The organism is Rhodococcus sp. ARP2 (genome assembly GCF_001029585.1).
GTDB lineage: Bacteria > Actinomycetota > Actinomycetes > Mycobacteriales > Mycobacteriaceae > Rhodococcus_F > Rhodococcus_F erythropolis.
This window is the reverse complement of sequence record NZ_LEKE01000060.1, coordinates 113,762-158,195: the sequence shown is the minus strand read 5'-3', so window position 1 is coordinate 158,195 and position 44,434 is coordinate 113,762. Positions and strand designations below refer to the sequence as shown.

At 62.2% G+C, this 44,434-nt stretch carries 43 protein-coding genes and 2 pseudogenes; 38 read left to right on the top strand and 7 right to left on the bottom strand.

Features of this window, described 5'->3' with window-relative positions; all coding sequences use genetic code 11:
• From ABX74_RS17530 to ABX74_RS17500, 7 genes and pseudogenes are all read left to right on the top strand, one after another.
• Positions 1–123: pseudogene (locus tag ABX74_RS17530) on the top strand (ribosome-binding factor A); the annotation flags it as partial.
• 12 nt (positions 124–135) lie between these two features.
• Positions 136–1,128 (top strand): DHH family phosphoesterase, encoded by a 993-nt coding sequence (locus tag ABX74_RS17525; protein ID WP_029255182.1) that lies wholly within the window; start codon positions 136–138, stop codon positions 1,126–1,128.
• 10 nt (positions 1,129–1,138) lie between these two features.
• Positions 1,139–2,542, top strand: coding sequence for an MATE family efflux transporter (locus tag ABX74_RS17520; RefSeq protein WP_047889326.1), 1,404 nt, complete (start codon positions 1,139–1,141; stop codon positions 2,540–2,542).
• Complete coding sequence (locus tag ABX74_RS17515) at positions 2,527–3,450, top strand: metallophosphoesterase family protein (RefSeq protein ID WP_003942180.1); 924 nt, start codon at positions 2,527–2,529, stop codon at positions 3,448–3,450. The genes ABX74_RS17520 and ABX74_RS17515 overlap by 16 nt, the downstream gene beginning before the upstream one ends.
• Before the next feature lie 13 nt (positions 3,451–3,463).
• The gene (locus ABX74_RS17510) at positions 3,464–4,123 is read left to right on the top strand and encodes a 4'-phosphopantetheinyl transferase (protein ID WP_047889314.1); all 660 of its coding nucleotides are present in this window, start codon (positions 3,464–3,466) and stop codon (positions 4,121–4,123) included.
• 24 nt (positions 4,124–4,147) lie between these two features.
• Entirely contained in the window at positions 4,148–5,068 is a 921-nt protein-coding gene (truB, locus tag ABX74_RS17505; RefSeq protein ID WP_020907442.1) for a tRNA pseudouridine(55) synthase TruB, read from the top strand.
• Positions 5,065–5,541: a GNAT family N-acetyltransferase gene (locus tag ABX74_RS17500; protein WP_047889313.1), complete on the top strand. Its 477-nt coding sequence runs from the start codon at positions 5,065–5,067 to the stop codon at positions 5,539–5,541. Before truB ends, ABX74_RS17500 begins: the two co-directional genes overlap by 4 nt.
• 10 nt (positions 5,542–5,551) lie before the next feature.
• Here ABX74_RS17500 and ABX74_RS17495 read toward each other — a convergent pair whose 3' ends face one another.
• The gene (locus tag ABX74_RS17495) at positions 5,552–6,298 is read right to left on the bottom strand and encodes a metal-dependent transcriptional regulator (RefSeq protein WP_019748070.1); all 747 of its coding nucleotides are present in this window, start codon (positions 6,296–6,298) and stop codon (positions 5,552–5,554) included.
• A 117-nt stretch (positions 6,299–6,415) separates the two neighbouring features.
• Here ABX74_RS17495 and ABX74_RS17490 point away from each other — a divergent pair, with 117 nt between their 5' ends.
• The 22 genes from ABX74_RS17490 (at position 6,416) to ABX74_RS17385 (ending at position 29,386) form a co-directional block, all read left to right on the top strand.
• Complete coding sequence (locus tag ABX74_RS17490) at positions 6,416–7,396, top strand: bifunctional riboflavin kinase/FAD synthetase (protein WP_019748071.1); 981 nt, start codon at positions 6,416–6,418, stop codon at positions 7,394–7,396.
• Between the two features lie 157 nt (positions 7,397–7,553).
• Positions 7,554–7,823 carry a 30S ribosomal protein S15 gene (gene rpsO / locus ABX74_RS17485; RefSeq protein WP_003942254.1) on the top strand — a complete coding sequence of 90 codons (270 nt, stop codon included), beginning with the start codon at positions 7,554–7,556 and terminating at the stop codon, positions 7,821–7,823.
• Positions 7,824–8,261: 438 nt separating this feature from the next.
• Entirely contained in the window at positions 8,262–10,532 is a 2,271-nt protein-coding gene (locus ABX74_RS17480; RefSeq protein WP_020907444.1) for a polyribonucleotide nucleotidyltransferase, read from the top strand.
• A gap of 125 nt (positions 10,533–10,657) precedes the next feature.
• Positions 10,658–12,016 carry a M16 family metallopeptidase gene (locus ABX74_RS17475; protein WP_019748074.1) on the top strand — a complete coding sequence of 453 codons (1,359 nt, stop codon included), beginning with the start codon at positions 10,658–10,660 and terminating at the stop codon, positions 12,014–12,016.
• 28 nt (positions 12,017–12,044) lie between these two features.
• Positions 12,045–13,151, top strand: a complete 1,107-nt coding sequence (locus ABX74_RS17470) for an alcohol dehydrogenase catalytic domain-containing protein (protein WP_189637342.1) — start codon at positions 12,045–12,047, stop codon at positions 13,149–13,151.
• A gap of 111 nt (positions 13,152–13,262) precedes the next feature.
• Entirely contained in the window at positions 13,263–14,894 is a 1,632-nt protein-coding gene (locus ABX74_RS17465) for a cutinase family protein (RefSeq protein ID WP_047889311.1), read from the top strand.
• 155 nt (positions 14,895–15,049) lie between these two features.
• A complete protein-coding gene (locus tag ABX74_RS17460; protein WP_020907448.1) occupies positions 15,050–15,379 on the top strand; it encodes a hydrogenase maturation nickel metallochaperone HypA in 330 nt (109 codons plus the stop codon).
• A gap of 2 nt (positions 15,380–15,381) precedes the next feature.
• A complete protein-coding gene (hypB, locus tag ABX74_RS17455) occupies positions 15,382–16,215 on the top strand; it encodes a hydrogenase nickel incorporation protein HypB (RefSeq protein WP_047889310.1) in 834 nt (277 codons plus the stop codon).
• Between the two features lie 163 nt (positions 16,216–16,378).
• The gene (locus ABX74_RS17450) at positions 16,379–17,494 is read left to right on the top strand and encodes a NiFe hydrogenase small subunit (protein ID WP_020969412.1); all 1,116 of its coding nucleotides are present in this window, start codon (positions 16,379–16,381) and stop codon (positions 17,492–17,494) included.
• Between the two features lie 54 nt (positions 17,495–17,548).
• Positions 17,549–19,342, top strand: coding sequence for a nickel-dependent hydrogenase large subunit (locus tag ABX74_RS17445; RefSeq protein WP_019748080.1), 1,794 nt, complete (start codon positions 17,549–17,551; stop codon positions 19,340–19,342).
• A gap of 3 nt (positions 19,343–19,345) precedes the next feature.
• Positions 19,346–20,248, top strand: coding sequence for a NifU family protein (locus tag ABX74_RS17440; protein WP_019748081.1), 903 nt, complete (start codon positions 19,346–19,348; stop codon positions 20,246–20,248).
• A gap of 19 nt (positions 20,249–20,267) precedes the next feature.
• On the top strand, positions 20,268–20,888 hold the full coding sequence (locus ABX74_RS17435) for a DUF5947 family protein (protein ID WP_019748082.1): 621 nt from the start codon (positions 20,268–20,270) through the stop codon (positions 20,886–20,888).
• A complete protein-coding gene (locus tag ABX74_RS17430; RefSeq protein WP_019748083.1) occupies positions 20,885–21,523 on the top strand; it encodes a DUF6084 family protein in 639 nt (212 codons plus the stop codon). Before ABX74_RS17435 ends, ABX74_RS17430 begins: the two co-directional genes overlap by 4 nt.
• Positions 21,520–22,884, top strand: coding sequence for a hypothetical protein (locus ABX74_RS17425; protein WP_019748084.1), 1,365 nt, complete (start codon positions 21,520–21,522; stop codon positions 22,882–22,884). The genes ABX74_RS17430 and ABX74_RS17425 overlap by 4 nt, the downstream gene beginning before the upstream one ends.
• An 80-nt stretch (positions 22,885–22,964) precedes the next feature.
• Positions 22,965–23,084, top strand: coding sequence for a DUF6893 family small protein (locus tag ABX74_RS30915; protein WP_003942178.1), 120 nt, complete (start codon positions 22,965–22,967; stop codon positions 23,082–23,084).
• A 6-nt stretch (positions 23,085–23,090) separates the two neighbouring features.
• Positions 23,091–23,585, top strand: coding sequence for a hydrogenase maturation protease (locus ABX74_RS17415; RefSeq protein WP_019748085.1), 495 nt, complete (start codon positions 23,091–23,093; stop codon positions 23,583–23,585).
• A 3-nt stretch (positions 23,586–23,588) separates the two neighbouring features.
• The gene (locus ABX74_RS17410) at positions 23,589–23,873 is read left to right on the top strand and encodes a HypC/HybG/HupF family hydrogenase formation chaperone (protein ID WP_019748086.1); all 285 of its coding nucleotides are present in this window, start codon (positions 23,589–23,591) and stop codon (positions 23,871–23,873) included.
• Positions 23,870–26,158: a carbamoyltransferase HypF gene (gene hypF / locus ABX74_RS17405; protein ID WP_019748087.1), complete on the top strand. Its 2,289-nt coding sequence runs from the start codon at positions 23,870–23,872 to the stop codon at positions 26,156–26,158. The genes ABX74_RS17410 and hypF overlap by 4 nt, the downstream gene beginning before the upstream one ends.
• A gap of 16 nt (positions 26,159–26,174) precedes the next feature.
• Positions 26,175–26,474: a HypC/HybG/HupF family hydrogenase formation chaperone gene (locus ABX74_RS17400; protein ID WP_020907459.1), complete on the top strand. Its 300-nt coding sequence runs from the start codon at positions 26,175–26,177 to the stop codon at positions 26,472–26,474.
• Positions 26,471–27,583, top strand: coding sequence for a hydrogenase formation protein HypD (hypD, locus tag ABX74_RS17395; RefSeq protein WP_019748089.1), 1,113 nt, complete (start codon positions 26,471–26,473; stop codon positions 27,581–27,583). The genes ABX74_RS17400 and hypD overlap by 4 nt, the downstream gene beginning before the upstream one ends.
• Complete coding sequence (hypE, locus tag ABX74_RS17390; RefSeq protein WP_019748090.1) at positions 27,573–28,643, top strand: hydrogenase expression/formation protein HypE; 1,071 nt, start codon at positions 27,573–27,575, stop codon at positions 28,641–28,643. Before hypD ends, hypE begins: the two co-directional genes overlap by 11 nt.
• A complete protein-coding gene (locus ABX74_RS17385) occupies positions 28,643–29,386 on the top strand; it encodes a DUF6390 family protein (RefSeq protein ID WP_019748091.1) in 744 nt (247 codons plus the stop codon). Before hypE ends, ABX74_RS17385 begins: the two co-directional genes overlap by 1 nt.
• 46 nt (positions 29,387–29,432) lie before the next feature.
• Here the strand turns inward: ABX74_RS17385 and ABX74_RS17380 are convergent, their stop codons facing one another.
• A complete protein-coding gene (locus ABX74_RS17380) occupies positions 29,433–29,840 on the bottom strand; it encodes a hypothetical protein (protein WP_019748092.1) in 408 nt (135 codons plus the stop codon).
• A 60-nt stretch (positions 29,841–29,900) separates the two neighbouring features.
• Here ABX74_RS17380 and ABX74_RS17375 point away from each other — a divergent pair.
• Positions 29,901–30,260, top strand: a pseudogene (locus tag ABX74_RS17375) (VOC family protein); the annotation flags it as partial.
• 241 nt (positions 30,261–30,501) lie between these two features.
• Here the strand turns inward: ABX74_RS17375 and ABX74_RS17370 are convergent.
• Together ABX74_RS17370 and ABX74_RS17365 are read right to left on the bottom strand one after the other, a co-directional pair.
• Positions 30,502–31,140, bottom strand: coding sequence for a PadR family transcriptional regulator (locus ABX74_RS17370; RefSeq protein WP_020969422.1), 639 nt, complete (start codon positions 31,138–31,140; stop codon positions 30,502–30,504).
• Positions 31,141–31,182: 42 nt separating this feature from the next.
• Complete coding sequence (locus ABX74_RS17365) at positions 31,183–32,508, bottom strand: serine hydrolase domain-containing protein (RefSeq protein ID WP_047889309.1); 1,326 nt, start codon at positions 32,506–32,508, stop codon at positions 31,183–31,185.
• 86 nt (positions 32,509–32,594) lie between these two features.
• Between ABX74_RS17365 and ABX74_RS17360 the strand changes: the two genes are divergently transcribed.
• On the top strand, positions 32,595–34,196 hold the full coding sequence (locus ABX74_RS17360; RefSeq protein WP_047889308.1) for a D-alanyl-D-alanine carboxypeptidase/D-alanyl-D-alanine-endopeptidase: 1,602 nt from the start codon (positions 32,595–32,597) through the stop codon (positions 34,194–34,196).
• A gap of 132 nt (positions 34,197–34,328) precedes the next feature.
• Positions 34,329–34,991 carry a GAP family protein gene (locus ABX74_RS17355; RefSeq protein WP_047889307.1) on the top strand — a complete coding sequence of 221 codons (663 nt, stop codon included), beginning with the start codon at positions 34,329–34,331 and terminating at the stop codon, positions 34,989–34,991.
• Positions 34,992–35,042: 51 nt separating this feature from the next.
• Here ABX74_RS17355 and ABX74_RS17350 read toward each other — a convergent pair whose 3' ends face one another.
• Entirely contained in the window at positions 35,043–36,506 is a 1,464-nt protein-coding gene (locus tag ABX74_RS17350) for a glycoside hydrolase family 5 protein (RefSeq protein WP_047889306.1), read from the bottom strand.
• 174 nt (positions 36,507–36,680) lie between these two features.
• On the opposite strand from ABX74_RS17350, the gene ABX74_RS17345 reads away from it, so the two are divergent.
• Positions 36,681–37,601, top strand: a complete 921-nt coding sequence (locus tag ABX74_RS17345) for an alpha/beta hydrolase (RefSeq protein WP_047889324.1) — start codon at positions 36,681–36,683, stop codon at positions 37,599–37,601.
• A gap of 52 nt (positions 37,602–37,653) precedes the next feature.
• On the opposite strand, the gene ABX74_RS17340 is transcribed toward ABX74_RS17345, so the two are convergent.
• Positions 37,654–38,820 carry a PucR family transcriptional regulator gene (locus ABX74_RS17340; RefSeq protein ID WP_029538023.1) on the bottom strand — a complete coding sequence of 389 codons (1,167 nt, stop codon included), beginning with the start codon at positions 38,818–38,820 and terminating at the stop codon, positions 37,654–37,656.
• 196 nt (positions 38,821–39,016) lie between these two features.
• Here ABX74_RS17340 and ABX74_RS17335 point away from each other — a divergent pair, with 196 nt between their 5' ends.
• The 5 genes from ABX74_RS17335 (at position 39,017) to ABX74_RS17320 (ending at position 43,584) form a co-directional block, all read left to right on the top strand.
• On the top strand, positions 39,017–39,274 hold the full coding sequence (locus tag ABX74_RS17335; protein WP_019748101.1) for a DUF3311 domain-containing protein: 258 nt from the start codon (positions 39,017–39,019) through the stop codon (positions 39,272–39,274).
• Positions 39,271–40,764: a sodium:solute symporter gene (locus ABX74_RS17330; protein ID WP_047889305.1), complete on the top strand. Its 1,494-nt coding sequence runs from the start codon at positions 39,271–39,273 to the stop codon at positions 40,762–40,764. Before ABX74_RS17335 ends, ABX74_RS17330 begins: the two co-directional genes overlap by 4 nt.
• Positions 40,764–42,353 (top strand): amidohydrolase, encoded by a 1,590-nt coding sequence (locus ABX74_RS17325; protein WP_021333547.1) that lies wholly within the window; start codon positions 40,764–40,766, stop codon positions 42,351–42,353. The genes ABX74_RS17330 and ABX74_RS17325 overlap by 1 nt, the downstream gene beginning before the upstream one ends.
• A gap of 38 nt (positions 42,354–42,391) precedes the next feature.
• Positions 42,392–42,559, top strand: coding sequence for a hypothetical protein (locus ABX74_RS30445; RefSeq protein WP_021333548.1), 168 nt, complete (start codon positions 42,392–42,394; stop codon positions 42,557–42,559).
• A 116-nt stretch (positions 42,560–42,675) separates the two neighbouring features.
• On the top strand, positions 42,676–43,584 hold the full coding sequence (locus ABX74_RS17320; RefSeq protein ID WP_047889304.1) for a tyrosine-protein phosphatase: 909 nt from the start codon (positions 42,676–42,678) through the stop codon (positions 43,582–43,584).
• Between the two features lie 187 nt (positions 43,585–43,771).
• Here the strand turns inward: ABX74_RS17320 and ABX74_RS17315 are convergent, their stop codons facing one another.
• On the bottom strand, positions 43,772–44,347 hold the full coding sequence (locus tag ABX74_RS17315; RefSeq protein WP_021333562.1) for a TetR/AcrR family transcriptional regulator: 576 nt from the start codon (positions 44,345–44,347) through the stop codon (positions 43,772–43,774).
• Positions 44,348–44,434 lie beyond the last annotated feature (87 nt).

Below are 44,434 nucleotides of genomic sequence, written 5' to 3'. Positions count from 1 at the left end.
TACGACGAGGTCGCCAAGGCGCGTGAGAATGCACAGCCGGCCGGAGATGCAGATCCGTACAAGGAGCCGCGAGTGGCTTCGGACGAAGACGAGGCGTCGCCAGATGTTCGTGAAGCCGACTGACGCGCACCGAGAATGACGTTCACCGCACTTTCGGACGTCGACCCCTGCGAGGCGAAGTTCGCTCAGGTGGCCGAGGTTCTCGAATCGGCGCACACGGTGACAATTCTCTGCCATGTGCAGCCGGATGCGGACACGATCGGCAGCGGACTTGCGCTCGGTCTCGTTCTCGAGCGTCGGGGTGTTTCGGTGCAGGTCGCGTTCAGTCGGCCGTCGGCGCTGCCCGAGTCGATGTGTGATTTCCCTGGTGTTCACTTGCTCACGGCGCCCGCCGATGTTCGGGAAAGCGTCGATGTTCTGGTGACCGTGGATGTCGGCAGCGAGGGCCGCCTCGGTGAGTTGGCGAGTCGACTCGCCGGCGCGCATCGCACAATCGTCCTTGATCACCATCGCTCCAATTCCGAATTCGGAACCATCAACGTCGTCGACGAGACTGCAGCGTCGACGACGGCACTCATCGCACGATTCTTCGATGCGTGGGGAGTCGCGATCGACAGCGATCTGGCGCACTGTCTCTATGCCGGGCTGGTCACCGACACCGGCTCCTTCCGGTGGGGAGGTCCGCTTCCGCACGTGCTCGCCGCGCGTTTGCTGGCGACCGGCATCGACGGCGACGCGATTGCGCGAAAGCTGCTCGACACCCATCCGTTCGGGTGGTTGCCGATGCTGGCTTCGGTACTCGGGTCCGCGGTGCTGGTCCCGGAAGCCGCGGACGGCCGTGGGCTGGTGTATGCGGTGATCCGACGCAGTGACATCGGCGATCTTCGCTCCGAGGAGATCGAGAGCGTCGTCGATATCGTGCGAACTACTTCGGAAGCCGAAGTTGCCGCAGTACTCAAAGAGTCGGTTTCCGGAAGCTGGTCGATCTCGTTGCGTGCAAAGTCGGCGATCGACGTGTCGGCGGTCGCTGAAAGTCTTGGTGGCGGCGGGCACCGGCTGTCGGCCGGATATACGTCGACCACTTCCAGCGACGAGATTGTTGCCGCGCTCGTCGCGGCACTCGGCTGAATCCGCGGCATTGAGCGAATCTGACGCCACCTCGGCGGGATCTTCGGCAGCTGATTTCGACGTCACTGGACGTCGAATCTTTTCCCTGGCGTTTCCGGCACTCGGGGTACTGGCGGCCGAACCCCTCTATCTGTTGTTCGACATCGCCGTGGTCGGCCGACTCGGGGCGCTTCCGCTGGCCGGATTGGCAGTCGGTGGTCTGATCCTGTCGTTGGTGAGTACGCAGCTGACCTTCTTGTCGTACGGCACGACGGCGCGCTCCGCACGGCTGCACGGGGCGGGCCGCGAGCGCGACGCGGTGGGCGAGGGCGTTCAGGCGACCTGGCTGGCGGCCGCGATCGGCTTGGCCTTGGTAGTGATCGTGCAGGTGATCGCGGGCCCGCTGACTTCGGCGGTGGCCGGGACTCCCGACATTGCGGCGGCTGCGGAAAGTTGGCTTCGGATAGCGGTATTGGGTGTTCCACTCATCCTGGTGGCTCTGGCCGGCAACGGCTGGATGCGCGGGGTTCAGAACACGGTGCGACCGCTTCGGTTCGTCCTTGTCGGCCTGGGTATTTCAGCGGTGTTGTGCCCGATTCTCGTGCACGGTTTGCTCGGTGCTCCCCGGATGGAACTCGAAGGATCAGCTGTCGCGAATCTGGTCGGCCAGAGCGTTTCGGGTGTCCTGTTCGCTTGGGCACTCTTTCGTGAACCGGTCTCGGCTCGACCGCATCTTGCAATCATGCGGGCGCAGATGCTGATGGGCCGTGACCTGATCCTGCGCAGCCTCGCATTCCAAGCGTGTTTCGTCTCGGCGGCCGCGGTGGCGTCGAGGTTCGGTGCAGCCGTAGTCGGTGCACACCAAGTTGTCCTCCAACTGTGGAACCTGGTTTCGCTCCTTCTCGATTCCTTGGCGATCGCCGCCCAAACGCTCATCGGAGCTGCCCTCGGCGGTGGATTCGCAGCCGCCGCGAAGAGGATGACCTGGCGGATCACTGCCTGGTCGACGGTATTTGCCGTGGTACTCGCGATCTTCTTCGCCGCGGGCCACTCCGTGATCCCCGGACTTTTCACGTCCGACGCCGAGGTCCTCGGTCAAATGTCGATCGCCTGGTGGTTCTTCGTCGCGATCATGCCGGTAGCGGGAATCGTGTTTGCACTCGACGGTGTTCTGCTCGGCGCCGGGGACGTGGTGTTTCTGCGCAACGCGACCATGCTCTGCGCAGTTCTCGGATTTCTGCCCGCGATCTGGCTCTCCCTCGCCTACGACTGGGGGCTGGCCGGAATTTGGGCAGGGCTTACCGTGTTCGTAGTACTTCGGATGGTCGCGGTGTCGTGGCGAGCGTTTTCCGGCAAGTGGGCAGTGACAGGTCCGGCGACGGCGAAGCGCGGAAGTTCAACTGAGGAAGCAGAGGGATCGTGGCAGCAAAGCTGATGGCGGTGAGCGACATTCATGTCGGTCACAACGGCAACAAGCCGATGACGGAGGAACTGTTCCCGGATTCGCCTGACGACTGGCTCATTCTCGCCGGAGATGTTTCCGAGAAAACTGACGACATTCGGTGGGCGTTGAAGCTCCTTCGCAGCCGATTCGCAAAGGTCATCTGGATTCCGGGCAACCACGAACTGTGGACGACCGCCAAGGATCCGGTTCAGATTCACGGAGCGCCGCGGTACGAGTACCTGGTCAACATGTGCCGCGAACTCGACGTCATCACACCCGAGGACCCGTTCCCGGTGTGGGAGGGAGACGAGGGCCCGGTCACGGTCGTCCCGATGTTCCTTCTCTACGACTACTCCTTCCTGCCGGAAGGCGCGCGAGACAAGGAACACGGGCTCGAGATCGCGCGGGACAAGAACGTCGTCGCCACCGACGAGTTCCTGCTCTCGCCGCAGCCGTATGCAACGCGCGACGCGTGGTGCCGGGCGAGAATCGAATACACCCAGGCACGGCTGGACGCGCTCCCCGAAGGCACAAAAACCGTTCTGGTGAACCATTTCCCGATGGTCCGGCAGCCCACGGACGTGCTCATGTATCCGGAGTTCGCGTTGTGGTGCGGAACCACCGCGACCGCCGACTGGCATGTGAAGTACAACGCGGTGTGCTCGGTGTACGGTCACCTGCACATTCCTCGAACCACGTACTACGACGGCGTCCGCTTCGAGGAAGTCTCACTCGGATACCCGCGCGAATGGCGTCGGCGTGGACTGCCGGAGAAGTTGTTGCGTCAGATTCTTCCCGTTCCGGAGTACCCGCCGGGAACGCTCAACAAGTGGGGTGGCCACTTCAAGGTCACGCCGGAGCAGGAAGCCGAAGTCGAGCGCATGCGCGCCGGACGCTGAGAGGTATCGCTACGTGATCGAACAGATTCTTCCCGGTGGAGTTGCGACGGCCGAGGCCTTCGTGGATCCGCCCGGTCTGGTTCCGCACCCCAGTGAGGAGGCGTTGATCGGCCGCGCGGTCGAGAAGCGTCGTCGCGAGTTCGTGACTACCCGGCACCTCGCGCGTCAGGCGATGGGCAAGCTCGGTGTTCCGTCTGCCGCTGTCATGCGCGGCGAGCGTGGTGCCCCACTCTGGCCGCAGGGAGTAGTCGGAAGCCTCGCCCATTGCGACGGCTACCGCGGCGCTGTCCTGGCGTACTCCATGCAGGTCCGCTCACTCGGTATCGACGCCGAGCCGCACGGCCCGCTGCCGGACGGGGTATTGCCCGCGGTCAGCATCGAAGCGGAACGAACGTGGCTGGACACTCAGGAAACCGGCGGTCCGGTGCACTGGGATCGATTGCTCTTCTGCGCGAAGGAAGCCACGTACAAGGCGTGGTTTCCGCTCACCGGGCGCTGGTTGGGTTTCGAGGACGCCCACATCACATTCGAGGCGGAGTCGGACACTTCAGGAACTTTCAACTCGCGTCTGCTGGTCCCCGGTGAGGCGACGTCTGGTCCGCCGCTCACCTCTTTCGACGGCAGGTGGTTGGTGTCGGGCGGGCTCATTCTGACGGCAATTTCGGTGCAGTGAGCGCGACTGGCAGAATCGGCACACGTGTCAGCTCGTGAAAAGCCTTCCTCCGGTCTTGTCGGCGCCGGAATCCTGATTGTCGACAAAGAGGCGGGCATCACCAGCCACGACGTGGTCGCTCGGTGCCGCAAATTGTTGAACACCCGCAAGGTGGGACATGCCGGGACTCTTGATCCCATGGCGACCGGCGTCCTCGTTCTCGGCGTCGAGCGTGCGACCAAGTTGCTCGGACTCCTGGCACTGACAACCAAGGCGTACTCGGCGACCATTCGCCTCGGTGCAGCGACGGACACGGACGATGCAGAAGGGGAGGTCCTGACTTCCGCAGACGCTTCGCAGGTGACGGACGCGGAGATCGCGGCGATCGTGGCAACGCTGACCGGAGACATCAAGCAGATCCCGGCAAGCGTGAGCGCTATCAAGGTCGACGGTCAACGTGCACATGCCCTGGTGCGTGCGGGAGAAACCGTCGAGCTGGCGCCGCGCCCGGTAACGGTGTCGACTTTCGAAGTTCTGGCTCGGCGAGATGTCCCTGGTGGCTTCGTCGATCTGGATGTAGACGTTGAGTGCTCTTCCGGAACATACATCCGCTCGCTTGCACGCGACCTCGGTCGTGAATTGGGCGTCGGTGGTCATCTGACGGCATTGCGCCGCACCCGCGTCGGGCCGTTCACTCTCGAACATGCGCGCACGCTCGAAGATCTCGCGGATCAGCCGGGTGTGAGCCTCGACATCGATCAGGCCGCGCAGACGGCTTTTCCGCATCGGCAGATCACGGCGGAGGAAGCCGAGGCGATCAGCCAGGGGCGCTGGCTCGAGCCGATCGGGATGAAGGGGATCTGTGCGGCGATCGATCCCACCGGTCACACGATTGCGCTTCTGCAGGAGAAGGGTCGACGCGCCAGTTCGGTGATGGTCGTGCGACCGGCGACGCTTCGCGGGTGATCGTCCGCGAGCGTGTCGACGGCGACCTCGACGGTTGCGTCGATGCGCTGGCACAGGTCCACGAGTGCGACGGATATCCGAACACGTGGCCACAGAACCCGCACCGCTGGCTCAGTTCGCCCACGGTGGTGAAGGCGTGGGTCGGTGAGAGCGACGGCCGTGTTGTCGGTCACGTGGCCGTCGACCGCGAGGTTGCAGGCGCGCCCACCACCGCGGGATCGATTGCCGTGTCGCGATTGTTCGTTCATCCCCATGCCCGCGGAAACGGCCTCAGCGGTGCGCTACTCGACGCTGTCACGGATTTCGCAGCAGAAAGTCAGTTGGAACTGGTGCTCGACGTCGTCGAGGACGCTTTGCCGGCGATCGCGCTGTACGAGCGTCGAGGTTGGGTGTACGTCGACGAGAGGCTCGCCGACTGGACCCGGACCGACGGCGTCCGGCCTGTAGAACGGCGATATCGTCTGCCGCTCTGAGCGGCCTCGACTACACGAGCCAAATTGCTTGAGCGACTGGGCTTCCCAGGTCGATGGTGTCGGGGCTGTCGCCGAGTCGAACGGACACTGTTCCGGCGAAATCACGGCGTTCTTCGACAGTGATGTCGACATCGAGACTGACGCCGACGGAATCGAAGTACCGAAGCATTTCGGGATCGGAATCGGAGATCCGGGCAACGCGGCCCCGCTCGCCGTTGGCGAAGTCGCTGAGCTGACGGGCCGGGGGAGTCGGCACCGAACCATCGGTGGCGGGAATGGGATCGCCGTGCGGGTCACGTTCGGGGAAGCCCAGTTTGGCGTCCATCCGCGAGATCATCAGATCGGAAACGGCGTGTTCGAGGACTTCGGCTTCGTCGTGGACTTCGTCCCAGCCGTAGCCGAGTTCCTGAACCAGATAGGTCTCGATCAACCGGTGGCGCCGGACCATGGACACAGCAGCCGCGCGGCCACTGTCCGTCAGAGCGATGGAACCGTAGCGGGCGTGATCGACGAGGCCCTGGTCCGAGAGTTTGCGGATCGCCTCGGACACCGTCGAAGCCGAGACGTTCATCTTCTCGGACAGGAGCTTGGTGGACACCCGCTCGTGGGACCACTCCTGGATCGTCCAGATGACCTTGAGGTAGTCCTGAGCCACCGACGAGAGTGCGAGCGTGTCGATTGCCGCGCCGTGCGCCGAAGTGCTGTCGCCATCCGACGTCGATGATGCTTCCGAGGTTCCGGTCTTGTGAGCTGCCACAACGCTTAGCTTAGGCTACGAAATCCGGAACTTCCGTACGTGAGCGGCAGCACAGCGGTGATTCGCTGGGCGGGTCCGAACGTGACCCGCCGCCGGTGGACCCGTAGGCTGCCAATCGTGCTGAGATGGCGTGGTCTCGACGAAGTTCCGGCCGATTGGGGTCGTTGTGTGCTCACTATCGGTGTGTTCGACGGTGTGCATCGTGGGCATGCCCAATTGATAGCGAGAGCGGTTACCGCTGCGCGCAAACGTGGTGTTCCGAGCGTGTTGATGACGTTCGACCCGCATCCCATGGAGGTTGTGCGGCCGGGTAGTCATCCAGCCCAGTTGACGACGCTGCAACGGCGTGCGGAATTGGCTCAGGATCTGGGCATCGACGTGTTCTGCGTGATGCCGTTCACCGCTGATTTCATGAAGCTGACGCCGGAGCGCTACGTCCACGAAATTCTCGTCGAACGTCTGCATGTCGCCGAGGTGGTGGTGGGGGACAATTTCACCTTCGGCAAGAAGGCGCTCGGCAACGTCGATCTTCTTCGTGAGATGGGCGCTCGCTTCGGCTTTGCGGTCGACGGCGTCCAGCTGCTCGCCGAGCATGCGGTGACGTTCTCGTCGACCTACATCCGCTCGTGCGTCGACGCAGGCGACATGGAAGCGGCTACCGAAGCTCTCGGCCGTCCACATCGTGTGGAAGGTGTGGTCGTCCACGGTGACAAGCGTGGACGCGAGTTGGGATTCCCGACGGCCAATGTTGCACCGCCGATGTTTTCGGCGATTCCGGCCGACGGCGTCTACGCAGCGTGGTTCACGGTGCTCGGCGCCGGCGAGGAACTCGGAACTGTCGTTCCCGGTCGTCGATACCAAGCCGCAGTGTCTGTAGGCACCAATCCGACCTTCTCCGGCCGGACCCGAACCGTCGAGGCGTACGTTCTCGACACCGAAGCCGACCTGTACGGACAACACGTCGCTGTCGACCTGGTTTCGCGGATTCGGGGCATGGAGAAGTTCGACTCGATCGAGTCGCTCATCACGGCGATGAACCGAGACGTCGAACGCGCACGCCAAATCCTGAGTGAGGATGCAGAGCGCAGCGTAGGTTGAGCTCGTCCTGCACTAGTGGCGGCGGCCACATTCGCTCCAGGTGGGCGAAAGCGCCTCATTGCTGCTGGTAGGATCTTCTCTCGGTGCGTGCTGCGGTTTGCGGTGGCCGCACCGATCTAGTTCCTTTCACGCAAACGTCATCACAGGAGTGAATCAAGTGGCATTGACCACGGAAGAAAAGAAGGTCGTTCTCGGCGAGTACGGCTTGCACGAGACCGACACGGGATCGCCTGAAGCTCAGGTGGCAATGCTCACCAAGCGCATCACCGATCTCACCGAGCACCTCAAGACCCACAAGCATGACCACCACTCGCGTCGTGGACTGCTCTTGATGGTCGGTCGCCGTCGTCGTCTGCTGAAGTACGTGGCAAAGACTGACGTCGCTCGCTACCGCACGCTCATCGAGCGTCTCGGCCTGCGTCGCTAGATTTTTCTCACGACGCTGATCGAAAGCAACACGGCACGCTTCGGTTTGCCGAACACTCCGTTAGCCGGCGAAGCCACGCATATACTGGGCTTCGCTGGCTTTCGGCGTTAGCTGCCGCAAGGCAGTTTCCGCTGTCGGCGCTATGCACAGTTGTCTACGAACAGTTGTGCAGTGCGCAGCCAGCACACCGTATGCACCAGAGAACGTGGTGTCGGTTGTCGGTAGTGGTTCTCCGGACCGGGCAAGTGCCCGAAAGCTCCGGCGGACTTCGATCGACGGCCGCCCGAACGTCGTGACGTCCCGAAGCAGAAATCGCTCGCATCGCAAGGAGCGTCTGCAATTCAAGAGGGGGACGTCCCTCGGTGCGCAGTTTCCACCAGGAGGGTGGAAACGCCCGCGCGGGTACGGCGAAGACGAGAGGGAAGTGAAGAGAAAAGAATGACAGAGAATTCCGTAGTAGAGGTCGACGAAGGCGTGTTCGAATCCACCGCCGTGATCGACAACGGGTCCTTCGGTACCCGTACCATCCGTTTCGAGACCGGACGCCTTGCTCAGCAGGCCGCCGGCGCCGTCGTTGCTTACCTGGACGACGAGACCATGCTGCTGTCCGCCACGAGCGCCAGCAAGCACCCCAAGGAGCACTTCGACTTCTTCCCCCTGACGGTGGACGTCGAAGAGCGTATGTACGCAGCGGGCCGCATCCCCGGTTCGTTCTTCCGTCGTGAGGGACGCCCCTCCACCGACGCGATCCTGACTTGCCGCCTCATCGACCGGCCGCTGCGCCCGTCCTTCGTCGACGGTCTCCGTAACGAGATCCAGGTCGTCGTCACGGTCATGAGCCTCAACCCGCAGGATCTGTACGACGTCGTGGCCATCAACGCCGCTTCTGCGTCGACGCAGATCGCGGGCCTGCCGTTCTCCGGACCCGTCGGTGGCGTGCGTGTTGCACTCATCGTCTCCGAGGACAACAAGGCCGGCCAGTGGGTTGCATTCCCGACGGTCGATCAGCTCGAGAACGCCGTCTTCGACATGGTCGTAGCCGGCCGCGTCGTGTCCGGCAGCGGTGACAACGCCGACGTAGCGATCATGATGGTCGAGGCCGAGGCCACCGACAACGTCATCGCGAAGATCGCCGACGGCGCTCAGGCACCGACCGAGGCCATCGTCGCCGAGGGCCTCGAGGCCGCCAAGCCGTTCATCGCACGCCTGTGCGCTGCTCAGGCAGCACTGGCATCCAAGGCTGCAAAGCCCACGGGTGACTACCCGGTCTTCCCGGCGTACCAGGACGACGTTTTTGCTGCCGTCGAGGCTGCTGCGTCCGAAAAGCTCAATGCCGCACTGACAATCGCCGGCAAGCAGGAACGCGACGACAAGACCGACGAGGTCAAGGTCGAGGTTCTCGAGCAGGTTGCACCCAACTTCGAAGGCCGCGAGAAGGAACTGGGAGCAGCGTTCCGCTCGCTCACCAAGAAGCTGGTTCGCCAGCGCATCCTGCGCGATCAGTTCCGCATCGACGGCCGCGGCGTCACGGACATCCGTTCGCTGTCCGCCGAGGTCGCGATCATCCCGCGCGCACACGGCTCCGCACTGTTCGAGCGCGGCGAGACCCAGATCCTGGGTGTCACCACTCTCGACATGGTCAAGATGGCTCAGCAGGTCGACTCGCTCGGTCCCGAGACCACCAAGCGCTACATGCATCATTACAACTTCCCGCCGTACTCCACCGGTGAGACGGGTCGCGTCGGTTCGCCGAAGCGTCGCGAAATCGGTCACGGTGCACTCGCCGAGCGCGCTCTCATGCCCGTTCTACCCAGCGTCGAAGAGTTCCCTTACGCGATTCGCCAGGTCTCCGAGGCTCTGAGCTCCAACGGTTCCACCTCGATGGGCTCGGTGTGTGCGTCCACGCTCGCACTGCTCAACGCCGGTGTGCCGCTTCGCGCTCCGGTTGCCGGTATCGCCATGGGTCTGGTCTCCGACCAGGTCGACGGTGAAACCCGCTACGTCGCTCTGACCGACATCCTCGGCGCCGAAGACGCCTTCGGCGACATGGACTTCAAGGTCGCAGGCACCAAGGACTTCGTCACGGCCCTGCAGCTGGACACGAAGCTCGACGGCATCCCGTCGCAGGTTCTTGCCGGAGCACTCTCGCAGGCGAAGGATGCACGGACCACGATCCTCGAGGTCATGGCGGAAGCCATCGACACCCCGGACGAGATGAGCCCGTTCGCTCCCCGCGTGACGGCCATCAAGGTCCCCGTCGACAAGATCGGTGAGGTCATCGGCCCCAAGGGCAAGATGATCAACTCCATCACCGAGCAGACCGGTGCCAACATCTCCATCGAAGACGACGGCACCGTGTTCGTCGGCGCCACCGATGGACCGTCTGCACAGGCCGCGATCGACATGATCAACGCCATTGCCAACCCGCAGCTCCCCAAGGTCGGCGAACGGTTCCTGGGCACGGTCGTCAAGACCACCGCCTTCGGTGCCTTCGTTTCGCTCCTGCCGGGACGCGACGGACTGGTGCACATCTCGAAGCTGGGCAGCGGTAAGCGCATTGCCAAGGTCGAAGACGTGGTCAACGTCGGATCCAAGATCCGCGTCGAGATCGCCGACATCGATGCACGTGGCAAGATCTCGCTGATCCCGGTCGAAGAGGGCAACGACGAGGCTGCCGCTCCGGCCGCCGACGAGGCTGCTTCCGAGTAGATCTCACTCGTACTCTGATGCGGCCCCGCGCGGATTTCCGTGCGGGGCCGCATCTGTACTGTCTGTAGACACGAGCCTGTAGATACCTGATTCAACACTTGCACCGAGGACTGCTGAACCTTTTCATGGCAAAGACCACTCCCAACACCACGCGCAGCCGCAGCGCTGTGCTGAAATCGCCGATCGATGCGACTCCTGAATCGGGAGTGCAGCGCACGGTCCTGCCCGGCGGCCTGCGCGTCGTCACCGAATTCATCCCCGGTGTGCGTTCCGCCTCCGTCGGCGTGTGGGTCGGAGTCGGTTCCCGCGACGAGCAGCCGAGTGTGGCCGGTGCCGCGCATTTTCTCGAGCATCTGTTGTTCAAGTCGACGCCGTCACGGACCGCGTTGGACATCGCGCAGGTCATGGATGGTGTGGGCGGCGAACTCAATGCATTCACGTCGAAGGAACACACCTGTTTCTACGCGCACGTGATCGACGAGGACCTCCCGATGGCGGTGGACCTTGTTGCCGACGTCGTACTGCGTGGGCGCTGCAGAACTGCGGATGTCGACGTCGAGCGGCAAGTAGTGCTCGAAGAGATCGCGATGCGAGACGACGATCCGGAAGACCTGCTCGGCGACGCCTTCCTGACCGCGTTGTTCGGAGATCATCCTGTCGGTCGTCCCATCATCGGTAGCGTCGAATCGATCGAGTCGATGTCGCGCAATCAGTTGCATTCCTTCCATGTTCGGCGTTACACGCCGCAGCGGATGGTGCTGGCAGTAGCGGGGAACGTCGACCACAAGCAGGTTGTGACGCTGGCTCGCCGTGCATTCGCCGGGCATCTCGAGCGTGGAGTCAAGCCGGCGCCGCGGCGCGAAGGCACTCTGCGTTTGCGAACGATGCCTGAACTGAGCTTGACCCACCGCGACAGCGAGCAGGTCCACCTTGCGCTCGGAGTACGCGCGTTCGGTCGGCACGAGGGTCATCGCTGGGCCCTGTCTGTTCTCAACGCCGCAGTGGGCGGCGGGCTGAGTTCTCGTCTGTTCCAAGAGATTCGCGAGAAGCGTGGGCTTGCGTACTCCGTCTATTCCGGCGTAGACACCTTCGCGGACACCGGAGCGTTCTCCGTGTACGCGGGTTGCCAGCCGGAGAACCTCGGGGAGGTTGCCACAGTGATCCGCGAGGTACTTGCGAACGTGGCGACGGACGGAATCACCGATGCCGAGATCGCCCGTGCCAAGGGATCGTTGCGCGGCGGATTGGTTCTGGCACTGGAAGATTCAGGTTCACGCATGAACCGTATCGGTCGCAGTGAACTGAATTACGGCAACCATCGCAGTGTTGCGCAGACGCTCGCGACCATCGACGCGGTTACCTCCGAAGAGGTGCTCGAGGTGGCGCAGGTGCTCTTGACCAGGCCTTTTGCGGCCGCCGTCGTCGGCCCGTACAAGCGGGTTCGTGACCTCCCTGCGTCGGTACGCGGGATCGTGGGCAAGTAGTTCGAACTATCGAAATCGGGGTGTGCAGTTGAAGATCCGTGGTGCAGTGCTCGAAGAGATCGGCCGGGAGCGTCCCTTTGCGGAGTCGACTCCGATTTCGATTTCGGAACTCGACCTCGAATCCCCGGGCCCGGGTGAGATCCTCGTCAAGATCGAAGCTGCCGGGCTTTGTCACTCCGACCTCTCCGTGGTCGACGGGAATCGCGTTCGCCCCGTGCCGATGTTGCTGGGCCACGAGGCAGCTGGTCGAATCGTCGAACTCGGCGACGGCGTTGATTCGTTGTCGGTGGGCACCCGCGTCGTGATGACTTTTCTTCCGCGGTGTGGCGAGTGCGCGGGATGCGCCACTGACGGCCGGATGCCGTGCACGGTGGGTAGTTCCGCCAACAACGACGGCAGTTTGCTCGGTGGCGCGCAACGACTGCGGCGCTCCGGCGAGAGCGTCAAACATCATCTCGGCGTTTCGGGTTTCGCGACGCATGCGGTGGTCAACGCCAAGTCCGTAGTTGCCGTCGAAGACGATATTCCGGCCGAGATTGCAGCCGTACTCGGTTGCGCGGTGTTGACCGGCGGGGGAGCGCTACTCAACGCGGCCAAGCCTCGCCCGGCGGACACCGTGATGGTGGTCGGCTTGGGCGGCGTCGGGATGGCCGCAATCCTGACGGCGCGGGCACTCGGGGTCGAGAACGTCATAGGCGTCGATGCACTGGAGTCCAAGCTGGCTCAGGCGCTGGAACTGGGCGCGACCGAGGTCTTCACACCGTCAGGCCTGTCCGAGAGTGGCGTTCGCGCAGACATCGTCGTCGAAGCTGCGGGAAATGCTCGGGCGTTCGAGACAGCCGTGGCCGCGACGGCAGCGGGTGGCACGACCGTCACGGTCGGGTTGCCTGCGCCTGATGCGCGCTCGTCGATCTCGCCGCTCGGGCTGGTGGCCGAAGCGCGGACCATCATCGGCAGTTACCTCGGATCCGCGGTCCCCGCCCGCGACATCCCGATCTACGCGCAATTGTGGCGGGACGGGAAGCTGCCGGTCGAGAAGCTCATCTCCTCGCGAATCGAGTTGGACGACATCAATTCCGGCATGGACGAACTTGCGGACGGAAAAGCAATCCGACAGGTCATTATTTTCGACTGAAATCGTTACCTCCTGTAACGCTTCTCTCATACTGGACGACTACTCGAATGACGTTGCGTGACGCCCCGGGGGTCGGTCGTACGTTTTCCAAAAGTTGATTGGGGAGAAGATATGCCGGTTCGTGGGTTCTTTTCGCGACATCGAATACTGGCGGGTGCAGTAGCGCCCGCAGCGCTCGGCGTGGCCGCGTTGGTGGCGGTCGCAGTTGCCGTGGATTCTCCGCAATCGCAGACGATCGAGACCGAGTTGACCGCGTCTGTCACCGAGTGCCACGACACGGTCGGGATCGGTGTTGCCGGTCGCGGAGACACGCCGGTCGAGGGCACAACGAAGATGCTCGTCGGTGCGGATGGAACGACACTCCTCCCGGCGGCGCTCACAGACGACTACAGCAGTTACTGGGTCGACCCGGTACTCAAGGCGCCCGCCGGTTCGGTCAAGGACGGCTCGTACGCCTCCGTCTACATCGCGTATCCCGCAAACATGGACAGTTACGAAGAGGCCGTGACGACGGGCGCGGACAACACCCGCGCTGTGATGAAGGCAATCAGCGCGGCCTGCCCGAACACGAAGTTCTCGATTGTCGGCTACAGCGAAGGCGCTGACGTAGTGCGCCGCGTCGCGATGGACATCGGCTCGGAGTCGAGCACCTCCGGCATCAATCCGGACAACGTCGTCGGTGTGGTCATCTTCGCCGACGCTGGTCGACTCGCGGGCGAGGGGCCGTTCCCCGGCTCCGAGAACCCGTACGCGAACCCGAACGGTTTCAACCAGCAATATCAGAACGGAAAGAACACCGCTTCCGGATCCGGGGCACTTCCAGGCACCAGCGGAGATTTCGGGGCCCTGAACGGCAAGATTGCGTCGTTCTGCTCTGACGGCGACCTCACCTGCGCAGCTCCCGAGAACATTTCACTCCTGATTCTGGCGGCAAACGTCGGTCGGCAGCTCAACGTCGACCAGTTGCAAGCGCAGAATCTGACGCCCGCCACCGGCATGGACATCGCGGTCGTGATGGGACGAGTGATGTTCGACGCCTTCAACGACATCTCGAGCAATCCCACCTGGATGCAGAGCGACGAAACCTTCCTCGACGTCTTGCTGAAGGTGTCCGATCCGGCGTACAAGCCGAGCGAGGCCACCACGACGCCGGTCGCAAAGGACTCGGTTTCCACTGAGGAAGTGTCGCCGTTGGCGTACCTGCCGCAGAAGCTGTTCAAGGAAATCGTCGGCCTCATCGCCACGAACCAGAACACCATCCCCGTAGTCATGAACGATCCGTACGGCCTGACCTTGGGCCCGGATGTCGGTCACCACTTCGACTACTGGCGTGATTCGGATGCTGCAAACGGCAAGCCCCTGACATCAGCGGAGTACGCAGCGGCGTGGCTGACCTATCTGGCCAAGCAGGCGCAGGACGGCAAGCCGGTCGATTCGTCGGCGAAGCCGACCGCCGAAGAGATGGCGGATGCCATCGACGCCTTGGCTGCTTCGCCTTCGGTTACCGACTCGGCCAAGCCCACCACAACCACGGGCGAAGCGGTACAACCCGCACCCGCAGGTTCGGAATCTGCAGTACCGGCACCCGCGGCTCCGACGACGACATCCGTTGCGCCGGCCGCGACGCCGAGTGTGACTTCAACCGTGGCGCCGTCGACTTCAGTCGAGTCGAGTGCACCGCCCGCCGCGACCACGACAACGACAACATCAACAACAACAACGACACAAGTTACGACCGGCTAGCCGAGAGGTTTCCGTTCGTCAAAAACGCTGTCACAGGCTGCGATCCGCAAGTAGTTGCGGATCGCAGCCTGTTTTGTATGTACGGGTTACCTACAGCGGCGGTTGGTGCTTATCGTGGAAGGGAGGTTTCCGGATCACGAATCGTGGGTTTCACCGTGCACGAGCTGTCTATTGCGCAGAGTGTGGTCGAAGCTGTGTGCGAGCGTGCCGGCGAGCGACGAGTATCGAGTGTGCGGCTGGAAGTAGGGCAACTCTGCGCAGTGGTTCCACACTCTCTGCTGTTCTGCTTCGACGTTGTCACGGCGGGTACTCACGCCGAGGGTGCCAGCTTGCACATCGATCAGATTGCAACCAGCGCGCGATGCAATAGCTGTGGCGTGACCTTCTCGCCGCCCGACATGTTCTTGTTGTGTGGGTGCGGCAGTGCTGATGTCGAGGTGCTTGCCGGCCGCGAGTTGCGGATCCTGTCGATGGAAGTGAGCTGAGCATGTGTGCGACGTGTGGGTGCGGGGACACCACGGGACCTCGGGTGTCGGTCGTCGCAGGCGGAGAACACGAGCAGGACGACAGCCATGGGCACGGTCACCACCACGACCACGACCACGACCACGACCACGACCACGACCACGACCATGGGCACGGTCACTCCGACCACACTGTAATTCTCGAGCAGCAGGTGCTTGCCAAGAACGACGGCATTGCGGTTCACAATCGTGAGTGGATGCGGGGCCGCGGAATCACGGCGCTCAACATCATGAGTTCGCCCGGCGCGGGTAAGACCACATTGCTGGCGCGAACGATCCGGGAACTAGGACGACAACGACCGATTGCCGTGATCGAAGGTGACCAGGAAACCCGGCTCGACGCCGAGCGGATTCGTGACGCCGGCGCGTCAGTGGTCCAGGTCAACACGGGGGCGGGCTGTCACCTCGATGCCGAGATGATCGACCGCGCGCTGCGCGCCTTGGACCCCGCGGACGAGTCGCTGCTTCTGATCGAAAACGTAGGAAACCTGGTGTGCCCCGCGCTCTTCGACCTGGGTGAGGAAGGCAAGGTTGTCCTAATATCGACGCCGGAGGGGGGCGACAAGCCGAAAAAGTACCCGCACATCTTTGCCGTCGCGGACCTCGTTGTGATCAACAAGATCGACTTGCTCCCGTACGTCGAGTTCGACGTCGATGCCTGTGTCGCGCAAGCGAAAATCCTCAATCCTGCTGTGCGCGTTGTTGTTCTATCGGCCACGACAGGTGAAGGCATGGACGAGTGGTACGAGTGGATCGGTAGTCGTTCGGCGATTTCTCCGGTGGCCGTTGACAACTGATCTGCTCGGGTAGTTAATGAAATGAGTGGGTGCCACGCAAGTGGGCCGAGGTTCGACTCCGGTGGCGTCAGCGTTTCGGTGCCGCAGCAATTTGAGGCCATAGCGTGTCAGGCAGTAGCGGCGCCGAGAATCAGGCGCAAGTGCACCCGTGAAAGCGGCTGACATGGACACACAAAAATCGACTGCTGGCACCACGGCGGAACCTGCCTCCGAAAGCGCAGCTACCCCCGAAAGCGCAGCGGCCAAAGCGGAAGAAACTCTGATCCACGTGCTGTGGATCAATGCCGGTCTCAGTTGCGACGGTGATTCGGTGGCGCTCACCGCGGCCACGCAACCCAGTATCGAGGAGATCGCGCTCGGTGCGTTGCCCGGCCTGCCTCAGGTGGCGGTTCATTGGCCGCTCATCGACTTCGAATGTGGACCGCAGGGCGGCGCTGACGATTTCCTGGAATGGTTCTGGAAAGCCGACCGGGGAGAATTGGAACCCTTTGTTCTTGTTGTCGAAGGATCTATACCGAACGAGAAACTTCACGACGAGGGGTACTGGTGTGGTTTCGGAAACAATCGCGAAACCGGCCAACCGGTCACCACGAGCGAATGGCTCGACAAGCTGGCACCGAAAGCCACTGCGGTAGTTGCGGTCGGCACGTGCGCAACCTACGGCGGCATACATGCGATGGCCGGCAATCCGACCGGTGCGATGGGCGTGCCGGACTATCTCGGGTGGACCTGGAAATCGAAGGCGGGCATCCCGATCGTGTGCGTTCCCGGGTGTCCCATTCAGCCGGACAACCTCTCCGAGACCCTGACCTATCTTCTGTACATGGCCACTGATCAGGCGCCGATGATTCCCTTGGACGAATCCCTCCGCCCGCAGTGGCTTTTCGGTGCCACCGTTCACGAGGGCTGTGACCGTGGCGGGTACTACGAGCAGGGCGAGTTCGCGACGGAGTACGGGTCGCCGAAGTGCATCGTCAAGCTGGGATGTTGGGGACCGGTCGTGAAATGCAATGTCCCCAAACGTGGTTGGATAAACGGAGTCGGCGGGTGCCCTAATGTCGGCGGGATCTGCATCGGCTGCACGATGCCGGGATTCCCGGACAAATTCATGCCGTTCATGGATGAACCACCTGGCGGCAAACTCTCCACCAATGCGGTGGGAATGTACGGGTCCGTGATCCACAGTCTGCGCCGGATCACCGGTCACACGTTGGACAAGGAACCGCACTGGCGCGAGCGCGGGTCGAAGTTGCTCACCGGTGCGACGCGTACGTGGTGACCGACCGGATACCTTCAAATCAGTTCGTGAGCAACGTCTCTGGGAGGCACTGCAATGACGGCCATCGTTCCCGAACCCACCTCGACTGCGGACCGCGACGGTCTTGTCGAGATGGCGTGGGACCCCATCACCCGAATCGTCGGCAGTCTGGGTATCTACACCAAGATCGACTTCGCCAATCGCGAAGTGGTGGAGTGCCACAGCACGTCGTCGATCTTTCGTGGGTATTCCCTGTTCATGAAGGGGAAGGACCCGCGCGACGCGCATTTCATCACCAGTCGTATCTGCGGCATCTGCGGTGACAATCACGCCACATGCTCGTGCTACGCACAAAACATGGCGTACGGCGTCAAGCCGCCGCATCTGGGCGAGTGGATCGTCAATCTCGGCGAGGCCGCCGAGTACATGTTCGACCACAACATTTTTCAAGAGAATCTGGTCGCAGTCGACTACTGCGAGAAGATGGTCTCCGAGACGAATCCCGGTGTGCTGGCGCAGGCAGAGAACACGCGCTGCCCGCACGAGGAGCAGCACGGTTATCGCACGATCGCGGACATCATGCGGACTCTCAATCCGTTCACGGGTGAGTTCTATCGCGAAGCGTTGCAAGTCTCGCGTTCGACTCGCGAAATGTTCTGCTTGATGGAGGGTAGGCACGTCCACCCGTCGACGCTCTATCCCGGCGGCGTCGGCACCGTCGCGACGATCGAACTGATGACGGACTACATGTCGCGGCTGATGCGGTACGTCGAATTCATGAAGAAGGTCGTGCCGATGCACGACGACCTGTTCGACTTCTTCTACCAGGCGCTGCCTGGTTACGAGAAGGTTGGCCTGCGGCGGACCCTGCTGGGTTGTTGGGGATCGTTCCAAGACCCCGAGTACTGCAATTTCTCGTACAAGGACATGACCGACTGGGGCCGGAAGATGTTTGTCACTCCCGGTGTGGTTGTCGACGGAAAGTTGGTCACCACGGATCTGGTGGACATCAACCTCGGTATCCGAATCATGCTGGGGTCCTCGTATTACGAGGACTGGAGTGATCAGGAGATGTTCGTCAAGACCGATCCGCTGGGTAACCCGGTCGATCGCCGGCACCCGTGGAATCAACACACCAACCCTCACCCGCAGAAGCGGAACCTCGAGGACAAGTACAGCTGGGTCATGTCACCGCGATGGTTCGACGGAAAAGACAACCTCGCTCTGGATACCGGCGGGGGAGCATTGGCTCGTCTGTGGAGCACCGCTCTTGCCGGCCTGGTCGACATCGGATACCTGGAGTCGACCGGACACAGTGTGAAGATCAATCTTCCGAAAACAGCACTGAAGGGTCCTGTCTCGCTCGAGTGGAAGATTCCAGAGCATGGCAGCAATACTCTCGAAAGGAACCGTGCGCGAACGTATTTCCAGGCATACGCAGCAGCGGCTGCCCTTCACTTCGCAGAGAAGGCGCTTGTCGAGATCCGGGCAGGCCGTACCAAGACGTGGGAGTCGTTCGAGGTTCCGGACGAGGGAATCGGTTGCGGATTCACCGAAGCCGTCCGCGGAGTTCTCTCACATCACATGGTGATTCGTGACGGCAAGATCGCGAACTATCACCCGTACCCACCGACCCCGTGGAATGCGAGCCCGCGCGACAGCTACGGAACCCCCGGTCCGTACGAGGATGCCGTGCAGGGTCAGCCGATCTTCGAGGAGAACGATCGAGACCACTTCAAGGGCATAGACATCATGCGGACCGTGCGTAGTTTCGATCCCTGTCTGCCGTGTGGTGTTCACATGTATCTCGGCGGCGGTAAGACCCTGGAGAAGTTGCACTCTCCGACGCAGTCCGTGACCGGGGAGTGATCGATGGAGCAATCGGCCGACTACTGGCGCGGAGCAGGTGAGCGCATCGAGACGTTGTTACAGGCCAATGCCGGTGCAGGCCCGGTGGCCAGGGATCGCGCCGAGCAACTGGTCCGCGAGGTCGTGCAGTTGTACGGCGCCGCACTCGAACGCACCGTCGCACTGGCGGATCCGGCCATGATGGATGCGATGGTTCGCGACGATCTGGTGTCGAGCCTCCTACTGGTGCACGGACTTCACCCGCACGACGTCGAGACCCGCGTACGCACTGCGCTCGACAGCGTGCGTCCGTACCTCGGCTCGCACGGCGGGGACGTCGAACTGATCGAGGTGGCGGACGGCGTGGTGCGGCTACGGCTTCTCGGAAGCTGTAACAGTTGCCCTTCGTCGTCGGTGACCCTCGAAACCGCGGTCCAGGACGCGGTGCAGGCGGCGGCACCCGAGACCACCGGAATCGACGTCGAAACACCGGATTCGCACGAGCTGAAGTCGGGTGTGATCTCGGTCGAGTCCCTGTTCTCGCACGTACACGCCGACGGGGGAGGCGCGCACTGGGTGGAGGTCCCCGAATTTGCCGAAGTCGACGCGGGTGAGGTCGCGGGTTTCCGGGTATCGGATACCGATCTGTTGGTCTGCCGCTCCGGTGACGATCTGTACGCGTATCGCGACCATTGCCCCGTATGTGACCATTCGATGGCGGGGGCTGTGCTCGAACGCATGATGGGCCTTCCTGTCCGAGACGCCGCTGTCCTTACCTGTCCGACGTGCTCTGCCCACTTCAGCGTGTACGGAGCGGGTGCGCGGGTCGGCACCGGCTCCGAGCACCTGGCGCCTCTGCCGGTGCTTATTCGCGACGGTGTGCTCTCGGTCGCGCTTGCCGACGATTCCGTGTTGCCGGTGACCTAGCCGTGGACGAAGCCTGGTCATGAAAACCACTGTGGGAGAGGTGCTCACGCGAATCGCCTCGACGCGCGCCGTTCCGACCGGGCCGCTGTGTGAGATGTGCGCGGCGGGCATAGGTGACGAACACCAACACGTCGTGGACGTACAGGTCCGGAGCCTGATGTGCGTGTGCCGTCCCTGCTATCTGCTCTTTGCGCCGGTCGACGCGGATCTCCGATACAAAGCGGTTCCCGATCGGTATCTCGAATTTCCAGGCTTCGAACTCGCCCCTGGCCGGTGGGAGTCCCTGGAAATTCCCGTCGGCCTGGCATTCTTCTTTCGGAACTCACTCCTCGACAAGTACATAGTCTTCTATCCGGGACCTGCCGGAGCTACCGAATCCGAGTTGCCCATCGACTCGTTCGAGACTGTGCTCGCGGAGAATCCGGGGCTCTCGCAGATGCGGGCCGACGTCGAGGCGTTGATTGTCTCGGTGCCCACGTCAGGACAATCGCCGAGATGCTTCGTTGTTCCCATCGACGCCTGCTACGAGCTGGTGGGCAGGCTGCGCACCGTGTGGCGCGGATTCGACGGTGGCCAGGATGCCGCACGCGCGGTGGACGAGTTCTTCGGGCGCGTCGAGGCGCGAAGCAGATTGGCATGACCGTCCTCGACTTCTCGGTCGACAACGTGGAGGTGGAACCGTATGCGGTTACACCAAATCTGACGGTGAGATTGAGGATGTCGGAGACTACCGGCGCGACCGTCCGAGCAGTCGCTCTACGCGCACAGGTTCGAATCGAACCGCACCGCCGGCCGTACTCCGACGAGGAAGGCGACGCCCTGCGCGATTTGTTCGGTCCGCGGGAGCGTTGGTCGAGTACGCTGCGAACCTTCTTGTGGATGGAGTGTTCCGCGGTCGTTCAGGGATTCACGGAAACAACGGTCGCGGCCTTACCCATGGCGTGTACGTACGACTTCTCGGTGACGGCGTCGAAGTACATGCACGCACTCCGTGACGGAACGATTCCGATCGTGGTTCTACTGAGCGGAACCGTATTCACCGACGGGCAGCGCGGTTTCTCGGTACAGCAGATCCCGTGGGACAGATCTGCTGCCTACGAATTGCCGGTCGACGTGTGGAAACAGCTGATGGCCACGCATTATCCGGCCTCTGGGTGGGTACGCCTCGACCATGAGACGATTGCCGATCTCGTGCGATTCAAGGCAGCGCACGGCCTCACGGACCTCGAATCAGCCGTGCGGCAGTTGCTGACGGCGAGCGAGGTGCCCCGATGACCCGAACTGAGATGGATCACGACGTTCGGGCCGTGGCCGACGCTGTCCTGTACGAGGGATATCTTCTCTATCCTTACCGGGCCGGCTCGGCGAAGAATCAATCCCGTTGGCAGTTCGGGGTTCTCGGACCGCCCGGCGCCGCCGGTGACGGAGTCGGCGAGGAACCGTCGATGTCCGCCCAATGTCTGCTCGGCGAACTCGAGCGGAACGGCGCCGAAGTAACGGCGACGGTGAGATTTTTGCACCACCAGTCGCGGACGGTTGAACGACTCGGCGCCGGCGGCGCGTGGATTCCGGTGGATCGGTTGGTAGTCGACGGGCACGAGGCGATCTCGTGGGACGAAGCCACCGAATCCGAGATCGTCTTGGGTCCGTGGGGTCTGGACGAACTCGAGGCCGGCGTCGAAGAATCCTTCTGTGCGGCGGGAGTTGTCGACGGAGAGACTCTGGCGGATTCTCGGGGCCGGGTAGTCGGACGGGTCGTTCGGACACGGCTTCCGGTGACTGGCCGCTTGGAATTGAACGCCTCCGCAGGGGACAGACGCAGGGTGATCTCCGTGAGCATCATGAACGACACGAGCGTCGACATGAGGGACAAGGGCACGGCCACGGCGCAGTCGATGCTCGGCACTCACGTCATTTTGACCTGCGCAGGCTCGAAGTTCGTGTCGTTGTTCGACGAACCAGATCACTCGGAGCCGCTGCGCCAAAATCGCTGTTATCCAGTGCTTGCGGGGACCGAGGATCCGACTCACCCCGGTACATCGCCCACCGTTCTGGTGTCACCGATCATCTTGTACGACTTTCCCGAGATTGCGCCGCAGAGCGAAGGATCCCTGTTCGACTCGACGGAGATCGACGAAATTCTCACCCTGAGAATTCTCGCCATGACCGAAGAGGAAAAGGCGCGGGCGCGGGCTACCGACTCGAAAGCTGCCGACATCATCGATCGATGTGAGAGCTTGACGGCCGACGATCTAGCCGGCCTGCACGGCGTGCTGCGAGATTCGATTGCCGGTTCTGATCTGATACCCGAGGTGCCTGACGGCGTGGACTGGTGGACGCCGGAAGCCGACACCAGTGTTCAACCACGCACCGACGCAGTATTGATCAACGGCGTCCGCGTCTGTGGTGGAAGTACGGTTCGGCTTCACCCCTCACGTCGCGCTGATGCTCAGGACCTGTTCTTCGACGGCCGGATCGCCCACGTCGCCACCATTCATGAAGACGTGGACGGCGACATTCATGTTGGGGTGACGCTCTTGGACGACCCGGCCGCCGATCTGCACAACTGGTACGGCCGCTACCTGTACTTCGCGCCGGACGAGATAGAGCCGGTGCCGCGAGACGGCGCGAGTTGACGTACTTCACGCTGTCGGACTTCACAGCTATCGGACTTCACAGCTTTCGGACTTCACTGCTATCGAGAGGAGAACCCGCCATGAGGAGCATGGGATTGCTGTCGACGGCACTTCTCGGCGCCACCGCGATCGCAGCCGCGATCGTTCTGGTGGTGTCGATGCCGGACATCCAGCGCTATCTGCGAATGCGAAAGATGTAAAGCACTGTGCGCGTGCTGATTGCAGGCGTCGGAAACATATTTCTCGAAGACGACGGATTCGGCCCCGAAGTTGTTCGAGCGTTGCAGCATGAGAATCTCCCGACGGGGGTTCGCCTGGTCGACTACGGGATTCGTGGTGTGCATCTGGCATACGACTTGTTGGAGTCGTGGGACGCGCTGGTGCTGATCGACGCATTACCGGTGACCGGAGTGCCGGGGAAGCTTGCGATCATCGAAGTGGACCCAGAAAGTGAAGGCTCGCAAGGAGGTTTCGACGCACATTCCATGCATCCGAGTTCGGTGTTTGCCAGCCTGCAGGCCCTCGGCGGAACACTCCCGCGGACGTTCGTGGTGGGGGCACACGCGAAATCGGTCGGCGACGGAATCGGATTGAGCACAGAGATGCGTGATTCGGTAGGGCAAGCCGCCTCTGCGGTGATGGCACTCGTCCGGTCGATCGACGTGGATTGTGATGCCACCACTTTGGGGCCGGAGGTGTGAGTCATGTGTCTGGGGATTCCGGGACGGGTACGCGAACTACTGGACGGATACGGCGGTCAACTCGCCCTCGTCGACGTGGAAGGTGCACCGCGCAAGGTCAACATCGGGATGCTCGACGAAGGCACCGTCACGGCAGGTGACTGGGTGGTGATCCACATGGGCTTTGCAGTCGAGAAGGTCGACGAACAGGGAGCACAGCGCGCCCGGGCCGGCCTCGAACTGATGGGCCGTGGTCAAGACGGTGAGATCGACGAGTCCGGTACTCGTACCGGCGAGGTCGGGACATGATGGTCGCCAGCCGTGTCATCGTTCGTGGCGTAGTCCAGGGGGTGGGATTCCGGCCGTTCGTTCACGCGACTGCGACCGAACTGGGACTGTCGGGTTCGGTGGGAAATTCTGCTCTCGGGGTCGTGATCGACATCGAAGGCGACGGACAGGCAATCGATGCGTTTGTCGCTCGGGTGCGAAACCGCCCCCCACCGCTGGCACGAGTGGAGTCGATAGAGCGCGAGGACTCGCCGCCGCTAGGTCGTCAGGGGTTTTGCATCATCGAGACGGATGCGGGGGCGGTCGGGCGAACCTTGGCGCCGGCCGATGTCGGGATCTGCGACGACTGCCTGCGGGAGCTGACTGATCCGAGCGATCGGCGATATCGTCATCCCTTCATCACCTGCACCAATTGTGGTCCACGATTCACGATCATCGAGTCGATGCCCTACGACCGGGCCGCTACGACGATGAAGCGGTTCCCGTTGTGCGCGAACTGTGCGGCGGAGTACGTGGATCCCTCCGACCGCCGGTTTCATGCGCAACCGATTGCCTGCCCGGAGTGCGGTCCAACGCTTTCGTTCGTGGAAGGCGACGCGCCCACGGAGACCGGCGAGGGTGCACTGCTACGAGCCCGATCGCTGCTACGAGACGGGAAGATTCTTGCTGTCAAGGGAATTGGAGGATTCCACTTGGCCTGCGATGCGCGTGATGATCGCGTGGTTCACGAATTGCGTGACCGCAAGCATCGACCGAGCAAGCCGTTGGCGGTGATGGTGCGCGATGTGAGAGAAGCCAGAGCGCTGGGTGTGGTCGGGGATGCCGAGGCCGATGCCATGTCCTCGCGCGAGCGTCCCATAGTGCTGGTTGCCAAAGCGTCTGGATACACGCCGTCTCCCTCGATTGCCCCAGGCATTCCGGACATCGGAATCATGCTGGCCTACAATCCGATTCAGCATCTTCTTCTCGGGTTGGCGGGAGACGCTGCGGGCCCCGCGGCGTTGGTGATGACGTCGGCGAACATCGGTGGCGAGCCAATTCTGTATTCCGACGACGATCTCGAACGGGTGGGTGACCTGGCCGACGGGGTGTTGACCCACAACCGTCCGATCTTGATGCCGTGTGACGACTCGGTGATGCGAATAGTCGGCAGTGGACGACAGTTGCTTCGTCGCTCGCGCGGATATGCACCGCTGCCCGTTGCGGCGCCGTTCGATCTACCGCCCACCTTGGCGGTCGGGGCCGATCTGAAGAACACCTTCTGTCTTGCCGAGGGTGCGTATGTCTGGCCGAGTCAGCACATCGGAGACATGGGCGACCTCGCTGTCCTCGACAGTTTTGCTGCCTCGGAGAGTCACTTCGAGTCGATCACCGGAGTAGTGCCGCACCAGATTGCCTGTGACGAGCATCCTCGGTATCGCTCGTCCTCGTGGGCTCGCAGTCGTAGTGGAGACCGACCGGTGCGCGTCGTCGGGCATCACCACGCACATGTGGCTTCCGTGATGGGGGAGAACGGCCGGGACGGGAGCGAACCGGTTCTCGGAATAGCGTTCGACGGCACCGGTTACGGGGCGGACGGCGCAGTGTGGGGAGGGGAATTGCTGCTGGCGACGTACAAGGGTTATCGCCGTCTCGCGCATCTGGGATACGTACCGCTGCCAGGGGGCGATGCCGGAGTGGAACGACCGTACCGAATGGCGCTCGCCCACCTCTGGCATGCCGGGTTGGACTGGGAATCCGACCTGGCGCCGGTGGCGGCCTGTCCGCCACGAGAGCAGTCGGTCCTACTTCACCAGTTGGAAACCGGTTTCGGGTGTGTGGACACCTCCAGCATGGGGCGGTTGTTCGACGCAGTCTCCTCGCTGACCGGGGTTCGTCAGAGCGTCGACTACGAAGCGCAGGCCGCCATCGAACTGGAGGGCATTTCGAGGGGAGTCGACTGCGCCCCGTCGCGGTACACCTTCGACTGGGTGCAGTCGGACGACGATTCCTGGACAGCTGATCCGAGGTCGGTCATTCGGGCCGTTGTCCGTGATCTCCGAGCGAAGGTGCCCGCCGACGTGATCGGCGCGCGCTTCCACGAGTCTGTCGCTTACCTCGTAGTCGAGTGGGCAATCCGTGGCCGCGACCTGGCGGGAGTGGACGAGGTAGTTCTCACCGGAGGCGTCTTTCAGAACCCCCTCCTGCTCGTCCGGGCGTGTGCCCTGCTCGGAGAAGCTGGATTCACGCCGTTGACAGGACTGCAGTTACCACCGAACGACGGTGGTCTCGCCTACGGCCAAGTGCTGGTCGGGAGTTCGTCATGAGGTCAGGAGTTGTGCCATGTGCCTAGCTGTACCAGGACGTATCGAGTCCTTGGAGGAACGCGACGGAACGACGATGTCGGTGGTGAACTTCGGTGGCGTCCGAAAAGAAGTGTGCCTCGAATACATTCCGGGCGCCCGAGTCGGCGAGTACGTCGTGGTGCACGTCGGATTTGCCATCCAACGACTCGACGAGGAATCCGCACGCAGCACGCTGGCGGAGTTCGAACACCTCGGCGTACTCGAAGAGGAATTCGGTGACGGGTTCGCCAGGGCTGCCCGGGCCGCCGGGATCGAACCGAAGGAGACGGAATCATGAAGTATCTGGACGAGTTCTCCGATCCGGAACTGGCCGGCAAACTGCTGGATCAGATCCGCGCGCTGGCCACGCGCCGATGGGCGATCATGGAAGTGTGTGGTGGTCAGACACATTCGATCATCAGGCACGGCATCGATCAACTACTCCCAGAGCAGATCGAGATGATTCACGGACCTGGTTGCCCGGTCTGTGTCACGCCGCTCGAGATCATCGACAAAGCTCTCGAAATCGCAGCAAAGCCCGATGTCATTTTCTGTTCCTTCGGGGACATGTTGCGAGTTCCGGGGAGTTCGTCGGATCTGTTCCGGATCAAGAGCGCCGGCGGCGACGTTCGCGTGGTGTACTCACCGTTGGATGCACTGACTATTGCCAAGGAGAATCCGGACCGGCAAGTGGTGTTCTTCGGGATCGGATTCGAGACCACAGCACCGGCCAACGCCATGACCGTTTACCAGGCCAATCGCCTGGGTATCAAGAACTTCTCGCTGCTCGTCTCGCACGTTCTGGTCCCGCCGGCAATGGCCGCGATAATGGACTCGCCAGAGTGCCGCGTCCAGGCATTTCTGGCGGCCGGGCATGTGTGCAGTGTGATGGGAACGTCGGAGTACCCGGCCCTCGCCGAGAAGTACAAGGTCCCGATCGTCGTCACCGGATTCGAGCCGCTGGATCTCCTGGAGGGCATCAGAAAGACTGTGCTGCAGTTGGAATCGGGTCGACACGAGGTCGAAAATGCCTACGCCCGTGCTGTCACGGCGGAGGGCAACACCGCAGCGAAAGCGATGCTCGAGGATGTGTTCGCGGTGTCGGACCGGACGTGGCGCGGCATCGGATCGATCCCGGACAGTGGTTGGCAGCTGGCGCCGAAGTATGCGTATTTTGATGCGGAAGAACGTTTTTCGGTGACCGATATCCACACCGACGAGTCGAGTGTCTGCCGGTCCGGTGAAGTATTGCAAGGCTTGATCAAGCCACACGAGTGCAGTGCCTTCGGGAAGGAATGTACTCCGCGGAATCCACTCGGTGCCACGATGGTGTCGTCCGAGGGGGCATGCGCTGCGTACTACCTGTACCGACGCCTGGAACTGCAGGAGGCGGGTCATGCCCGCTGAGGAGACCGCTGTCGTGGACCTGTCGGCATGGGTGTGCCCACTGCCGCTGCGTGATTCGCCGAACATCGTCATGGGACACGGCGGTGGGGGAGCGATGTCCGCCGAGCTCATCGAGCATCTGTTCCTGCCCTCGTTCGGAAGCGCTGCCGATGCCGAGCTCGGAGACTCGGCTGTATTCGACATCGGCGGGGTGCGGCTCGCCTTCTCGACGGACTCGTACGTCGTGAAACCCATGGTATTTCCCGGCGGAACGATCGGCGATCTTGCGGTCAACGGAACGGTGAACGACCTGGCGATGGCGGGAGCACAACCCTTGGTGATGTCGACGGCATTCATCCTCGAAGAAGGGACCGCGTTGACCGACATCGCGGGGATCGCGAAGGCACTCGGGCGGGCCGCGCACGTTGCCGGCGTTCGACTGGTGACGGGCGACACCAAGGTTGTCGATGCCGGTCACGGCGACGGAGTCTTCATCAACACCGCGGGAATCGGGATTGTCGCCGACGGGGTGGACATCAACCCCACTCGCGCACAAGAGGGTGACGTCGTGATCGTCAGCGGCGACATCGGTGTTCACGGGGTGGCCGTGATGAGTTGTCGCGAAGGTCTCGAATTCGGGACCGAGGTGCGCAGTGATTGCGCGTCGCTCAACGGCGTGGTCGCCGACATGATTGCCACCGGCGTCGACATCCATGTCTTGCGCGACCCTACCCGGGGCGGAGTTGCCGCCACTCTCAACGAGATCGCTCAAGCGTCGAACATCGGTGTTGCGCTGGTGGAACGAGATCTGCCGATTCCCGCTGACGTGCGCGACGCCTGTGGGCTACTCGGTTTGGATCCTTTGTATGTCGCCAACGAGGGTAAGTTGATCGCCTTCGTTCCGCGAGAAGACTCCGATCGAATTCTGGAAGCGATGCGCGGTAATCCACTGAGTGCGGGAGCTGCCGTGATCGGGGAGTGCGTGGCCGAACATCGCGGAATGGTGGTGGCGCGTACGGCATTGGGAGGCAATCGGGTAGTGGATTTGCCGGCAGGTGAACAACTTCCGCGGATCTGCTGATGACTGCCGTCGGTATGAACGGGCCGTCGTTGTTTGCCCGCTACGCGTATCCGCCGAACGAGTTGGGTTACTGCGGACCCGACGATCCTTCAGTGCTGCTTCGTCTGGCCAGCGGCAACTCGGGCAGCGGCGACCGTGATCGCGCTCGTCAATTCGACGGTGCGTGGCCGTACCTCGAGGCATTGGCCGCAAGTGCGGGCATCGACGATCCTCTCGATCCGCGAGTGATCGAAGCCTATTGGGTAGGAGGTGATCTCCTCGACTCGCTTGATTCGGGGGCGTTGTTGCAGCACTTGAGGGGGGCATTCGGTGAACGCGAGAACACCGGGTTTCTCCCTGCCCTCGGGGATCGGGACCGCGCGCTCGCGCATCACAGTTTTCACGTATTTCTGGTGTATCCGTGGGTCAAGCTTCTTCGGAAGCGCGGTGCGGTCCCACTGTCCGTCCTCCAGAACTGCCGGATCAGATGGGGAGTGGTCGAGGACGTGAGTGAGGAGCACGCGTTGGTGGTTTCGTCCCCGCTCGAGTTCGACGGTGAGCAACTCGTACGCGGCACGCCGGTGACGCAGCGAGTGCGATGGAGCGTTGACGGCCGCTCACTCGCACCGACGCCCGTCCACGGCGCCTTGGTGACGATGCACTGGGATTGGCTGTGTGACAACATCACGTCAGAGCAATCACGGGCATTGGATGCCGCGGAAGACTCGGCATTGCGGATCGCGACCCGGATGCTGTCGAGGTGACAGGCCCTGTCAGAGCAGGGACCACGGTCTGGAAGATACGCAGGTGTCAGGGCACGAAGAAGGTTCCGAGGCCCGGTGTTCCGATCGCCTGGGGATCGACGTATGCGACGACCTGACCCGAGCCCGGACGAATGGTGACGGGTTGTGCATCCAGTGTCGGAAATGATGCGGATCCGTACGCTCCGGTGCCGAGACTGAGCCAGTGGACGACCGCGGAGTGGGGGTTTCCGTCTCCGGGTGCGCGTTGCACGTGCAGCACGGCGACGCCCGGTTCTTCGCCGACGATCGCTGCAAGGTGGGGAGTGGGCAAGTCGACGAGCGGGACGTAAGGGTCGACCTGGAACGGAACCGTGCTCGGCGCCGCTGCCGCGGTACCCGGCATCATCACGCCGGAGATCGCAAGGGCCGCAAAGACCGCGGCACCGGTACGTGCAAAAGCGTTGAGTGCAGTCATACGATTCGACGCTAGTCGCTTGACCGGCGATTCGGTGCCGTTTCGCGTTTCAATCGGTGGCGGGGTGACGTCGACGCCACCGCCCAGTGGTACGCGAAGGTACTCGGAATGACGATCGAGATAATCGGCCCCACGGCACGCACTGCAGTGAAGTTCGGAGATCAGAAGATCAATCCGAGGCCTCTCGGATCGGCGGAGCAAGACCCGGCCTGGACCACCGGCGCCGTCGAGACGGCAGGTTCCGAGGATTTGTGCTTCATCACTCTTGCGTCACCCGGAACTGTCCGTGAGCACCTGGAGAACTGTGGGGTCGAGGTGCTCGACGGGCCCGTGACCAAACTGGGTGCCCTCGGCGAGATGGTCTCGCACTATTGTCGCGACCCCGACGGAAGCCTCATCGAGATCGCCGTCTACCCGTGAACCAACCACTCCGAGGGGAAATACTCCAGATTCAATGTCGTTCAGTGCTGCCTCCGCCGGCTGTCGACATCCTTCCCCGCCGTGCACTTGGAATCCACGTTCGTCACCGGACTTTGCGGGTCCCGCTTTCTCTGATCGTTCGTCCGCGGTCCGCGTCCGTCGGACTGTTCTCTTCAAGATCGCTGATCGAACTGGTTTCGAGAAGGTGTCGGACCGGCGTCCGATGGCTTTCGAGGGGGATCTAGCTGCTTCCATCGTCTATCGAGTGAGCGAGGGTGGAGACGGTGCGTTTTCGGTGGGTTGTTGCCGGTTGCACTGTGTCGGGCCAGTCAGCAGTTTCTTCCAGCGCCCAGTCGGCCCATTCGGCGATGTGGTTGAAGTGGCCGATCATGAACCGGTTGGCCAGTGCCATCAGATGATTCTGCTGGGGGAGTGTGCCGGCTTCGGGGGCCGAAATCCGTTGTGCGTGTGAGACGAACAGACTTCGAGACCGAGTTGCCTGTTCGCGCATGGTAGTCAGGTTGGTCCGCAGGTCGGCGATCGTGCCTTGGTTGGCGAAGATCACGCGGATCATGCCTTCGAACTGCAAAGCGGGGGGTGTGGCCTGGGTGGCGAGCCAGTCACTCAGCGCTGTGCGGCCTTCGTCGGTGATGGAGTAGACCGTGCGGGAGCGCTGAGTGCCTTTCGTTACCGTGCTCGCCGTAACCAGACCGCGTTCAAGCAGAATTTTGGGGGCGTTGTATCGCTGTCGGTCGGCGCTGGGCCACAACTCGGCGACCCCGCGTCCGACCTGTTCGGCGATCTCGTATGCCGACCAGTCCTTGACCGTCAGCAGTCCCAGGATCATGTACGAGGTAGGTGTGAGATCACGCTGAGCCACATGGCTCCCTTCGTTCCGCGGTTACATCCGAGCCTACAAGTGCTACTTCCCTTCACCGTTTGCATCCTCGGTGTCGGCGATGTCGTCGGATGTGTCCTGAGCGGGCTTGCCGTAGATGAAGGGGACGAGCGCTGCAGCGACGGCAGAGGCCGGGGCGAAACCATCGGCCGTGGGTGCCAGATTTCCCCACACCACCAAGGTCACGTCGTTGACCGGGTCGTACCCCATGAACGAGTTGTAGCCGGGCAGTTCGCCGATGTGGCCGTACATCGGACCCATTTGAGCGATACCGTATCCGTATCCTGCAGATCCTTCGCCATCTGTGGGTTGCACACTGTTCAAACGCAACTCTTGTGTGGCGGGACTCAGGAGCGAACCGGTTCCCAGAGCTTTGACCCATGTCGCCATGTCGTTTGCAGTCGAAATTCCCTGACCTGCAGACCATGTCCACGAGGGATTGTGCCTAGTGGTGTTGGTCGGTTTTTCGGTGCCTGCGGCGATCGCGTCGAGGCGAGATTGTGGGAGAGCCTCTTTGCCTTCGCCGAGCGTTTCGACGTTGCCACTGTAGGTGTAGCCGTCTGCAAAGGGAGTCGGGATGCTGGTGTCGGTGTTCGCAGGAAACGACGTCCCTGCCAGTGCGAGTGGCCCGAAGAATCGGTCCGCGAAGATCTGCTGAATCGGCTTGCCGTCCAGCTGCTCGGCGATCAAGCCGAGGAGAACGGTATTGGTGTTGGAGTAGTGATAACCGGAGTCGGGCGCGAAATACGGCGGCTGGCTCAGCCCCATTGCCAGCAGTTCCTCGGGTGTCCACACTCGCTCCGGTTGCTCGTCGAGCGCCCGGTTGAGTTCGAGGGTTTCGGTGTAGTTGTACAGGCCGCTACGCATGTCGAGCAGGTCGCCGATGGTGATGTTGTCGCCGTTGGGGACATCGGGGCGGAACTTGCTGACCGGATCGGTTACCGCAACCTTGCCTTCGTCGACCAACTGCAGGATGGCCGTACCGGTCCAGGTCTTGGTGTTCGAGCCCACGCGAACCTTGGTGTCCAGAGTGGGAGGCTCGTTCACGCCTTCCTTGACCGAACCCCATGTGTTGACGTACTTCTGCGTCGGCGTCGTGACCATGACCACCATTGCGATCTCACGGAACTCTTCTGCCTTCTCGGAGACGACGGAATCCATTGCGGCGCTGTCGAAAGACAAGACGGCGCTGTCCGCAGACCCGGCGGAGGTCGGCGGGGACGACGAGGGGGACTCGGGATCGGTTGCGGACGAACAGGCTGAGAGCAGCAATGCCGTAGCGATGCAGGCCACAGCCACTTTGCGGGTCTTGACGTTGTGAAAGGACGTCGACTTCCCAAAAGGGTTCATAGAGGGACTTTAAGCGATACTGCACTCTGCATGCTGCACTTTGCAGTAAATTACGACAAATCAGTCATGCATCCTCAGGAGCGTCCATGCCGCACACCACATCAGTTCGCGCCGTCGCTGCGTTGATCAGCGTCGGAGTAGTCCTCACCGCATGTTCGGCGAAGCCGTCGAATTCCGATTCCGCATCGGCTCCGGCGCAACAGGTTCCAGAGGAGGCAGCCCGCATCATGGCCACCGATCCGTACGCCATGGCTCGGTGGTCCTATCTCTTGGTCGACCCCGCCACCGACGAGGTGATTTACAGCAACAATGCTGATAGCTCGATGTTTTTGGCTTCCCAGACCAAACATTTCACCGTCGGCACCGCCTACGACACCCTTGGTGTAGACCACACTGTCACCACCCCCGTTTATGCCACTTCTCTCCCTGTCGAGGGCACCCTTACCGGTGATCTGGTGCTGGTCGGCTCCGGTGACCTCGCGCTCGGTGGGCGCAACGCCGCACAAGGCCGATTCGATTTCGCCACCGACGGCATCGACCACGTCTACGCCGATGCCCTGCCAGGAGCCGTTCTCGCGCCCGGTGATCCGCTGGCAGGCCTGAACGATCTCGCACGACAAGTAGCCGACGCCGGCATCACTCGGGTAAACGGCGACGTTCTGGTGGACCCTCGTCTGTGGGACACATACTCGACAGTCGAAGGCCTGGTCCCGTCGATTTTCGTCAACGACAACCTCGTCGATATCCAGGCGAGTCCGGGTGCGGTAGGTGAGCCCGCCACCATCGACATGCTTCCCGGCAACGGCCTGTTCCGCGTCGATGCTCAGGTCACCACGGGTGAGGAAGGTAGCGACTCGACTCTGAAGGTTGCGGCCGATCCGTCCGATCCGTCCGATCCCACCCGGATCAACGTGACCGGGTCGGTGCCGGCTGGAAAGACATCGCTGACTGTCTATCGCATTACCGACGCGCCGACGTGGGCGCGTCAGCTGTTCGTAGAAGCACTGCGACGCAATGGAATCGAGGTTACATCGGTATCTCGTACGAACAGCACGGCTGCCCTGCCTGTCGATCGGACATATTCAGGAAGTCGACAAGTTGCGAGCCTGCAATCGGCACCAATTTCGGAGTCGGGAGGGATGATTCTCGCGACAAGCTACAACACGGGCGCGAACACTTTCTTGTGTCTGTTGGCAGTAGCGACAGGATCGTCGTCGTGCAGCGACGGTCTTCCCACCGTGCGGGCACTCGCCGAGAAGGCAGGTATTGCAGCATCCGACCTGGTGGTCATGGACGGTCAGGGTGGAGACCCGTCACAATCGACGCCCGCAGCCGTCCTCCAGTGGCTCGACTGGGTGGACCAGCAGCCATGGGCCGATACGTTCTGGGCAGGTCAACCCGTACTCGGTGAGCGAGGCTCGTTGTCGGGCGTGGGAACCGACAGTCCGGCAAAGGGGAAGGTCATCGGTAAGACGGGAACATCCGCCGACGTCGAATCTGACACCGGCAGGTTGATAGTCACTCTTCAAGCGTTGTCGGGTTACATGATCACCCCCGACGATCGCCGACTTCTGTTTGTCGTCGCCGTCAGTGATGCAGTGTTTCCCGACCTGCCTAGGGGAGTGTTCCAAGTCGGGGGAGACGTCGGTGGTGTTGCCGCTGCATTCCAACAAGCACAGACGAATTGACGGGGCGAGTCAGTGGTCCGGCGTTCGGGCGCTCATCCCTTTCGAATGAGGCACGAACGATGTAGGCGCACAGAGTGTCAGCATTGGCGCGCAGCGGTATCGACTGCGTCCCGATGAGAAACGAGTTTTGACATGGGTTCCGTTATCGGAGATCTCCTCCCCATAGCTGTCGGTGTCGCCGTGTCTCCGGTAGCCGTCATCGCCACGATCTTGATGTTGCTCTCCAAGCGCGCGGGTAGCACCAGCATCGGGTTCGCGTTGGGTTGGCTGCTCGGAATCTTCATTGCCACAGTTCTTTTTGTCACCCTGTCCAGTGCCCTCAGTACCTCGGACAATGGACCGTCTGCCACGGTATCGTGGATCAAACTCGCTCTCGGTGTCCTCCTGTTGGCGGTCGGGGTCAAGCAGTGGCGAGGGCGCAGCGGCGAACACGAAACACCGAAGTGGATGCAAGCCATCGACGAGATGACCGCGGTCAAGGGGCTGGGCCTAGGATTCGCGCTCGCCGCGATCAACCCGAAGAATCTGCTGATGTGCATCGCGGCGGGAGTGTCGATCGGCTCGGCGTCGCTGGCGACCAGTGGAGTGATCGCCTCTGTCCTTGTCTTCACGATCATCGCCAGTTCAACGGTCGCGACCCCGGTCATCGGATACCTGGTGGCTGCTGATCGTCTGCGCGAGCCGTTGGCCAAGCTCAAGGTCTGGCTCCAAGACAACAACACCACGGTGATGAGCGTGTTGATCTTGGTCGTCGGAGTTGTTCTGATCGGCAAAGGAATCGGCGGAATCTTCTGATAAGCCCTCTTTCACGTGGTGTGAACGCGGACCGCCGAGGTGGGTGTCCTATCAGGCCAAGTTCACCGCGTAGTCGCCATCGGCGTGGCTGATCAGTTGCCAGCCGCCCTCTATCGGGGACAGTCGGACGTCGGAGAGATTCGTGGTCTCGAGCTGTGGCCGGTCGGTGCCGGGGTACCAGGCTTCGACCTGTCCGGTACCCGTCCCGGTAAACCCGTTGCGCGACAACTCCGTCAGTGTGCCGGGCGCTGCTCGCGGATAAGCACGCGAGAGAGGCCCGGCAAATCCCTCTACGAGCCCGAGTGATTCGCCGGAAGGGCAGTCGATGCGATTCAAATTTCCTTGCGGTTGGTGGGTATTGCCGTCCCGAACCGGGTGGGGGTCACCGCACGCTTGTGTCCACGACCACCACGCGCCGCCCATCCGGTACTTGTCGGTGGCGTCGACGAAGCGGTCGACGTCTGCTCCCTGCTCGCCGGCATCCCCGAACCAACCCCATTCACCCGTCCACAACGGGGCGTCGTACCAGGCGGCAGCGCGGTCGGCGATCTTGAACCCGTCTTCGATTCCGGGGAATTCGCTACTGACTGTTATCGATTCGCTGTAGAGATGTGGCGAGAAGACCACCAGAGGATCGGTCAGGTACTGGCGTGGGGGCAGCGCGTCGAAGCCGAATGCCGACCAGATCGCGCTGGGCTCGAAGAACACGAGGTGCGGAAATCCGCCTGATTCGGCCTGTCTGATGGCGTCGGTGGCCCGCTTGTAGAACTGCCCGATCTGATCAGCGGCGGTGAATGGATCGCGCAGGCCGGGATTCGGTTCGTTCAACAGGTCGTATCCGGCCACCGCCGGTTCGTCTTTGAACTCGGCGGCCAACCGCGCCCACGTAGCCACGAGGCGACTCTGGATTCCTTGCTCGTCGTCGTAAAACGCCTGGAAGGCATGGGCGATCGCCGGTGCGGCTTCCCGGAGTCCACCGATGTTGCAGGTCGTCCATCCGCCGGTCAGGGTTGCCCACTCCGGTGCGCCGTCCCAGCCGACTCCCGGCTCCATGAAAGACGGGCACGACTGGTCGCTCGGGGTGCCGACGTACGGGCCCCATGCGTCCTGATGCATGTCGAGAACGGTGTAAATGCCGTGATCTTTCGCGTTCTGGACTGCGCCTCGAATCCGGTCGACATACGCAGTGTCGAATGCACCGCGGGTCGGTTCGAGGAGGGACCACGCGACGTTGAGTCGGACGACGTTGAAGCCCAGCGCGGCCATCTGCGCGAAGTCCGTTCTTCCCAGCGGCGTAACGGTGGGTAGACCGGTGCCGTTGGATGCGTAGTCATTGAGACCGTTGGCGTTCACGCCGCGGAGCAACACCGTTCGTCCGTCGACGTCCTTGATCGTTCGATCTGCGACGGTCAGTTGGGGGAGAGTCCAGCCCGGATCCGGAGGTGAAGCGTTTGCCGCCGGGGCTGCAATCTGGATAGCCAGGATTGCAAGGGTGGCAAGCAACAGCGCGCGCATCCGGTGACCTTTCTAGACAAACGTCCAATTCGGAGATGAGGGTAGCGTGAGAACGCCTTATTGCGGCGCGATTCGCACATACCCGTCACGTCTTCACTGCCTGGAATGCCCCGGCTCGAGGCTGCTGTACGGGGTGCGAGAATTGTCGACAAGTCGCGACCCGAGGGAGCATTTGTGAAGCTTGCACTGACTGATCTGGTCGAACAACTACCCGGCGACGATGTGGCGATCACCCGAGCGTTCTATGCGCCGCGGCTTGCCGGTGTCGGTCCGAGTTCGCTGCAGGAACTGCTTGTGGCGCGAGCATCCAGGGTGGTTGAGCCCACGGCGACCCGGGCTGTTGAACACACACTCGACATCGAGGGTCGATCCGTTTCAGTGCGCGTAGTCACGCCGAAAGACGGCGTTGTCAACGGGGTCTATCTGTATCTTCCGGGTGGTGGTTTCTACATGAGTTCAGCGGCCAGCGCTGACGCCCGAAGTACGAGACTTGCCGACGCGGTCGGGGTGGCAGTGGTTACCGTCGATTACCGGCTTGCGCCGGAATTCCCTTGGCCGGCAGCGCCGGACGATTGTGAGGCAGTCGCTTTGTGGCTACTTGATGTCGCTGCCGAACGGTTCGGGACGACCAGGCTCGCCATCGGTGGCATGTCGGCGGGAGCAACCTTGGTGACGACGACATTGCTGCGCCTTCGTGATCGAGGTCTGGCCAAGTCGTTTTCGGGTGCCGTGCTGGAAGCGGGCACGTACGACGTCAGTGCGCAGACTCCCGCGGGCCGCACCATCAGCGACGAATACTTCATCGAAGCCTATGTCGGGCATGTCGATGATCGCACTCTCCCGGATATTTCTCCGACATTCGGCGACCTCAGCGGCCTGCCGCCTACCCTCGTGGTGGTCGGATCAGAAGACGTGGTTCTGGCTGAGAACCTTGCCATGGTGGCGCGGCTGTCGGCGGCCGGTAACGACGTCGACTTGCGTCTCTATCCTGTTGTCCCGCATGGATTTACAAACCATCCAACGCCTGTTGCCCGGCGTGCTGCGCTCGATATGGGTGCTTGGCTTCGGAATCGACTCGACTCCAACCCCGCGTGACAAGCGCGGGTGAGGTTCAGCGTGCCGAGGAAAAAGCGGACTGTGTTCGGTGTCAGATCTTGGCGAGCGTTTTACGATGAAACAATTCGAGGCTCACCATGGATTTCATCAGGCCGTCGAGGGTTCGCGCATCCCATCCAGTCAGATGCTGCCAGCGGTCGAGTCGATAGGTGACAGAGTTCGCATGTAGGTGGATGTCACGGGCGGCGGCGCTGACAGAGAACCCGCTTCGCGCGAAGGCGCGGACGGCGTCCATCAGATGTGAGTGCTCTTCGGCCACAGATGCCCCGGCCTGTAGAAGCGGCAGCAGCTCGTCCTGGTGGGTGGCAAGAGTGGCGATGAGCCATTCGTCGGCAAAACTGACCGTCGTGCCCGGCGCTGTCGCCAACTGCAATGTGCGCTCGGCGTCGGTGATGCTTTGAGCTGCGCCGACGAGCCCGACCCGGGGCATCCCGATACCTAGTGACGTTCGTGGATGATCTCGCATGATTGCGTGGATGACTTCGGTTGGTTCGCCCTGACACATCACGATTACTCGGGAGCCATGTCGACTGCAATGCGCGACAACATGCACGGAATCCAGGGTTCGTTGCAGGTGTTCTACTTGTGCTTCTGACCATTCGTCCTCGACGGCCGACAGTGCTTGGAACGATTTCTGTGTATCGAATCCGAGGGTTTGTGCCAGCTCTCGGGCGTTGCTCAGTTCCATATCCGTTGCACTGTGCAGTGTTTCGAAGAATCGGTATCGAACGCCGGCGCGGATGGCCTGCTCGCTGCGCGTTGCCTCGGAGTGTCCGACTGCGACTGCGCTCGTCGCGGCGTGAACGAGGTCCCAGAGTTTGCCGCCTGCTTGCAGCAGCTCGTGTGTTGGTTTCGTGGACCGCTGGACCATCGTGTCCCAGAGCTCACGAGATGCAATGTGATAGGTCTCGATGACATCGGAGAGGGGGAGCCCTTGCATCGCGCGACGGCGCCCGAGTTCGCGGTTTCGGTCGGTGTCTTCTGTGGTGATCGTTTCGTTCTCGGCGACGGCACACAGCATTGCGGACAACTGTTTGCGGATGTAGTTGCCTTGCTCGGCCACTGGTACCGCGGAGTAGGCCGGGAGTTCGCTGCGAATCTGTTGTACCGCGCGCTCGGTGAGCGCTTCGAGTTCGTCGGAAACCTCGCGACACAACCGTCGGATCGTGTCTTCTTCTTCGACGTCGATTACGTCCACGGGGTTACTCCTTTGTGCGTGCTTGGTCTTGCGTCCCGTGAATTTCACGAACGAGCGTCGTGGATTCCGGGGTTCACCCATGGTCCCGCCATAGTGACGGGAGGCACACTCAACGCTAGACCGGACGACGATTCGACGGCAAAACGCCCCTCGCCTCATCTGCTCCGGATCGATCAACGGCTAAGGAGCCACAATCATGTCCAACGAGGCGAAGAGTGCCTTGCTCGCAATCGGAGTTCCGTTCGTCGGCGTGCTGGGCGGGATAGTTGCGCTCTCCGGATCCGAACTGACTGTTCTCGGATTTCCCATTTTGTTCGCGTGGCTTTTCCTGTGGATGCCGCTGACCTCGTTGTGTCTCCACTTGGCATGGAAGTTCTTTGACCGCAAGGACTTCGAGGAAGCGGAACGAAACGAACTGGCTCAGGCCAAGACCGAGATCGGGGATCCGACATGATCGCTGCAACATTTACGCTCGTGCTACTGCTCGCGCTCGGCGCCGGAGTGCTTTCACGCCGTGGAAGCAAAAAAGAGATCTCCGACTACCTCGTGGGCGGGCGATCTTTCGGTCCCGTGCTGGTTTTCATCCTGGGAGCAGGTGAGGCCTACAGCATCGGCACGCTCATCGGATTTCCCGGGGGTGTGTACGCCCACGGGGCAAGCTACGGCGTCTGGTTCATCGGATACATCTTGCTTGCCTACCCGATCGGATACTTCTTTGCGCCCTATCTCTGGCGGGCAGGCAAGCGGTATAACGCGATGACGCTGCCCGATGTGGCAGGGCGGCACTTTCGGTCGCGCGGGTTGGAACTGACAATCGCGATTGCCTCGGTAGTCTTCCTCATTCCCTGGGGGCAGTTGCAGCTTGCCGGCCTCCAGGTCGCACTGAGCGGACTTGGCATCACCATCAACCCGACGGTGGCGGTTTTTGTCGGCGCTGCGCTTGCTCTGCTCTTCCTCCTGCTTTCGGGTGTGCGTGCACCGGCGTTCGTGTCTTACGTCAAGGACGCAGCTCTGCTGTTGGGAGCGATCCTGATCGGACTGGCCGCCACGGCCAAATCGGGCGGTATCACGAAGCTCTTTGCCGATGCGGCATCCCATGGGGCCGGGCAGGCCTCGCAATCCACCGTCTCCGGTTCGTCGCTGACCTTCGTTCTCACCACAATTGTGTTCCAGTCACTCGGTTTTTTCGTTTTCCCCTTCATCGTGCAAGCGGTGCTATCGGCGAAGTCCGAGGCAACCCTCAAGCGAGTCGCCCGATTCAACCCGCTGTACATGCTCATGTATCCCTTCCTCGTCGCTGCTGCCTTCGGCGCAATTTCATTGCTGCCCAACAAGCTCGAGGGCGCAGAGTCCAATGAGGTGCTCCTGCAACTGTCCCGTCTTGTGCTCCCGGACTGGCTGACCGGAGTGGTGGCGGGTGGTGCGGCACTGTGCGCGATCGTTGTTCTGTGTGGTTCGGCGCTGGGAATCGGCTCGATCGTCTCGCGAAACATCGTTCCGGGAATACCCGAATCACGTCAGAGAGTGTGGGTGCGCGGGGTCATCGTCGCCTACCTCGGCCTCTCGCTGATCCTCACCCTCGCCGCACCCCAATTGCTGCTGACGCTGGTGAATACCGCGTATTACGGGGTGACCCAGGCCGTGGTGGTATTCGCGACGATGATCTTCGGATGGAAGCTGCGACCGGCAGCGCTCGCGATGGGCGTGGTGCTCGGCGACGTGGTGGTGCTCTGGCTTTACCTCGACACACACGGCACGGTATCGATGTGGTTGGCGGATCAAGGCATAAACATCGGTGCCGCAGCCCTCGTTCTGAACGTGGTGTTCGTGTCCGCTACACGGGTGATGTGGCCTCCTGTCGAAGCGGTTTCGGGCCTCCGTGCAGAAAATCGATCGGCACCAGTGCCTTACCCCGCAGCCCCGACCGCGAAGGCGGATATCTGATGACCCGGACACTACTCACCGCAGATGCAATCCTCACCCAAGACATGGCGTCACCCCAGGTAGAGGCGCTCGTCCTTGACGGAGGCCTGGTTGTCGCCACCGGAAGTCGAAAGGACATGGCGGAGCACGCCGGACCGGAAACTCGTCGGCTCGATCTGGCTGGCGCAACTGTGATCCCGGGGCTGATCGAGTCGCACATTCACCCGACCTACGCCGGCTTGACTGACGGATGGGCTGATTGCCGGACGCCACCGTGCGCCTCGATCACGGATATCCAAGGGGCTCTGCGGAACTCCACTCCCACTCACGGCTGGATACGCGGATGGGGGTATGACGACACACAACTTCGAGAAGGGCGCCATCTCACACGCGATGACCTCGACGCAGTCTGTACTGACCGCCCGATCATCGTTCTGCACATCTCGGGGCACTTTGCGGTGGCAAACACTGCTGCGCTTGCAACTGCAGGCATCGACGAATCGACGGTGGATCCCGGGGACTCGCAGTTTCCGCGCGGGGCGGACGGGAGGCTCACAGGGATGGCCTGGGAAATCGATGCCGTAGCGCGGTTGAGTGCCGCGATACCAGACCTGACACAGGTAGAGGTGCAGACCGCGTTGCTGCGTAGCTTGACACTGGCGCGTTCGCGAGGAATCACGACTGTGCACGATCTAGGGGTCGGCCTGTCGGCAGGTATGCAGGAGCTGGCCGCCTATCGTGCCCTGGATATTACGGGCGAGATACCCGTTCACACGGTTGGCTTCCTTCGGGGTGATCTCGCGATCGCAGAACTGGAGGAAGGGAACATTGCTTTCACGGCTGTACCGGCCCCAGGGTCACGCTTCCGCTTGGCCGGCGCCAAATTCTGGGCGGATGGGTCCATTCAAGGGTTGTCAGCAGCCTTGCGGACCCCGTATACCTGCAGCCCGAACCATCACGGTGATTTGCTCTATCCGCAGGAGCAACTCGACGACATGGTTCTCCAGGTGCACCGCGAGGGAGGTCAGGTCGCGGTGCACGCCAACGGCGACGCGGCCGTAGCCGCCGCCATCGCGGCGCTGCGCAAGGCGCATCGCAGTGACGGACGTCGAGCGCGGCACCGTATCGAGCATTGCCAGGTGAGTGGGCCTGCGGATCTCGAGGCGATACGTGATGCGGAGATCGGGGTGAGCTTTTTCGTCAACCATGTCTTTCATTGGGGCGATCGTCACCGTGACCGTTTCCTCGGTCCTGAGAGAGCCGGCAACCTGGACCCGCTGGCGTGCGCCGATGACATCGGATTGAAGTTCGGGCTGCACTCGGATTGCCCGATAACGCCGATGGATCCCCTCCAGACGATTCGGACTGCTGTGAATCGGCTGACCATGGGCGGTGCCGTGCTTGGCTCCCACCAACGGATCGGAGTGCAGCGTGCAGTGCAGGCCATGACTGTGGACAGTGCGTACTTGGTCCATGACGAAGGGAGGGTGGGGATATTGGCGCCGGGTCGTCGTGCGGACCTTGTCGCGCTCGATGGCACTCTTGCTGCTCTCGCAGATGCTTCGTCCGAAATTCCCCAGCCTGCACTGGTCATGATCGACGGCCGGTAGCTCGTGAGATTGATTTCGTCCCAACGGATACCAGTTCGATGTCGAGATTTGTGCAGTTGCTCGACAGTGAAGTGGTTCAGTGGTGGGCAATTGCGGGTGGCGCCGCGGCCGCGGTCTGGCGTTCGATCGGGTCCGGCGTGGTCGATGGCACTGGAGTGACGGGCAAGAGTTTCTTCCCGCATGACGGCGGCAATTCGGACACCTGAACAAATGTCCGGTTTCTGGGGCAAAGTCGGGACGAGGAGCGCGCCACCCTTGTAATCTCGCACGTGAGTTTGTGGGGGCGCGGGGTCGTCCAGCACAGCGAGTGAAGAGGACGACGATGACGACTGCTTACACGCGCCGCCGAGGGGCGCATTCTTTCGGAATCGCCCTCACTGCGCTGTTTACCGTGGTGGCGGCCTTGACCGGTCCCGCACTCGCCTCCGCCTCGAGCGGCGACCCGCAATCGGGTTCGAGCCAGTTCGGATCGTCCGGGGAGCAACCGCCGCTGCCGGAGATCCCACCGCCGTCCGCGGCCGAGATCAGGCTCGACGAGGCGCGGAACTTCCGCGACATCGGCGGCTATCGGACTACCGACGGCAGGACCGTCCGGACAGGCCTGGTGTTCCGTTCCAACAAGCTCAGCTCGCTCAATGAGACTGATCTGGCCAAACTCACCGCCGCGAACCTGACCCTCGACGTCGATCTGCGTAACACCTCCGAACGCACGGAGGATCCCGATCGGATCCCTGCCGGGGTCACCTACCAGGTCGCCGACGTCGTCAGCATCGACCATGGCATCGCGTTCCACGAGTTCGTTCCCCTGACCCTCGGTCGCGCGTTGATCGACGGCGCGGTCAACGGAACCTCGAACATCGGCCAGAGCATCGGCTACCCGTTCATGGTCAACTACCGTGGCTCCGATGTCGCCTTCCATGATCTGCTGACGGCGATCGCGAACAACTCCGACGGCGCAACCGTCTACCACTGCAGCGCTGGGAAGGATCGCACCGGTTGGGGTACCGCGATCCTGCTGACCATCCTCGGTGTCCCGCGTGAGGTCATCAGTGCCGACTTCATGGCGTCGAACACGTACCTGGGCCGGGACGACGCGGTGGACCTGTCGTGGCTCGATGCGGCGTACGCCCAGGTGGACCGACTCTACGGTGGTATGGATACTTACGTACGGGAGGGCTTCGGCGTCGACCAGGGCACTATCGACTCTCTGCGTGCCAAGCTTCTCCTCTAGGCGCGGCCCCAGACCTCGACTTCCTGCCCACTCGGACGCTCTGCTGTCCCAGTGCGACCAATGATTACGGGAATGCGCAATTGTGTGGCGCTGCTCCTGCGGTGGGCTCGAGGTTGCGGTCTCCATCATCAGGCCGCATGTCATCACCAAGTGGCGCAGGAACTTTGCTCACAAGAAGCACGCCTGATCATGCATTCGATGCTGGCCAATTGGTCAGCATCGAATCGAGAGCCTCGAGGATCCTGGACCAGCTTTCGGCGCTGTCCGGCGCACTGTGGCTGAACGATCCACCTAACTCCAGGCTGGCATATCCATGGAAAACGCTGCCTAGCAACCGAACTGCGTGAGTCTGGTCGAGGTCGGTGAGGTTGTATCCGCGCAGAATCGATCGCATCATCTGCGAGTGTCTGAAGCCCGCGCTCGCTGCTGCGTCCTCCGGGGTGAGGCGCATCTGTGACGCGGCGTACCTGCCGGGGTGTGCCTTCGCGTAGTCGCGATAGACGTTCGCGAAGGCGGTCAAAGCGTCGCGGCCGGACCGACCGGCCACGGCGTCGGCAGCCTGGTCGGCCATCTCCTCCAAAGCGAGCAACGCGATTCTGGTTTTGAGGTCGTTCGAACTTTTCACGTGGGAGTACAGGCTTGCGACCTTGACGTCGAACTGCCTGGCGACTGCCGATACGGTCACGTGCTCGAAGCCGACCTCGTCGGCCAATTCCGCGCCCGCCATCGCGAGGCGGTCGGCTGTGAGTCCTGCGCGAGGCATGTCAATCGGTCCTGTTCGTTGGGAGGGTAAACCACTTGCCTAAAGAGTATAGGCAAATTACTATCAGCAGTAGCAAACTTCCGTAAA

Excerpts from the sequence above, each read along its gene's own strand:
- ABX74_RS17525 (WP_029255182.1), top strand. The coding sequence starts at position 136 with ATGACGTTCACCGCACTTTCGGACGTCGACCCCTGCGAGGCGAAGTTC.
- ABX74_RS17480 (WP_020907444.1), top strand. The coding sequence starts at position 8,262 with ATGACAGAGAATTCCGTAGTAGAGGTCGACGAAGGCGTGTTCGAATCC.
- ABX74_RS17475 (WP_019748074.1), top strand. The coding sequence starts at position 10,658 with ATGGCAAAGACCACTCCCAACACCACGCGCAGCCGCAGCGCTGTGCTG.
- ABX74_RS17465 (WP_047889311.1), top strand. The coding sequence starts at position 13,263 with ATGCCGGTTCGTGGGTTCTTTTCGCGACATCGAATACTGGCGGGTGCA.
- hypB (WP_047889310.1), top strand. The coding sequence starts at position 15,382 with ATGTGTGCGACGTGTGGGTGCGGGGACACCACGGGACCTCGGGTGTCG.
- ABX74_RS17450 (WP_020969412.1), top strand. The coding sequence starts at position 16,379 with ATGGACACACAAAAATCGACTGCTGGCACCACGGCGGAACCTGCCTCC.
- ABX74_RS17445 (WP_019748080.1), top strand. The coding sequence starts at position 17,549 with ATGACGGCCATCGTTCCCGAACCCACCTCGACTGCGGACCGCGACGGT.
- ABX74_RS17440 (WP_019748081.1), top strand. The coding sequence starts at position 19,346 with ATGGAGCAATCGGCCGACTACTGGCGCGGAGCAGGTGAGCGCATCGAG.
- ABX74_RS17435 (WP_019748082.1), top strand. The coding sequence starts at position 20,268 with ATGAAAACCACTGTGGGAGAGGTGCTCACGCGAATCGCCTCGACGCGC.
- ABX74_RS17430 (WP_019748083.1), top strand. The coding sequence starts at position 20,885 with ATGACCGTCCTCGACTTCTCGGTCGACAACGTGGAGGTGGAACCGTAT.
- ABX74_RS17425 (WP_019748084.1), top strand. The coding sequence starts at position 21,520 with ATGACCCGAACTGAGATGGATCACGACGTTCGGGCCGTGGCCGACGCT.
- ABX74_RS30915 (WP_003942178.1), top strand. The coding sequence starts at position 22,965 with ATGAGGAGCATGGGATTGCTGTCGACGGCACTTCTCGGCGCCACCGCG.
- ABX74_RS17410 (WP_019748086.1), top strand. The coding sequence starts at position 23,589 with ATGTGTCTGGGGATTCCGGGACGGGTACGCGAACTACTGGACGGATAC.
- hypF (WP_019748087.1), top strand. The coding sequence starts at position 23,870 with ATGATGGTCGCCAGCCGTGTCATCGTTCGTGGCGTAGTCCAGGGGGTG.
- ABX74_RS17400 (WP_020907459.1), top strand. The coding sequence starts at position 26,175 with ATGTGCCTAGCTGTACCAGGACGTATCGAGTCCTTGGAGGAACGCGAC.
- hypD (WP_019748089.1), top strand. The coding sequence starts at position 26,471 with ATGAAGTATCTGGACGAGTTCTCCGATCCGGAACTGGCCGGCAAACTG.
- hypE (WP_019748090.1), top strand. The coding sequence starts at position 27,573 with ATGCCCGCTGAGGAGACCGCTGTCGTGGACCTGTCGGCATGGGTGTGC.
- ABX74_RS17385 (WP_019748091.1), top strand. The coding sequence starts at position 28,643 with ATGACTGCCGTCGGTATGAACGGGCCGTCGTTGTTTGCCCGCTACGCG.
- ABX74_RS17380 (WP_019748092.1), bottom strand. The coding sequence starts at position 29,840 with ATGACTGCACTCAACGCTTTTGCACGTACCGGTGCCGCGGTCTTTGCG.
- ABX74_RS17365 (WP_047889309.1), bottom strand. The coding sequence starts at position 32,508 with ATGAACCCTTTTGGGAAGTCGACGTCCTTTCACAACGTCAAGACCCGC.
- ABX74_RS17360 (WP_047889308.1), top strand. The coding sequence starts at position 32,595 with ATGCCGCACACCACATCAGTTCGCGCCGTCGCTGCGTTGATCAGCGTC.
- ABX74_RS17355 (WP_047889307.1), top strand. The coding sequence starts at position 34,329 with ATGGGTTCCGTTATCGGAGATCTCCTCCCCATAGCTGTCGGTGTCGCC.
- ABX74_RS17350 (WP_047889306.1), bottom strand. The coding sequence starts at position 36,506 with ATGCGCGCGCTGTTGCTTGCCACCCTTGCAATCCTGGCTATCCAGATT.
- ABX74_RS17335 (WP_019748101.1), top strand. The coding sequence starts at position 39,017 with ATGTCCAACGAGGCGAAGAGTGCCTTGCTCGCAATCGGAGTTCCGTTC.
- ABX74_RS17330 (WP_047889305.1), top strand. The coding sequence starts at position 39,271 with ATGATCGCTGCAACATTTACGCTCGTGCTACTGCTCGCGCTCGGCGCC.
- ABX74_RS17325 (WP_021333547.1), top strand. The coding sequence starts at position 40,764 with ATGACCCGGACACTACTCACCGCAGATGCAATCCTCACCCAAGACATG.
- ABX74_RS30445 (WP_021333548.1), top strand. The coding sequence starts at position 42,392 with ATGTCGAGATTTGTGCAGTTGCTCGACAGTGAAGTGGTTCAGTGGTGG.
- ABX74_RS17320 (WP_047889304.1), top strand. The coding sequence starts at position 42,676 with ATGACGACTGCTTACACGCGCCGCCGAGGGGCGCATTCTTTCGGAATC.
- ABX74_RS17315 (WP_021333562.1), bottom strand. The coding sequence starts at position 44,347 with ATGCCTCGCGCAGGACTCACAGCCGACCGCCTCGCGATGGCGGGCGCG.